The sequence below is a fragment of the Bizionia sediminis genome (assembly GCF_042684585.1).
GTDB lineage: Bacteria > Bacteroidota > Bacteroidia > Flavobacteriales > Flavobacteriaceae > Algorimicrobium > Algorimicrobium sediminis.
The window spans coordinates 839,797-897,467 of sequence record NZ_JBHULS010000001.1 but is presented as its reverse complement, the minus strand read 5'-3'; the positions used below and the strand labels follow the sequence as shown (position 1 = coordinate 897,467).

49 protein-coding genes (2 of these 49 only partly in view) are annotated in these 57,671 nt (G+C 37.3%); 27 read left to right on the top strand and 22 right to left on the bottom strand.

What is annotated here, in order from left to right; all coding sequences use genetic code 11:
* From ACFSQP_RS04035 to tsaD, 7 genes are all read right to left on the bottom strand, one after another.
* A protein-coding gene (locus ACFSQP_RS04035; RefSeq protein ID WP_376891972.1) for a THUMP-like domain-containing protein crosses the window boundary here: on the bottom strand, window positions 1-884 show its 5' portion. 304 nt of this gene lie to the left of the window's left edge; the window shows 884 of its 1,188 coding nt (coding positions 1-884); the start codon lies at window positions 882-884; the stop codon falls past the left edge of the window.
* A 6-nt stretch (window positions 885-890) separates the two neighbouring features.
* Window positions 891-1,979 carry an AI-2E family transporter gene (locus tag ACFSQP_RS04030; protein ID WP_376891971.1) on the bottom strand — a complete coding sequence of 363 codons (1,089 nt, stop codon included), beginning with the start codon at window positions 1,977-1,979 and terminating at the stop codon, window positions 891-893.
* A 34-nt stretch (window positions 1,980-2,013) separates the two neighbouring features.
* Window positions 2,014-2,523, bottom strand: a complete 510-nt coding sequence (locus ACFSQP_RS04025; RefSeq protein WP_376891970.1) for a TrmH family RNA methyltransferase — start codon at window positions 2,521-2,523, stop codon at window positions 2,014-2,016.
* Between the two features lie 11 nt (window positions 2,524-2,534).
* Window positions 2,535-3,176 carry a DUF4159 domain-containing protein gene (locus ACFSQP_RS04020; protein WP_376891968.1) on the bottom strand — a complete coding sequence of 214 codons (642 nt, stop codon included), beginning with the start codon at window positions 3,174-3,176 and terminating at the stop codon, window positions 2,535-2,537.
* A complete protein-coding gene (locus ACFSQP_RS04015) occupies window positions 3,173-3,883 on the bottom strand; it encodes a 16S rRNA (uracil(1498)-N(3))-methyltransferase (RefSeq protein ID WP_376891967.1) in 711 nt (236 codons plus the stop codon). The genes ACFSQP_RS04020 and ACFSQP_RS04015 overlap by 4 nt, the downstream gene beginning before the upstream one ends.
* Window positions 3,884-3,885: 2 nt before the next feature.
* Entirely contained in the window at window positions 3,886-4,506 is a 621-nt protein-coding gene (locus ACFSQP_RS04010; protein ID WP_376891965.1) for a peptidylprolyl isomerase, read from the bottom strand.
* A gap of 90 nt (window positions 4,507-4,596) precedes the next feature.
* Window positions 4,597-5,625: a tRNA (adenosine(37)-N6)-threonylcarbamoyltransferase complex transferase subunit TsaD gene (tsaD, locus tag ACFSQP_RS04005; RefSeq protein WP_376891964.1), complete on the bottom strand. Its 1,029-nt coding sequence runs from the start codon at window positions 5,623-5,625 to the stop codon at window positions 4,597-4,599.
* 111 nt (window positions 5,626-5,736) lie between these two features.
* Here tsaD and ACFSQP_RS04000 point away from each other — a divergent pair, with 111 nt between their 5' ends.
* The 5 genes from ACFSQP_RS04000 (at window position 5,737) to ACFSQP_RS03980 (ending at window position 13,642) form a co-directional block, all read left to right on the top strand.
* Window positions 5,737-10,140 (top strand): translocation/assembly module TamB domain-containing protein, encoded by a 4,404-nt coding sequence (locus ACFSQP_RS04000; RefSeq protein WP_376891962.1) that lies wholly within the window; start codon window positions 5,737-5,739, stop codon window positions 10,138-10,140.
* Between the two features lie 200 nt (window positions 10,141-10,340).
* Window positions 10,341-11,327 (top strand): 6-phosphofructokinase, encoded by a 987-nt coding sequence (gene pfkA / locus ACFSQP_RS03995; protein WP_376891961.1) that lies wholly within the window; start codon window positions 10,341-10,343, stop codon window positions 11,325-11,327.
* A gap of 26 nt (window positions 11,328-11,353) precedes the next feature.
* Window positions 11,354-12,355, top strand: coding sequence for a type I glyceraldehyde-3-phosphate dehydrogenase (gene gap, locus ACFSQP_RS03990; RefSeq protein WP_376891960.1), 1,002 nt, complete (start codon window positions 11,354-11,356; stop codon window positions 12,353-12,355).
* A gap of 63 nt (window positions 12,356-12,418) precedes the next feature.
* On the top strand, window positions 12,419-13,276 hold the full coding sequence (locus tag ACFSQP_RS03985) for an N-acetylglucosamine kinase (RefSeq protein ID WP_376891959.1): 858 nt from the start codon (window positions 12,419-12,421) through the stop codon (window positions 13,274-13,276).
* 3 nt (window positions 13,277-13,279) lie between these two features.
* The gene (locus ACFSQP_RS03980) at window positions 13,280-13,642 is read left to right on the top strand and encodes a methylglyoxal synthase (RefSeq protein ID WP_376891957.1); all 363 of its coding nucleotides are present in this window, start codon (window positions 13,280-13,282) and stop codon (window positions 13,640-13,642) included.
* Window positions 13,643-14,007: 365 nt separating this feature from the next.
* Here the strand turns inward: ACFSQP_RS03980 and guaC are convergent, their stop codons facing one another.
* The 3 genes from guaC to ACFSQP_RS03965 form a co-directional block, all read right to left on the bottom strand.
* Window positions 14,008-15,048, bottom strand: a complete 1,041-nt coding sequence (gene guaC, locus ACFSQP_RS03975; protein WP_376891955.1) for a GMP reductase — start codon at window positions 15,046-15,048, stop codon at window positions 14,008-14,010.
* 541 nt (window positions 15,049-15,589) lie between these two features.
* Window positions 15,590-15,970, bottom strand: coding sequence for a RidA family protein (locus tag ACFSQP_RS03970; protein ID WP_376891954.1), 381 nt, complete (start codon window positions 15,968-15,970; stop codon window positions 15,590-15,592).
* Window positions 15,971-15,997: 27 nt separating this feature from the next.
* Entirely contained in the window at window positions 15,998-18,754 is a 2,757-nt protein-coding gene (locus tag ACFSQP_RS03965) for a putative LPS assembly protein LptD (protein WP_376891953.1), read from the bottom strand.
* Window positions 18,755-18,840: 86 nt separating this feature from the next.
* Between ACFSQP_RS03965 and ACFSQP_RS03960 the strand changes: the two genes are divergently transcribed.
* The 12 genes from ACFSQP_RS03960 to ACFSQP_RS03905 all read left to right on the top strand — a co-directional run bounded on the left by ACFSQP_RS03960 (window position 18,841) and on the right by ACFSQP_RS03905 (window position 30,689).
* Window positions 18,841-19,956: an N-acetylmuramoyl-L-alanine amidase family protein gene (locus ACFSQP_RS03960; protein WP_376891952.1), complete on the top strand. Its 1,116-nt coding sequence runs from the start codon at window positions 18,841-18,843 to the stop codon at window positions 19,954-19,956.
* Window positions 19,957-20,010: 54 nt separating this feature from the next.
* Window positions 20,011-20,958 carry an MlaD family protein gene (locus tag ACFSQP_RS03955; protein ID WP_376891951.1) on the top strand — a complete coding sequence of 316 codons (948 nt, stop codon included), beginning with the start codon at window positions 20,011-20,013 and terminating at the stop codon, window positions 20,956-20,958.
* A 12-nt stretch (window positions 20,959-20,970) separates the two neighbouring features.
* On the top strand, window positions 20,971-22,287 hold the full coding sequence (locus ACFSQP_RS03950) for a 4Fe-4S dicluster domain-containing protein (protein ID WP_376891949.1): 1,317 nt from the start codon (window positions 20,971-20,973) through the stop codon (window positions 22,285-22,287).
* Window positions 22,288-22,359: 72 nt separating this feature from the next.
* Window positions 22,360-22,665, top strand: a complete 306-nt coding sequence (locus ACFSQP_RS03945; RefSeq protein WP_376891948.1) for a hypothetical protein — start codon at window positions 22,360-22,362, stop codon at window positions 22,663-22,665.
* Window positions 22,666-22,763: 98 nt separating this feature from the next.
* On the top strand, window positions 22,764-23,555 hold the full coding sequence (locus ACFSQP_RS03940; RefSeq protein ID WP_376891947.1) for a (Fe-S)-binding protein: 792 nt from the start codon (window positions 22,764-22,766) through the stop codon (window positions 23,553-23,555).
* A 2-nt stretch (window positions 23,556-23,557) separates the two neighbouring features.
* Window positions 23,558-23,770 carry a hypothetical protein gene (locus ACFSQP_RS03935; protein WP_376891946.1) on the top strand — a complete coding sequence of 71 codons (213 nt, stop codon included), beginning with the start codon at window positions 23,558-23,560 and terminating at the stop codon, window positions 23,768-23,770.
* A complete protein-coding gene (locus ACFSQP_RS03930; RefSeq protein WP_376891945.1) occupies window positions 23,770-23,952 on the top strand; it encodes a hypothetical protein in 183 nt (60 codons plus the stop codon). Before ACFSQP_RS03935 ends, ACFSQP_RS03930 begins: the two co-directional genes overlap by 1 nt.
* Window positions 23,953-23,963: 11 nt before the next feature.
* Window positions 23,964-24,158, top strand: coding sequence for a hypothetical protein (locus tag ACFSQP_RS03925; RefSeq protein ID WP_376891943.1), 195 nt, complete (start codon window positions 23,964-23,966; stop codon window positions 24,156-24,158).
* A gap of 124 nt (window positions 24,159-24,282) precedes the next feature.
* A complete protein-coding gene (locus ACFSQP_RS03920; RefSeq protein ID WP_376891941.1) occupies window positions 24,283-24,768 on the top strand; it encodes an ABC transporter ATPase in 486 nt (161 codons plus the stop codon).
* Between the two features lie 232 nt (window positions 24,769-25,000).
* The gene (locus ACFSQP_RS03915) at window positions 25,001-27,916 is read left to right on the top strand and encodes a glycoside hydrolase family 3 N-terminal domain-containing protein (RefSeq protein WP_376891939.1); all 2,916 of its coding nucleotides are present in this window, start codon (window positions 25,001-25,003) and stop codon (window positions 27,914-27,916) included.
* 77 nt (window positions 27,917-27,993) lie between these two features.
* The gene (gene bshA, locus ACFSQP_RS03910) at window positions 27,994-29,142 is read left to right on the top strand and encodes an N-acetyl-alpha-D-glucosaminyl L-malate synthase BshA (RefSeq protein WP_376891938.1); all 1,149 of its coding nucleotides are present in this window, start codon (window positions 27,994-27,996) and stop codon (window positions 29,140-29,142) included.
* A 140-nt stretch (window positions 29,143-29,282) separates the two neighbouring features.
* The gene (locus tag ACFSQP_RS03905; RefSeq protein ID WP_376891937.1) at window positions 29,283-30,689 is read left to right on the top strand and encodes a Gfo/Idh/MocA family protein; all 1,407 of its coding nucleotides are present in this window, start codon (window positions 29,283-29,285) and stop codon (window positions 30,687-30,689) included.
* Here the strand turns inward: ACFSQP_RS03905 and ACFSQP_RS03900 are convergent.
* The 3 genes from ACFSQP_RS03900 to ACFSQP_RS03890 all read right to left on the bottom strand — a co-directional run bounded on the left by ACFSQP_RS03900 (window position 30,682) and on the right by ACFSQP_RS03890 (window position 33,256).
* The gene (locus tag ACFSQP_RS03900; protein WP_376891935.1) at window positions 30,682-31,767 is read right to left on the bottom strand and encodes a phosphotransferase enzyme family protein; all 1,086 of its coding nucleotides are present in this window, start codon (window positions 31,765-31,767) and stop codon (window positions 30,682-30,684) included. The genes ACFSQP_RS03905 and ACFSQP_RS03900 overlap by 8 nt on opposite strands.
* On the bottom strand, window positions 31,761-32,642 hold the full coding sequence (locus tag ACFSQP_RS03895) for a sugar phosphate nucleotidyltransferase (RefSeq protein ID WP_376891933.1): 882 nt from the start codon (window positions 32,640-32,642) through the stop codon (window positions 31,761-31,763). The genes ACFSQP_RS03900 and ACFSQP_RS03895 overlap by 7 nt, the downstream gene beginning before the upstream one ends.
* Window positions 32,643-32,764: 122 nt before the next feature.
* On the bottom strand, window positions 32,765-33,256 hold the full coding sequence (locus ACFSQP_RS03890; RefSeq protein ID WP_376891931.1) for a hypothetical protein: 492 nt from the start codon (window positions 33,254-33,256) through the stop codon (window positions 32,765-32,767).
* A 131-nt stretch (window positions 33,257-33,387) separates the two neighbouring features.
* Between ACFSQP_RS03890 and ACFSQP_RS03885 the strand changes: the two genes are divergently transcribed.
* The 4 genes from ACFSQP_RS03885 (at window position 33,388) to ACFSQP_RS03870 (ending at window position 39,716) form a co-directional block, all read left to right on the top strand.
* Complete coding sequence (locus ACFSQP_RS03885) at window positions 33,388-36,315, top strand: FAD-binding and (Fe-S)-binding domain-containing protein (protein ID WP_376891930.1); 2,928 nt, start codon at window positions 33,388-33,390, stop codon at window positions 36,313-36,315.
* A gap of 109 nt (window positions 36,316-36,424) precedes the next feature.
* Window positions 36,425-37,483, top strand: coding sequence for a chorismate synthase (gene aroC / locus ACFSQP_RS03880; protein WP_376891928.1), 1,059 nt, complete (start codon window positions 36,425-36,427; stop codon window positions 37,481-37,483).
* 34 nt (window positions 37,484-37,517) lie between these two features.
* Entirely contained in the window at window positions 37,518-38,837 is a 1,320-nt protein-coding gene (locus tag ACFSQP_RS03875; protein WP_376891927.1) for a dicarboxylate/amino acid:cation symporter, read from the top strand.
* Window positions 38,838-38,978: 141 nt separating this feature from the next.
* The gene (locus ACFSQP_RS03870; RefSeq protein WP_376891925.1) at window positions 38,979-39,716 is read left to right on the top strand and encodes a flavodoxin family protein; all 738 of its coding nucleotides are present in this window, start codon (window positions 38,979-38,981) and stop codon (window positions 39,714-39,716) included.
* An 80-nt stretch (window positions 39,717-39,796) separates the two neighbouring features.
* On the opposite strand, the gene ACFSQP_RS03865 is transcribed toward ACFSQP_RS03870, so the two are convergent.
* Together ACFSQP_RS03865 and ACFSQP_RS03860 are read right to left on the bottom strand one after the other, a co-directional pair.
* On the bottom strand, window positions 39,797-40,462 hold the full coding sequence (locus ACFSQP_RS03865; protein ID WP_376891923.1) for an ABC transporter ATP-binding protein: 666 nt from the start codon (window positions 40,460-40,462) through the stop codon (window positions 39,797-39,799).
* A gap of 48 nt (window positions 40,463-40,510) precedes the next feature.
* On the bottom strand, window positions 40,511-42,946 hold the full coding sequence (locus ACFSQP_RS03860) for a DUF5916 domain-containing protein (protein WP_376891921.1): 2,436 nt from the start codon (window positions 42,944-42,946) through the stop codon (window positions 40,511-40,513).
* A 278-nt stretch (window positions 42,947-43,224) separates the two neighbouring features.
* Between ACFSQP_RS03860 and ACFSQP_RS03855 the strand changes: the two genes are divergently transcribed.
* Window positions 43,225-43,533, top strand: a complete 309-nt coding sequence (locus ACFSQP_RS03855) for a hypothetical protein (protein ID WP_376891919.1) — start codon at window positions 43,225-43,227, stop codon at window positions 43,531-43,533.
* Between the two features lie 35 nt (window positions 43,534-43,568).
* On the opposite strand, the gene ACFSQP_RS03850 is transcribed toward ACFSQP_RS03855, so the two are convergent.
* From ACFSQP_RS03850 to ACFSQP_RS03820, 7 genes are all read right to left on the bottom strand, one after another.
* Entirely contained in the window at window positions 43,569-45,884 is a 2,316-nt protein-coding gene (locus ACFSQP_RS03850; protein WP_376891917.1) for a TonB-dependent receptor, read from the bottom strand.
* 161 nt (window positions 45,885-46,045) lie between these two features.
* Complete coding sequence (locus tag ACFSQP_RS03845) at window positions 46,046-46,381, bottom strand: hypothetical protein (protein ID WP_376891916.1); 336 nt, start codon at window positions 46,379-46,381, stop codon at window positions 46,046-46,048.
* The gene (locus ACFSQP_RS03840) at window positions 46,381-46,875 is read right to left on the bottom strand and encodes a DUF6787 family protein (protein WP_376891914.1); all 495 of its coding nucleotides are present in this window, start codon (window positions 46,873-46,875) and stop codon (window positions 46,381-46,383) included. The genes ACFSQP_RS03845 and ACFSQP_RS03840 overlap by 1 nt, the downstream gene beginning before the upstream one ends.
* A gap of 26 nt (window positions 46,876-46,901) precedes the next feature.
* Window positions 46,902-47,330, bottom strand: coding sequence for a DUF6146 family protein (locus ACFSQP_RS03835; RefSeq protein ID WP_376891913.1), 429 nt, complete (start codon window positions 47,328-47,330; stop codon window positions 46,902-46,904).
* Window positions 47,331-47,660: 330 nt separating this feature from the next.
* On the bottom strand, window positions 47,661-48,623 hold the full coding sequence (locus ACFSQP_RS03830) for a D-2-hydroxyacid dehydrogenase (RefSeq protein WP_376891911.1): 963 nt from the start codon (window positions 48,621-48,623) through the stop codon (window positions 47,661-47,663).
* A gap of 53 nt (window positions 48,624-48,676) precedes the next feature.
* The gene (gene serC / locus ACFSQP_RS03825) at window positions 48,677-49,738 is read right to left on the bottom strand and encodes a 3-phosphoserine/phosphohydroxythreonine transaminase (protein WP_376891909.1); all 1,062 of its coding nucleotides are present in this window, start codon (window positions 49,736-49,738) and stop codon (window positions 48,677-48,679) included.
* A 131-nt stretch (window positions 49,739-49,869) separates the two neighbouring features.
* Window positions 49,870-50,934 (bottom strand): acyl-CoA reductase, encoded by a 1,065-nt coding sequence (locus ACFSQP_RS03820; protein ID WP_376891907.1) that lies wholly within the window; start codon window positions 50,932-50,934, stop codon window positions 49,870-49,872.
* A 175-nt stretch (window positions 50,935-51,109) separates the two neighbouring features.
* On the opposite strand from ACFSQP_RS03820, the gene ACFSQP_RS03815 reads away from it, so the two are divergent.
* From ACFSQP_RS03815 to ACFSQP_RS03795, 5 genes are all read left to right on the top strand, one after another.
* Window positions 51,110-51,463: a 4Fe-4S dicluster domain-containing protein gene (locus ACFSQP_RS03815; protein WP_376891906.1), complete on the top strand. Its 354-nt coding sequence runs from the start codon at window positions 51,110-51,112 to the stop codon at window positions 51,461-51,463.
* Window positions 51,464-51,716: 253 nt separating this feature from the next.
* Complete coding sequence (gene ychF / locus ACFSQP_RS03810) at window positions 51,717-52,811, top strand: redox-regulated ATPase YchF (RefSeq protein WP_376891905.1); 1,095 nt, start codon at window positions 51,717-51,719, stop codon at window positions 52,809-52,811.
* A 75-nt stretch (window positions 52,812-52,886) separates the two neighbouring features.
* Window positions 52,887-54,314 (top strand): hypothetical protein, encoded by a 1,428-nt coding sequence (locus ACFSQP_RS03805; RefSeq protein WP_376891902.1) that lies wholly within the window; start codon window positions 52,887-52,889, stop codon window positions 54,312-54,314.
* Window positions 54,315-54,418: 104 nt separating this feature from the next.
* Window positions 54,419-56,275, top strand: a complete 1,857-nt coding sequence (locus ACFSQP_RS03800; RefSeq protein ID WP_376891901.1) for a DNA topoisomerase IV subunit B — start codon at window positions 54,419-54,421, stop codon at window positions 56,273-56,275.
* Between the two features lie 134 nt (window positions 56,276-56,409).
* Window positions 56,410-57,671, top strand: partial view of a DNA gyrase/topoisomerase IV subunit A gene (locus tag ACFSQP_RS03795; RefSeq protein WP_376891900.1) — the 5' end (the start) only. 1,414 nt of this gene lie beyond the right edge of the window; 1,262 of the gene's 2,676 nt are visible here — the first part of the coding sequence; the start codon lies at window positions 56,410-56,412; its stop codon lies beyond the right edge, outside the window.

Below are 57,671 nucleotides of genomic sequence, written 5' to 3'. Positions count from 1 at the left end.
GTATTAAAGGCTCCCGATTTTAAAATAGCGGCGTTGGGCTCATATAAATAGTGCCTAGGTACACTGTAAGCCGCTTGGGTGTTTGCCTCGTCTTTTAACCAAAAGCGAAAACGTTGTGTTGCTGTTTTTGTGAGGTTAGTGGTTATAATACTAACGGGCTTATTGGTGTTTTTTTCTAACACCCACAACAATTCTTTAACGTCATTATTTACAGCCACAACATGTATTTCTTTAACATGCTCTAATTCTTTAATACCTGCGCTAATATCTAACAATGGGGCTGTTTTAATAAGCAAATTAGGGCTGTAGTTAAAAAGTATAGGCAATGCTTCAGGCACATTAGGTAAACAGTCGCTTAAAAAAAACACCTTGCCTTTGCTGTCATTTCGGCGCGATGGATCCAGATATATCCAATTAAAATGGGTGTTTTGGTTTTGCAAATACAACAAGCCGTTAGCTGCAACGGTTTCTATATTGGTAATTTGAAGCTGTTTTAAATTATAATTAACTAACTCCGATAACTGTGAATTGATTTCGCAGTGAACCACCTGTTTAACTTGTTTTGAAAAATAATAACTATCCACGCCAAATCCACCGGTAGCGTCTAACAGTTTAGCGCCAGAAACCAATTGCGCTTTGTAATTTGCTGTTAATTCAGATGAGGTTTGTTCAATTTGCAGTTTTGTAGGATAGTAAATAAGCGGTGTTTGGTACCAAGTAGGCAGCTTGGTTTTACAGCGTTTTTTGGCTTCAATTTGAGCAACCAATTCAGCCATGCTAACATTGGAATTTGGTGCTTTTTTAAAAATGAGTTGGCTTGTGTCTTTATCCAGATATTCCTGTATAAATGTTTGATTTTCGGGATGTAAAATAGCCTGATTCACTTCAATTTATAAATTCTTGGTTAGTTTTTGTACCACCTTATTGTCTGAAATAAATTCCTTCAAAACTACCTTTAAAGCTGTATAGGTTGGTATAGCTATTACCATGCCTAAAATGCCAAAAAGTAAACCGGCAATGATAATGACCAAAAAGATTTCCAATGGATGCGATTTTACACTTCTTGAAAAAATGATAGGCTGACTAATAAAATTATCTATTAATTGTCCGAGGGCAATAACAATTAAAACATACAAAGTTTCGGGTAAAATAACGTCGCTAAAATTAGCACCCAAATTACTTGTCATGGTTAGTAATATCATTATAACCCCGCCAATAACAGGTCCTAAATACGGAATAAGGTTTATTAAAGCGCATAAAAAGGCGATAACTACGGCGTTTTGAACACCTACAATAAGCAACCCAATGGTATAAATAATAAAGATAACTGAAATTTGAAATATTAAACCTACAAAATAACGTGATAATAAGTTTTTAATTTTTTCGAAGGAATGTTTTACACGTCCTACTTTACTGTCTGGAATTAAAGTTAGCAAACTGTTTTCAAATAGTTTGCTATCTCTTAAAAAGAAAAACGAAATAAACAGTACTGAAAACAAACCAATACTAAAACTGCCAAAGCCACTAACCAGATAGTTTAAAAATTCGGGGATAATAGCAAAATTAATATGCGACAAAATACCAGATTCTTGGAAGGACTCTTCAATATGAAGTGGTTTTAAGTTAAAATGCCTGCTAATTTCATTGTAAATGTTTTCAATATTAAGTTGTAACTGATTAATATCCAACAAAGACAAATTATGGCCTTGTTCTACAATAAGCGGAATAAACAAGCCCACCAAACCCACAATAAACCCAAGAAGTAAGAGCATGGTAGTTGCTACAGCAAGTAAGTTATTAAATTTTAGGCGTTTTCTAAAAAACAACACAATAGGCCGACCAGTTAACGAAATAACCACCGAAATAGCAATATAAATAATAACCGATTGGATTTTATAAATAAACACCAACAGCAGGGCAATGGCTGCTACAACGCCAAGCGCTCGTAAAATACCGTTTGCTATAATTTTTGAAGTCATAATTTTTAAGATACAATTTACTTTAAATAACCAATTATACAGCAGCTGTAAGTTGGTTGGTAATTTCGTAAAGGGCAATGCTGGTAGCTTGCACCACATTCATACTGCTGTTATTGCCAAACATATTAATATGCACTATGGCATCAACTTGTTCCAAAACCTCATTAGCAATGCCAAAATTTTCTGCACCAACCACCAAAGCAATAGGCTGGTTTCCATTAAAATTGGTGTTTTGGAGGGGTTTACTGTTGCTAGTAATTTCCAGAGCTACAACAAAATAACCTTTTTCTTTTAAACTGCTTACCGTTTTTAAAACATCGGTTTGGGTTTCAAAAGGCACATATTTTTCTGTGGCTCTGGAGGTTTTTGTCATTTTTCTTCCAAAAGCAGTTTGGGCGCCGCAAAAAACAATATTTTCTGCACCAAAGGCATCGGCTGTACGAAACAAACTACCTACATTGGCAGCATTACTAATAGTATCGCATACCAAGGTTATAGGAAAACGTTTTGGGCTAAATTTTGAGGTGTAATGAGTTAGTTGCATGCGCTTTTAAACTAATTTTCGAAGGCATATTTAATAATATTCGCGCCCATTTTTAAGGCTTTTTCCCTTACTTCTGGCGGGTCGTTGTGCACAACGGCATCTTCCCAACCATCGCCTAAATCGCTTTCAATAGTTAGTAAAACTACCAGGCGGCCTTCATGAAAAATACCTAAAGCTTGGGGGCGTTTGCCATCGTGTTCGTGTATTTTAGGCAGTCCTTCAGGGAAAGAGTAAGCTATGTTAAAAATAGCGTGATTGGCAGGGAGTTCAATAAGTTCTGTATTGGGAAATACGGTTTTTAAAGCTTCTACCGCGTAGGGCGCCATGCCATAGTTATCGTCTATATGTAAAAACCCACCCGATATTAAGTAGTTTCGCAAGTTTTCGGCATCGTCCGCATTAAAGAAAACGTTTCCATGGCCGGTCATGTGTAAAAATGGATATTGAAAAATATCGATACTTCCTGCCTCAACCGTTTCAGGTTTGTTTTTAATGTTGGTATTAATTTCGCTATTGCAAAAACTAATTAAATTAGGCAAAGCTGTAGGGTTGCTGTACCAATCGCCACCTCCACTGTATTTTAGCACGGCAATACTTTGTGCTGGACTGCCGTAAAACGCCAATATTAAAATAATGCTAAAAAACTGTTTCATAACGTTTCATTTATAAAAGCCAAACTGTGGCAAGCCACAATAGCGGCTGTTTCTGTGCGTAAACGCGTTGTACCCAAAGTTACAGGAATAAAGTTATTTTTAAGGGCTGTTTCAATTTCTTTAACACTAAAATCGCCTTCCGGACCAATTAATATGGTAGTGTGCGTTTCTGGTTTTAAAACACTTTTCAAAGATTTTTTAGCTTGCTCTTCGCAATGAGCAATAAAAGTGTTGCCGGCAAAAGGTTGGTTTATAAACTCCGAAAAAAGCACAGCAGGACGTAGCTCGGGCAAATACGTTTGCAAGGATTGCTTCATAGCAGCTTGAATTATTTTTTCAAAACGTTCTAATTTTATTGTTTTACGTTCGCTGTGATCGCAAATTATGGGTGTTATATGTGTTACGCCAATTTCAGTAGCTTTTTCTAAAAACCAGGCATACCTATCATTCATTTTTGTAGGTGCCACAGCTAAATGCAATTGATAGGGGCGTGGCGATTGAAAAGCGTTATTTGTTATTGCAACCGTACATTTTTTTGGGTTATTGGCTTCTATGGTAGCTGTAAATAGCCATCCTTTTCCGTTGGTAATTTGAAGTAAATCGCCCACATTTTTCCGAAGCACTTTTACAATGTGCTTACTTTCTTCTTTATCGAATGAAAAAGATTTGGTAGATGCTGTTATATCGGGATTGTAAAACAGTTGCATAATTATTTTTTTTCAACAATTTTAAGCACTTTTATTTCCTTTACCTCTTTAGGTTTGTACGAATTTAGCACCAAATAGTACCAAGATTTTTCTTTTAATTCGAATGCAAACAAGTCTCTTTGGCTTCTGGGTACATTCATAATTACTTTTTCCAAATCGGGATTAAAGGTGCCTGGAGCAAACCAACCAGTATCACCGTTTCTATTGCCATTTCTGTCCATAGAATATTGGTGTGCAAGGCTGGTAAAAGGGATGCCACTTTTATATTTTTTGGTAATTTCTTTTATTAAATCTTCAGCAGCTTGTTCACTCATTTTATGGCCATCAATAAAAATATAGCTGGCGCGGTAGTTGGTTGTTTTGTAGCGCGATACAACCTTGTAATGGGTTTTTTCAAATTGCCCGTCTACAGTAGCCAATCCGGTGCTAAACAATTTTTTAGCTAAATCCGATTGGTGGTTGTCTTTATTAAAAACAATGAGCTGGTTTTTATTGCTGGGATTGGCTTGTAAATAAGATGCAGCATCTTCGGGGGTTTTTACGTCTTTAAAGTCTGGGGAAGTATTATTTTGTGCAGACATACCAAGATGCACACAAAATAACAAAATAAATAACTTGTTCATGGTGGTAGATTTTAAAACAAAACAACTAAAAAAAACGCTTTGTTTTAAAAAAACAACAGAATTCTTTAAACAGGTTTTAAACAAACGGGCTTATTGGCCTAATTTTAATCGAGGCGATGCGGTAATACCATCCAAGCTAAATTGACTGTTTTTATATTTTAAATACCCCACAATGGCAATCATGGCAGCATTATCTGTGGTGTATTCAAATTTTGGAATGTAGGTAGTCCAACCGAATTTTGTTTCACCGCTTTTAAGGGCGGCTCTTATGCCAGAATTAGCCGATACACCGCCACCAATAGCAATATGGGTAATGCCGGTTTCTTTAACGGCACGTTTTAATTTATCCATTAAAATACCAATAATGGTGTATTGAATAGAGGCGCAAATATCGTTTAAATTTTCAGCAATAAAATTTGGATTGTTTTTGGTTTCGCGCTGAACAAAATACAAAATACCCGTTTTTAAGCCGGAAAAACTAAAATTAAGGCCATCTACTTTGGGCTTGGTAAATTTAAAAGCTTTGGGATTGCCCAATTTGGCACGTTTGTCAATTTCGGGCCCCGCAGGATAACCAAGCCCCAGAATTTTACCGCTTTTGTCAAAGGCTTCGCCTACGGCATCGTCAATGGTTTCACCAATAACCTCCATGGTAAAATAATCTGAAACCTTTACAATTTGTGTATGCCCGCCCGAAATGGTTAAGGCTAGAAAAGGAAACGGCGGTTTTGCGGAGCTGGCATCGGTTATAAAATGAGCCAAAATATGAGCTTGCATGTGGTTTACATCTAAAAGCGGAATTTGTAACCCAAAGGCCAACGATTTGGCAAACGATGTACCCACTAAAAGCGAGCCCATTAAACCAGGACCTCGCGTAAAGGCCACACCATGTAAATCTGTTTTGGCAATACCTGCTTGTTTTATGGCTTCATGTACCACAGGAACAATGTTTTGCTGGTGCGCGCGCGATGCCAATTCTGGTACTACACCACCATAGGTTTCATGTATTTTTTGACTGGCCACAATATTACTTAAAACAGTACCGTTTAGCATTACGGAAGCAGCAGTATCATCGCATGAAGACTCAATTCCTAGGATGTAAATATTTTCTGTAGCCATTTCTAATAATTGGGCATAATAATTGTTAATTTTGAGGGCAAAGTTATAACTTTAAAACGTATCAAAAAATTTTTAAAAATACTCGGTCGGATTGTAGTAACATGCTTGTTATTGTTTATTATTTTGTTGCTTTTGCTGTCCATTCCTGCCGTACAAACAGGTATTGCCAAACATGTAACCGAACGCATTAATGCCGATTTTAAAACCAATATAAATGTGGAACGTATTGGTTTACAAATTAATGGCGATGTAGAGTTGAAAGGCGTGCTTATTCGCGATTATAAAAAGGACACCCTTATTAGTGCCAACACCTTAAATACATCTATTTTAAGTTTTAGAAATTTGTACAATGGTAAATTGGTTTTTGGCGATATTGATTTGGAAGGTGTTATTTTTAATTTGGTTACTTACCCCGGAGAAACCGACACCAATTTAGATGTTTTTGTAGCCCGTTTTGACGAGGATAATCCGCCAGAAGGCGATAGTTCGTTTCTGCTTTCCTCAAGCGATGTTACCGTTTCCGATGGCCTTTTTAAAATGATAAATTACAACAATGAAACACCCAAAATACTGGAGTTTCAGAAGGTTTTTACCAACGCAACTAATTTTTTAATAAATGGCCCTAACGTTAGTATGCGTATTAATACCTTGGCCTTCGAAGACAGTCGCGGGCTAAAAATGAAAAATTTAGTCACCAATTTTTCGTATACCAAGCAGGCCATAAATTTGGAAAACTTAAGCCTACAAACCGAAAATTCTTTTTTAAAGGGGCAGGTGGCGTTTACCTATAATCGAGAGGATTTACAGTTTTTTACAGATAAAGTTCAGGTGGCCGCTAATTTTTCCGAGGCCGATATTGCGCTAAACGAACTGAATACGTTTTACAATGAATTTGGCGCCGACCAACACGCTACCTTTAGCACCAATGTTTCCGGAACTTTAAATAAGTTACAACTAAACAACTTAAAACTTCACACCAGTACTAACAGCGAAATTTATGGCGATATTTATTTCGAAAACCTGTTTAATAAAGAAGCAAATAATTTTTATATGGATGGTAATTTTACCAATTTATCATCCAACTACCAGGATTTAAAAGCGCTTTTGCCCAATGTACTCGGAAACGCTATTCCCGAAGCATTTAGCAGGTTAGGCCGTTTTACCATCGTGGGCCAGTCTGAAGTTACCACCAAAAACATAAAAGCAAATTTACAAATGGAAACCGACATTGGTTTTGTAGATGCTAATTTGGATATGAAAACATTTAACGATGTAAACAATGCCACTTATGTTGGCAACATTGTGTTTAAGGATTTTAATTTAGGGAGGTTTCTGGAAAATCCAAAATGGGGCAAAACCTCCTTAAATTTGGATGTAAAAGGTAAAGGATTTAGTTTAGAAGGTTTAGATACCAAATTGTTAGGCGATGTATACGCTGTAGTTTACAACGGTTATGAGTATAATAATTTAGAGGTTTCGGGTAAGTTAGGCGATAATATTTACGATGGTAAACTAATTTCTAACGACGAAAATTTAAAATTGGAATTTAACGGATTAGCCGATTTTTCTAAAGACATTAACGAATTCGATTTTGTTGCCGATGTGTCCTATGCCAATTTAAAGGCCATGAATTTTGTAAAAAACGATACCATTTCTACTTTTAAAGGGTCTGTAACGATGAAAGCTACAGGAACTACCGTAAATAATGTGGTAGGCAATTTGCAGTTTCAAAACACATCGTATAGCAACGAACATGATGGTTATTTTTTCGACGATTTTGAAATAACCTCCACATTTGTGGATAATGTTAGGTATATAGATGTTAATTCTCCAGATATTATAACTGGTCAGTTAAGCGGTGTTTTCTTGTTTGAAGATATAGGACGGTTGTTTGAAAACGCGCTAGGGAGTATTTATGCCAATTACAAACCGTATAAGGTTATGGCCAATCAGTACATCGATTTTAACTTCAACATTTACAACAAAATTGTTGAAGTATTTGTTCCAGATATTGAATTGGGCGCCAACACCTACATTCGTGGCCATGTGGAAAGTAAGGAAGATGAGTTTAAATTAACATTTAAATCGCCTAAAATTAAGCTTTTCGATTATTTTGCCAATAAAATAGTGTTACAGGTAGATAGTAAAAATCCCGTGTTTAACACCTTCGTAGAAGTGGATAGTATCAATACCAACTTTTATAATATTTCTAAATTCAATCTTATAAATGTTACCTTAAAAGATACCCTTTTTATGCGTTCCGAATTTAAAGGCGGCAAGCATAATAAGGATGCCTACAATTTAAGTTTTTATCACACCATAAACGAAGACAATAAATCGGTTTTAGGTTTTAGTCGCTCGGACGCCACCTTTAAAGGGAATACATGGATTGTAAACGATAATCGTAACAACCACAACCGACTTATTTTTGATAAGAAATTTAAAAATATTGAAATAGACTCTTTTTTAATGCGTCATAAAAACGAAGAAATAAAACTTTTTGGCGCCTTACGGGACTCTACTTACAAGGATATTAAACTGAATTTTAAAGATGTGGATTTGGCTAAAATTATCCCCGATATAGATAGCTTGGAACTTCGCGGAAACTTAAATGGTAAATTGGATATTTTTCAACAAAATGGGCGTTATTTACCAAATTCCAACATTACGGTGGATGATTTGGAAATAAATAAATTAGTTTTGGGGTCTTTCGATGCGCAAATTCGGGGTAACGAATCCTTAACAAATTACTCCATTTACGCCAAAATTAAAGATGATACAACAGAGTCTTTTTCTGCCATCGGCATATTAGATGTAGCGCCACAGGTTTCAAATATTAATTTAAATTTAAACTTTAAAGACTTTCAACTGGCACCTTTAAATCCGTTTTTATCGGGCATTCTTACAAATATTCGAGGCGATGTTACCGGATTGGTTAAGGTAGAAGGCGATTTAAATAAACCACAAATGAATGGAAATTTGGCACTAAACAATGCCGGATTAACCGTACCCTACTTAAATGTAGATCTGGATTTTGCGCCAGCGGCATCGGTTACCTTAAACAATCAGAGTTTTATTTTTAATAACATTCCTATTGCGGATACAAAATATAATTCGAAAGGTGTTTTAAATGGGGCTATTAACCACGTTAACTTTGGCGATTGGAGTTTGGATTTAGGCATTACCACGCCCAGATTATTGGTTTTAGATACCCAAGAGGAAACCGAAGCAGCGCCCTATTATGGTACAGGATTTATTGGTGGTTCGGCCACTATAAAAGGACCTGCAACCGATTTGGTTATAAGCGTTATTGGCGAAACCAAGCCCGGAACTACCTTTGTTATCCCCTTAACCGATTCGGCCACTTTTGGCGATAATTCGTTTATACACTTTTTAACCCCCGAAGAAAAATTGGCAAAGGCCATGGGGCAAACCATTAGTACCCAAAATATTTCGGGCTTGGAATTGGATTTTGAATTGGATATTACGCAAGATGCCGAAATTGAAATAGTTATCGATAAAGAATCGGGTAGTACCATTAAAGGCAGTGGCGTAGGTGGTTTGTTAATAGATATTAATACCAACGGGAAATTTAATATTTATGGCGATTTTTCGGTGTTTCAAGGCGTGTATAATTTTATGTTTGGTGGCATTGTACAAAAGGAATTTATAGTACAACCTGGTGGTACGCTAGCTTGGGAAGGCGATCCGTTTAAGGCACAAATAGAAATTAGCGCCATTTATAAAACCCAATCTAATCCGTCGCCATTGCTGGATAACCCTATAAACAGAAGCATACCCGTTCATGTTTTAACCAACTTAAGCGGTGCATTGGAAAAACCTGATATAGAATTTGAATTTGAATTTCCAAATGTTAATTCAACCGTAAAATCCGAACTAAATTACCGGCTCGACTCCAAAGAAGATAGGGATAATCAGGCCTTATACTTGTTAGCTACAGGCGCTTTTTCAAACCGCTTAAACGATGTAAACATTACAGGAACAATTACCGAACGTTTAAATGGCATTATTAATGGATTCTTTTCAACAGGCGATAATAAAGTTAATATTGGACTTAATTATGAAGCTGGCGAAAACACGCCCGAGTACCAAACAGACGACAGACTGGGGGTTACTTTGCAAACCAATATTAGCGACCGTATTTTAATTAATGGTAAGGTAGGTGTACCCGTGGGCGGTGTTAGCGAAACCGTAATAGCCGGCGATGTTCAAATAGATTTTTTATTAAACGACGAGGGCACGTTAACCGCAAAAGTGTTTAATCGAGAAAACAGCATTCGTAATTTTGGGGAGGAAATTGGTTACACACAAGGGGTTGGTATAGCTTGGAACGTAGATTTTGATACGTTTAGCGAGCTTATTCAAATCATCTTTAAAGGCAAACAAGAATACGAAGAAGAAAAAGCTCAAGAACGCGAGGCAGCTAAAAATGCCGCTAAAGAACTTCCAGATTTTCTAGGATTTAAAGAAGAAGAAGAGGAAGGTACCGACTAGAACGTATTTAGTAAAACAGCAGTTTTCTTTTGTTCAAGAAGCGCCATTTATTACTTGCTAAAAAACGAATGTTTTTCCGCCACTTGAAAACCTTTTTTTTAAAACCATTGCCATCCGCAATTTCCTGTTATTTTGTTCCCAATACACTGTGTTTTCTGCGTATTGTTTAGTAGCTTTACCATATTAAGAAACTTTAAAAAATGTCCGAAAAAATCAGAAAAATTGGCGTTTTAACCTCTGGTGGCGACGCGCCAGGAATGAATGCCGCAATACGATCGGTGGTAAGAACCTGTGCCTATCATGAAATTGAATGCGTAGGAATTTACCGTGGCTTTGAAGGCCTTATTGAAGGCGATTTTAAAGTCCTGTCCGCCCGAAGTGTTAACAATATTATACACACGGGTGGTACCATGCTTAAGTCGGCAAGATCAAAAACTTTCCGCACCGCGGAAGGTAGGAAAGCCGCGCATACGCATTTAAAAAATGCGGGTATAGATGCGCTAGTATTAATTGGAGGTGATGGAACATTTACCGGAGGCCTAGTTTTTAACAAAGAGTTTAATTTCCCTATTATTGGTATTCCAGGCACCATTGATAATGACATTTTTGGAACCAATTATACACTTGGTTTCGATACGGCTTTAAACACTGTTGTGCAGGTTATCGATAAAATTAGAGATACTGCTAGTTCGCACAAACGCTTATTTTTTGTAGAAGTTATGGGGCGCGATGTTGGGCATTTAGCGCTTAATGCCGGTGTAGGAGCTGGTGCCGAAGAAATATTAATTCCTGAAGAGGATTTAGGCCTAGACAGACTTTTAGAATCTTTACGGCGTAGCAAGAAATCGGGAAAATCGTCCAGTATTGTAGTAGTGGCGGAAGGCGATAAAATAGGCAAGAATGTTTTTGAATTAAAGGATTACGTAAACGAAAACTTAGAAGAGTACGATGTGCGTGTGTCCGTTTTAGGGCATATGCAACGCGGTGGCTCGCCTTCTTGTTTCGATCGGGTTTTAGCGAGCAGGATGGGTGTTAAGGCAGTAGAAACCTTATTAGAAGGAAAAAGCAACTATATGGTAGGAATTTTAAACAATGTTATGGCATTAACACCACTAGAAAAAGCTGTAAAAGGCGAAACAGATATTAATATGGAGTTGTTACGGGTGTCCGATATTATGACAACCTAAAAACCCCAATAAAACAATAAGAATTTATGACAACATTAAAATTAGGTATAAACGGATTTGGTCGGGTAGGACGCCTGGTATTTCGTTCGGTAATTAACAGAACCGATGTAGAGGTAGTGGGAATAAACGACCTGCTGGATGTAAATCATCTAGCATATTTATTGCAGTACGACTCGGTTCACGGTCGTTTTGAGGGCAGTGTTGCTGTAAAAGATGGCCATTTAGTGGTTAACGGAAAAACGGTTCGGATTACAGCAGAACGCGACCCAAAAAATTTAAAGTGGGATGCGGTTCAAGCTACGGTAGTTGCCGACTGTACCGGTATTTTTAAAACTATTGAAGCAGCACACGCGCATATTGATGCCGGAGCTAAAAAAGTGGTCATTTCAGCGCCTAGTAAAGATGCTCCTATGTTTGTTATGGGCGTTAATCATTTAGAGGTTCAAGCGTCCGATACCATTGTTTCCAATGCGTCATGTACTACCAATTGTTTAGCACCTATGGCTAAAATTGTTCATGATAATTTTGGAATTGAGGATGCTTTAATGACTACGGTTCATGCAGCAACATCTTCGCAGCACACTGTAGATAGTCCGAGTAGTAAAAACTACCGTTTGGGCCGTTCGGCTTTAAACAATATTATTCCCACAACTACAGGTGCAGCAAAAGCGGTTGGAAAAGTTATTCCAGAGCTGAATGGTAAAATTACAGGTATGGCTTTTCGGGTGCCAACAGCCAATGTTTCGGTGGTCGATTTAACGGTAAGAACCCAGAAAGAAACCTCTTTAGAGGCCATAAAGAAAGCATTTAAAGAGGCAGCCAACGGTTCGTTAAGCGGTATTGTTGGTTACACCGAGGATGCGGTGGTGTCTCAAGATTTTGTAAGTGAAACGCGTACGTGCGTTTTCGATGCCGATGCGTGTATTGAACTTAATTCGCGCTTTTTTAAGCTGGTAGCTTGGTATGATAACGAATACGCGTATGCTGCTAAATTAGTAGATTTGGCGCTGCATATAAACAAATTATAAACTACTAATAATCCGTGAGCCTTTTATTTGAATAGGGTCTCACGGATTTTTATGGTAACGCATATGATAATAATTGTTGATAGTGGCTCTACAAAATCAGATTGGATTATACGAGACCCCATTGAAAACAACGTAGTTTGCGCATTTCAAACCAAAGGACTTAATCCGGCTATTTTATCGGAACACGAATTACGTGGTATTATTAATGGCGCAGCAGACGTGCAGCAACACAGACAGGCAATTACCAAGTTCTTTTTCTACGGGGCTGGCTGCGGTACAGAAAATCCGCGTTTACTGTTAAGTCAGGTGTTGCAATCTATTTTTAAAAAAGCCAAAATTCAAGTTTTAGAGGATACGTATGGCGCCGTTCGTGCTGTTTTAAATACACCCAGGGAAGCTGCTGTTGTTTGTATTTTAGGTACGGGATCCAATTGTAGTTATTTTGATGGCAAACAGCTATTCCAAGCGGTTCCTTCATTAGGTTACAGCATAATGGATGATGCCTCGGGTAACTATTTTGGGAAACAGTTGCTTCGTGATTATTATTTTAACCGAATGCCGAAAGCCATCCAACGCGCCTTTGAAGATGCCTACGCACCAGATGCCGATACCATTAAAAACAAGTTATACAAACAACCCAACCCCAATGCCTATTTGGCAAGTTTTGCCGCTTTTATGTTTAATTATAAAGAAGATACCTACATTAAGACCATGCTAAAAAATGGACTGCGCTTGTTTTCTGAAAATATGATAGCACAGTTTGCAGAGGAAATTAAATCCGTTCCTGTTCATTTTGTAGGATCAATCTCATATTTTGCTAAAGCTGAAATTCTAGAAATAGCCAAGGAATATCATTTTAACGTGGGTAATATTGTAAAACGACCAATTGATGGTTTGGTAGCCTATCATTCTAATAAATAAATTATGGAAATAGCCATTATAGCACATGACGGTAAAAAAGCCGAAATGGTACAATTTTTAAACAAGCACAACGTATTTTTTCATCAGGATCATATTACATTGGTATCTACAGGAACAACAGGTAATAAGGTGGAAAACGCAGGTTTTAAGGTAAAAAAACTCCTGTCAGGTCCGTTGGGAGGCGATGCACAAATAGCGGGACGTGTAGCAGAGGGGCTGTGCCAGATGGTGCTTTTTTTTAGAGATCCATTAGCCAAACACCCACACGAACCAGATGTTTTAATGCTCATGCGTTTGTGTGATGTGCACGATGTTCCTTTGGCAACCAACCCAGCAACTGCCTTGCTTCTAATTAAGGGATTGTAATATTTTGCAATACGGCAAGCACGCTTTCGTATTATTTTCACTAGCATGTTCTGTAAGTCTGTGGCTGTTTTGCCGTTACAGTTGCCAATACACATGTATAGCAATCTGGATAAACATATAAGTTTCCAATAGTTGTTTATGGTTTTTTCAAAATAGATTTTAGCTATTTAAGTGAATAGCCAATATCTGGTAAAACTCCTAGTTGTTTGAAAATCGTAAAAATAGTATGGAAGTTACTTAACAGTATTTCAGATTGCCTTTATAGGTCGTTACGAAACGAATAGGTTAGTTCCTTTAGGGTCTTGGCAATTTGAAACAAGATTTTCCATTACAATTAAGATAGTACTTCTAAAAATCACGAAATTTTACGTCGTATAAACTTGATTTTCTTGTTCTGCCACACGAATAAAGGTTGTTCGCTTGGTTAGTTCTTTTAAACGTTGTGCGCCAACATAGGTACAGGTACTTCGTAAACCACCTAAAATATCGAACAGTGTAGTTTCTACTGGTCCTCTGTATGGTACTTCAACTGTTTTTCCTTCGCTAGCCCGATAATCGGCAACACCACCCGTATGCTTGTTCATGGCTGTTTCAGAACTCATGCCATAAAATTGTTTATAAGTGTTACCGTTACGCGTTATGAGTTCGCCACCACTTTCATCATGGCCCGCCAACATGCCGCCAAGCATTACAAAATCGGCACCTGCACCAAATGCTTTGGCCACATCGCCGGGTGTGGTACAGCCACCATCACTTATTATGTGTCCGCCAAGTCCGTAAGCTGCGTCTGCACACTCAATAATAGCCGATAATTGTGGGTAGCCAACGCCCGTTTTAACACGTGTAGTACAAACAGAACCTGGACCAATTCCTACTTTAATAATATCTGCGCCAGAAAGCAATAGTTCTTCTACCATTTCTCCTGTAACAACATTACCAGCCATAATAACTTTGTTTGGATGAGCGGACCGCGTTTGTTTTACAAAATCTACAAAATGTTCAGAATAGCCATTAGCCACATCAATACATATAAAATTAAATTGCGGACAAGCATTAAGAATTTCTTTTAACTTTTTAGAATCCTCGTGTCCTGTTCCTGTACTAATGGCCATATAATTTTCAATGCCTTTAGGCGCTTCATTGGTAAAGCGCTTCCAAGCTTCTACGTTGTAATGTTTATGAATGGTGGTAAATAATTTTTGACTATACAGTGCTTTAGCCATATTAAACGTACCCACGGTGTCCATGTTGGCAGCCATAATAGGAACGCCTGTCCAGGTTTTTTTGCTGTGTAAAAAGGCAAATTCCCGATTTAAACTTACATCCTTTCTACTTTTTAAGGTGGATCGTTTTGGCCTAATCATTACATCTTTAAAGCCTAACTTGATATCGTGTTCTATACGCATGTTATTTACAATAAGGATTATTAAATTTATGAAGTTCCGAAGGGTAAGTTACAACAAAAAATTAATGGTTAAAATATAACTTTCTAGAGGTTTTACAAGTTTTTTAAATAATTTACCTTTCGTAACTAGCTTACAAAGCAAACTACATACAGATTAGTTAAATTTAGAAAAAGTATTGCTGCCATTTTTCTACTAACACCTAAAAGCAAGCCTGTAGTATGGGATTGGGAAATTTGGATGCATTCGCAATGGCATAACACAAAAAACGCAGCTTTTCGGAAGCAAGTTTTGTTAGTAATTTTAAAGTTATGTAGGCAAGGAAACCAAAAAAACTACAGCCAGTTTCCCGTTATTTTATACAAGAAATTAGCCTTAAAAATTAAAAATAAAGTTTTTACCAATAAAGTCATTGCTGCAACCCAGCATACTAAACAAAAAATAAGCGCATAAAAGGTTTGGGAGAAAGCTGTTTTTTGTGCGACAAACAACCTGCCGATTCGGAACACATTGGTTTTAGTAGGCCTTTGTAATAGCTTATAAATTATTTAACGGCTATCATGCTAATTTCAACATGCACATATTTTGGCAAATTGGCCACCTCCACGGTTTCGCGAGCTGGCGCCGTGTCCGCGTTAAAATAGGTAGCATAAACCGCATTAATTCTAGCAAAATTACCCATATCGCTTATAAATATAGTCGATTTTATAACGTTTTCAAAAGTCATATCGGCTGCTTCTAAAACGGCTTTCATGTTTTGCATTACCTGTTCGGTTTCCGCTTCAATACTATCTAAAACCAACTCATTGGTGGTTGGATTAATAGCAATTTGTCCGGATGTGTATAACATATTTCCTACTAAAACGGCTTGGTTATAAGGCCCAATAGGAGCGGGAGCTTGAGGTGTATTTATTATTTTTTTCATGTTAAGGACAAGAATTTTATTTGTGTATTACAATCGCTGATCGGGTTGTCTGCGTTTATCGTATTTAATATCTTTTAGAACATTCGATTTTATACCTATAAAGAAATACCATGAACTTCGGGAGCTAAAGGGCACCCAACTTAAATTCATGCGCCAACTTAATAAATCGCGTTCAAATCGCAATTGCGTATAGGTAAAGCCGTTGTTTTTAAAATCGTAGCCCGATGAAGCTCCAACTGTCCATTGTGGCGCAATTTCCACATCGCCAGAAAACATAAGCGAGTGCGACGAAATATCGTTTTCACGGCGCGTGTTGCTGTAGTTTACAGCGTAGGCAAATTTAATATTCCAAGGTATTTTGTTGGTATATAACTTACTAGGTTTGCGTTCTTTTTCATCTTCATCGTCGCGATCGTAGTAACTTTGGTCCGAAAAATCTTGCGCGCGACCAAACAAATCGTCTGCACGGCCACCACTTCGTAAATTTTCTTCGGTACTTTTTGTGTTTTCGGTGCCGTCAAAAGCACTGCTAGATAGGGAATAGCTCATGGTAAGATTGGCACTGGTTAAGCGAAACAAACTACCACCGTTATTAATATTAAACTTATCTATTTTATTATTGTTATTATCTAGAGCGTACGGATCCAGCGTGGCGCCAAAGTTAACCGACATTTTACTGTTTAGTAATTGTGTGCTCCCCGTCATCCTTAACGGACTCCAATTTAATGAATCGCCTGCCAAATTATAGGCGGTTGAGAAATTTAAATTATCCAGAATTTTTATTTTTTTAGCTTCTGTTGCCAAAGAATCCCGGTCGCGTACTTTTGCTTCAATATTATTACTTAAGCCCAAGCCAATTGAGCTGGAATAACGGTTGTTTGGTAAACGAAAAATTCCCCCTTCAAAACGTGTATATTCTTCTTCTGTAACCGTTAAACCATCTGCGCTAATAACTTCGTAAGTGTCATAATATTTACTAAATGACGGATTTACATTGTAGCTAATAGACGGCCTCATAACATGACGTATTTGCTGTATTTTAGGCGATTTCCCTTTTTTTCTAAAGTCGAACATACCATATAAGGTGGTTCCTAAACTGGTACTAAAGTTATAGGTTCGGAAGGCATCAAAACCTTTCTGTGTTTCTGTAACTGTTTTGTTTGTTTCTTGGTTATACGACTTGCTTATGGTTTCAAAAACCCAAGTTTCATCGTACGAGGTGCTCGCACTAAAACTTAAGTGCTTTAACACCTTAAAATTGGTAGTTATGGGAATGCTATGTTTTACCCCATTTTTGGCATCATCCCACATCTCTTTCTTAAAAAAGAGCGAGTCGCTTGTTTGAATTCTATTTTCAGCGCGCACGTTGTATTGAAAGTTTACATTTTGTATGAGCCCTTTTTTCACACCGTTTTTTGGAGCAAAAGGAAAAACCCGGCTCACACTAGCCTGAATGGTAGGCAGCGTCATGTTTATAACTTCGGTATTGGTATTTTGCGAATGTGTGGCAGTTGCGCTAAAATTTACCTGTGGTTCGCCCTGAAATGTTTTAGCGTATGACACCGAGGAGGCCAAGGTATTATTTAGAAAACTTGGCGCGTTAACCTGATTTATAGATGTTTGGTAATAACGGCTACTACCCAGGTTTACAGACGCGGAAAAACGTGAGCTGGGATTGGCTTTTTGGTCCTGCGAATGCGACCAACGAATGTTATAAATAGATGATTTTCCATAGTCGGGAAACCCACGTTCGCTATTAATTAAATTTTCGAATCGGAAACCAAAATTGCCCCGAAAACGATAGCGCTTGGCATAGGCACTTTCCATACGCAAACCATAACTGCCATTGGTGTAATAATCGCCCAATACAGCCAAATCAATATAATCGCTTAAAGCAAAGTAATAACCACCGTTTTGCAAAAAATAACCGCGATTGCTTTCTTCGCCAAATGTGGGTATGATAACACCCGATGTTTGTGAGTCTGTTAGTGGAAAAAAACCAAAAGGCAAGCCCAGGGGTGTTGGTACGTCGGCAATAACCATATTGGTTACACCAACTACAATTTTTTTACCGGGCACCACTTTTATTTTGTTAGATTGGAAATAGTATTCGGGATTTTCAATGTTCTTCGAGGTGGTAAAGCGTCCTTTTCTTAAAAATATAACCGAGTCGTTAACTTTTTTGGTAACGGGGGCAAAAATTTTAATATCACCTTGCTCTGTATTGGAATTGTAAATTAGGGCCTTTTCGGTTTGGGTATTAAACTTTAAAGAATCTGGTTTTACCTCATTATTGGCTTGTTTAAAAACAGGTGCTTGGGTATAAACGCCGGTAGAATCTACAATTCCTTTAGCAAAAACAGTATTACTATTTAAATCAATAATAATGACACCAGCCTTAAGTTCCATATCTTCATAATACACCTCTGCCTGGTTGTACATATACAATTTTTGTTCTCTTTTGTTGTATGACGTATAATCGGCAGCCTTATAGTTTATAGGCCCTGTTAAGGTTTCTTTTTTAGGAACAATGCTATCTGTTTTAACAGAATCCTGTCCAATTTCTGTGGTTCCTACCAGTAAATTCTTGTTTATATTTACCTGTAGGCTATCCGTACTTTTGCTAGCCTGTACGGCTATTCCCGATTTGGGTAAATCTTGGCTAAAGCCCAACATGTTTATAAACACTGTAAAACTTAAGGTAAAAAGTATGTGAAAGTTGTTTGTACGCAACGCTTTTAAATGTATTTTTGTAAAAGTATGGCTCGGTTTTTGAATTGCCAAAATTACATATATTTTTTGTGATTAAATTAATATAACTGAATTTTCCAACATTAAATCAAACCAATAAAAAACAAGCCACAATACCTATGAAAACAATCCCTCTTGTAAAATATTTTTTAGCATTATATCTTTTTATTGGAATTGGACTGCATCTGGTTAGTGCTCAAAATACATCCGATAAATTTGTGGTGGTTTTAGATGCTGGTCATGGTGGTCACGATCCAGGTAATTTGGGCAACGGTTATCAGGAAAAAACCATTGCATTAAATATTGTTTTGGAAGTGGGGAAGGCGCTGGAGGCCTACAAGGATATTGAAGTTATTTATACCCGCAAAACAGATGTGTTTATAAAGTTGCGAGAGCGTGCGGCTATTGCTAACAAGGCCGATGCCGATTTGTTTGTGTCCGTACATTGTAATGCTTTTACCAATAGCGCCTATGGCACAGAAACATTTGTTTTGGGTTTGCATGTAAACGAACAAAATTTTAATGTGGCCAAAAAAGAAAACGAAGTTATTTTTCTGGAAGACGATTATGAAAAACACTACGAAGGCTTCGACCCCAATTCCCCGGAATCGCTTATAGGTTTAACCCTTATGCAGGAAGAGTATCTGGACCAAAGCATACAGTTGGCCAGTTTTATAGAAAATAACTTTACAGGAAAACTAAAACGAAAAAGTCGCGGTGTGAAACAAGCCGGTTTTTGGGTGTTACATAACACCTATATGCCAAGCGTATTAATAGAAACAGGTTTTTTAACTTATAAACCAGAAGGCGCCTATTTAAATTCCAATAAAGGACAAAAAGAAATGGCGCTGGCCATAAAAGAGGCTATTGTACAGTATAAAAATAATCTGGATCAGAATGTAGGCGATTTTTTTGCACCAAATGTACTAAACGAAAACATTTCCAATAAAACCGAACCCCAGGTATACGAGGGCATCGATTTTATGGTTCAAATTGCTGCGAGTTCTCGAAAAATTATGCCAAGAGCGTATAACTTTAAAGGATTAGATCCTGTTACCCGAAAACAGGTAAACGCACTGTATAAATATTATTACGGAAAAACGTCTGATTATAATGAAGCACTTCGTTTTAAGGAGGAAGCTGAAAAAAAAGGCTATAAAGGGTGTTTTGTTGTAGCCTTCAAAGACGCGGAACAAGTGGTGCTTTCAGAGGTTTTAAAAACATCTGCTAATTAGACGGATTCTTTATAAATTTATTTCTAATTTTGTTTTTAACTAAATTCTCATATTTTGAAGCTATCAAAAGAAGTTAAAACCGCCATTTTGGTTATTTCCGGGATTCTATTTCTTATTTTTGGAATTAACTATTTAAAAGGTGTTAATTTATTGGCCGGTGCCAATACCTATTACACAGAATTTGATTACAACGCATTAGCCAAGTCTTCGGTAGTTACCATAAAAGGAAATAATGTAGGGCAGGTTAGGAGTATTGAATACATTCCAGAAACAACCAAAACACGCGTCGGGTTTACCGTGGATAACGATTTGGAATTTTCTAAAAATAGCGTCATTCGCATGTATTCATCCGGACTTATGGGCGAAAATGCTTTGGCTATTATTCCGGCTAACGATTCCGAATGGGCCCAGGATGGCACCGTATTAACTTCAGAAGTAGAGAAAGGGCTGATAGATAAACTAGCTGGAAATTTTTCTGAAATTAGTACCGATTTAGGTACCACACTAAAATCGGCAGACACCTTATTATTAGGTTTAAATACTATTATTAGAGACGATTCGGATGTTGGTCTAAAACATGCAATAGCAGAACTTAACGCTACCATTAAATCTTTTAAAACGCTTTCCAACTCTTTTAATACTTTAGTGAACAAAAACGAAGAAAGTTTAAGTTCTGTAATTCGAAACGTAGATTCCATAAGTACCAATTTAGCTGCGGTTTCTAGCGATTTAAATAAAGCCAATGTTTCGGAAACCATGGCGAGTTTAAACGCAACGCTTGCCAGCGTTAATGGCATATTAACCAACCTAGAAAACGGTCAAGGATCTATGGGGAAATTACTTACAGATGAAAAGTTATATCACAACTTAGAGGTGGCCTCTATGCAATTAAAAGAACTACTTCAAGATTTTAAATTAAATCCAAAGCGTTATGTTAACGTATCAGTGTTTGGAGGTAAGAATAAAGAGGAGTATGTGAAACCCGAAGATGAAAGACAATAACAAAAACTAACTATGAATTATATACCCAACGTACTTTTTGCCATTGCTTTAATTATTGGTATTGGTTATTTTACACGAAATGTAAAAAAACTCCTGCGTAATATAAAACTAGGTCAGGACGTAGACGTTAGCGATAATACTTCCCAACGCTGGAAAAACATGATAAATATTGCTTTGGGACAAAGTAAAATGGTAAAACGACCGGTATCTGGCTTTCTCCACGTTATTGTGTATGTAGGTTTTATAATTATTAACATTGAAGTTTTAGAAATTATAATCGATGGCTTATTTGGGACACACCGCTTGTTTTCAGACGTGTTGCCTACTGCTGTTTATGGATTTTTAATTGGCTCTTTTGAAATTCTTGCTGCATTGGTATTTGTGTCCGTAGTTATATTTTGGTTACGACGCAACGCCTTAAAAATAGCGCGTTTTTGGAGTGCTGAAATGAGTGGTTGGCCAAAAACAGATGCCAATCTTATTCTATACATTGAAATGGTACTTATGGGCTTGTTTCTAGTTATGAATGCTACCGATGTGCCGTTTCAGAATATGAATTCTGGTAATGTTATCAGCCAATTCATAGCTCCTTGGTTTGCCGGTTTTTCGGAAGGAACGTTGCATATTATGGAACGCACAGCATGGTGGCTTCATATTTTAGGGATTTTAGCATTTTTAAATTACTTATACTATTCCAAACATTTGCACATACTACTGGCTTTTCCAAACACTTATTACGGAAAAATAAAGCCAAAAGGACAACTTAACAATCTAGAAGCCGTTACGAAAGAAGTGAAAATGATGTTGGATCCAAATGCCGACCCATTTGCCGCTCCTGCAGATGATGAAGTATCCGATGTGCCTGCTAAATTTGGCGCTAGTGATGTGCAAGATTTAAGTTGGGTGCAATTACTTAACGCATATACCTGTACCGAATGTGGCCGTTGTACAAGCGAGTGTCCAGCTAATATTACAGGCAAAAAATTGTCTCCAAGAAAAATTATGATGGACACACGAGACAGGCTGGAAGAGGTAGGAAAAAATATGGATGCTAACAAAGGTGTTTTTAAAGACGACGGCAAACAGTTATTAGACGATTATATTACACGTGAAGAATTATGGGCTTGTACATCCTGTAACGCCTGTGTGGAAGCTTGTCCTGTAAGTATCGATCCGCTTTCCATAATTATGGATATGCGACGCTATTTAGTTATGGAGCAAAGTGCTGCACCAATGGAATTAAATAACATGATGACAAACATTGAAAATAATGCGGCACCATGGCCTTATAATCAAATGGACCGATTAAACTGGAAAAACGAACTTTAAACGCAACTAGCTATTAACAAGCAGGCACGGGCATATGGTATTATTTTTGGTATTCTGTTAATTTTACAGGGTATGGGTACCGTACAGGCGCAAGGTTACGCCACGGATTCCTTACAAATTAAGGTTTACACACAAATTACTTACAAAAATACCGAGGCAACCGATATTAAATTGCTTAAAGTTTTTTGCGATTATTGTTCGGATACCCAAACTACCGAAATAGGTTATGCCGCATTAAGGCGGTCCTATGATGAGCGTTACGATCCAGAAAATGTTTTAAAAAACGGAAAGAAAAGATTAGCTATTATAATAAGAATAGATAAAGAAGATTTTAAATCCTTAAAGGACGCGGAGATTTTGGAACCGCCAAATCCGTAAAATTAAAAAACACCACCATAACAAGTGGTGCTAAACATATAACAAACAAATCCCGTTGGCGCACTACAAAATGCGCTAACATATACGAGTAAAAAACTATGAGCGAACAACTTAAAGTGCCAACCATGGCAGAATATATGGCAGAAGGCAAACAACCTGAAGTATTATTTTGGGTTGGATGTGCTGGCAGTTTTGATGATAGAGCAAAAAAAATTACAAAAGCTTTTGTACGCCTACTAAATAAAGCAAATGTAGATTTTGCCGTGTTAGGTACCGAAGAAGGGTGCACGGGCGACCCGGCAAAACGAAGTGGCAACGAATTTTTATTTCAAATGCAAGCCGTAACCAATATTGAAGTCTTAAATGCTTACGAAATAACAAAAATTGTTACCACATGCCCACATTGTTTCAATACCATGAAAAATGAGTATCCGGAATTAGGTGGAAAATACGAGGTAATGCACCACACTCAATTTTTAAAATCGCTTTTAGAGGCTGGGCGTTTAACCATTGAGGGAGGTAAATTTAAAGGTAAGCGCATTACGTTTCACGACCCATGTTTTTTAGGTCGCGCAAACAATGTATACGAGGCACCAAGAGATTTAATTCGAAAACTGGACGCCGAGCTGGTTGAAATGAAAAGCTGCAAAAGCAGGGGCTTATGCTGTGGTGCCGGAGGTGCGCAAATGTTTAAGGATGCCGAAAAAGGAAACAAAGAAATTAATGTAGAACGCACCGAACAAGCTATAGAAACCAAACCCGAAATAATTGCGGCTGGTTGTCCTTTTTGTAACACCATGATGACGGATGGTGTGAAAGCTAAAGACCAAGAAGGACGCATTGAAGTTATGGATGTTGCCGAACTTATTGCTAATGCAGACGATTTATAAGCATGAAGCAGTTTATAGAAAAAAATAAATCCTATATCAAATTAGGCCTTATTTCTGGCGTTATGTTTGCCCTTGTTATGGCAACGTTCGATTATTATATGGGACGGCCGTTTTCAATTATAAAATTTGCAGCACATTTTGTATTATTTGGTTTGTTTAATGGTTATATGGCGTACAGGAAAGTTAAAAAAGAAGAAAAAAAACGCGGTAAATAGTGACAAAATTTCACATTATATCAGCAATTATCGCAGCTATTGCCTTTATGGGCTTTGTGCTTGCTCACGATTATTATACCAATAGTATAGGCGGCATAGAGAAGTACGTATTTCAATTTATATTTTTTGCCGGTGGTTTATTGGTTTTCGACTACGTGTTATTCCGAAGAAGAAAAAAATAAATTAGGTAATCATGGAAATAAATAAAAATTCTTGGAAAAAGCGCTCCTTATATGGCATTTTTGCAGGTGCTATTAACGGTTTGGCGCTATTAGCTTGGGACTATTTTCAAGGAAACGACCTGCAAACAGAGTTGTATGTTTTTCAAGCCCTAGTTATGGGGGTTTTTATAGCTATTGCTTCAAAGAATAAGGTAGCTAAAAGGTAACCACCTATGAAAACCGCTTCTGAAGAAACTTCGTTTAATATATTCCAATTTTTGTTCTATTTCTTTGGTTTCGGCACCATTATAGGCATAATAATAGTTTTCAGTAACTTTAAAAAAATTAAAAATGTTAGTAGATTTTAATACATTACCAGAAGATTCTCGCGTTTGGATTTATCAAGCAAACAGAACATTTACCGATGAGGAGCTAGCTGAAATAAAAGAAAGACTGGACACCTTTATTGGAAACTGGACCGCGCATGGTAGCGATTTACAAGCTGGCTATACCATAAAATATAAACGGTTTATTGTACTGGCGTTAAACCAAAATGTTAATAAGGCTACAGGTTGCTCCATTGATGCTTCTGTTAATTTTATACAAGAATTAGAAAACGCATACGATGTGGATTTAATGGATAAAATGAATGTATCCTATAAACAAGGCGATTTTGTTGCGTATAAATCTTTGACCGATTTTAAACAAATGGCTAAAGATCGTGCGGTATCTAAAAATACAATTGTGTTTAATAATTTAGTACATAATATTGCCGAATTCAACGAATTTTGGGAAGTCCCTGCCAGCGAAAGTTGGCATGCACGATTTATTAAATAATGGTTGCAAAATGGTAATAAAAAGGCATATGCTTCGTTGGAGTATATGCCTTTTTTTAGTTCACCATTAAAGCGCCCGTATTTTTAGTTTAATAATATGAAACCTATGTAAAGCGGCTGAATTTGATTCTTTATAATTCCTTATAAAACTATCTTAAATTTTATGCTTCTTAACTTAAAAATAGCTAATTTGGCAAGCCTTATTAGCCACCTTTAATTACAACACACAACACATGCGCGTACTGTTTTTTTTCGTTTACTTTATCTCTTGTTTCAATTTTGTGCAGGCTCAAATAAGCAGCCCACTTGCGACTTCAGATTTCGAAGCGCAACAAAAATGGGTAGACAGTATTTATAACGGCATGTCCTTGGACGAAAAAATTGGACAGCTATTTATGGTTCAGGCATTTTCTAACAAAGGAGAGCCGCATGAAAGTAGTATTACAGAAATGGTAGCAAACCACCATGTGGGCGGCATTATTTTTTCAAAAGGCGACCCTGTTAGTCAGGCAGTATTTAATAACCACTTACAGGCGGCAGCAAAAGTACCTTTATTAATTGGTATGGACGCAGAATGGGGTTTAAGTATGCGTTTAGATTCTACTTACGCCTTTCCATGGAATATGACTTTAGGTGCCATTGCAGACAATAATTTGGTGGAGCAGGTTGGCTATCATATTGGCGAACATTGCAAGCGATTAGGGGTGCATTTCAATTTTGCACCAGATGTAGATATTAATACCAATCCAAAAAATCCCATTATTGGAAACCGGTCCTTTGGCGAAAACCGCGAAAATGTTACTAAAAAAGCCACTGCATTTATGAAAGGGATGCACCGAGCCGGAATTTTGTCCAGTGCTAAACACTTTCCAGGTCATGGCGATACAGATTCAGACTCACATAAGGTTTTACCAACAATCGATTTTAGTAAAAAACGCATAGACTCTATTGAAATATATCCTTATAAATACCTCATAAAAGAAGGCGTTTCCAGCGTTATGGTGGCACATTTAAACGTGCCCGCTTTAGAACCAGAAATGGGTTTGCCTTCTTCGTTATCAAAAACTATTGTTACCGATATTTTGCAGGAGCAACTGGGTTTTAAAGGACTTGTTTTTACCGATGCCTTAAATATGAAAGGTGTGGCCAATTTTAGTGCTCCCGGCGATATTGATTTGGCTGCGTTTTTAGCAGGTAACGATATTTTGTTAATATCAGAAGATGTGCCTAAAGCTACAGCAAAAATAAAAGAAGCGTATACCGAGGGTATTGTTTCGGAGCAGCGCTTGGCCCATTCGGTAAAAAAGATTTTAAAAGCAAAGTATAAGGTGGGCTTACAGTCATTTAAGTCCATAGAAACCGAAAACTTGTTAGAAGATTTAAACAGACCTATAGACAATGCGCTTTATGAAAAACTGATAGAAAATGCCATAACAGTTGTGAAAAATGAAGGGGCTATTTTACCCATTAGGCAGCTAGAAAATAAAAAAATAGCCTATGTAAAATTAGGTGACGACGACGGTAGTCCGTTTTTAAAAGGACTTCAAAAGTATGCCAAAGTACATCAAATTACCGGGAATACGCTGGATGAAGTTATCGAAAAATTAAAAGCGTACAACACCGTAATTATCGGCTTTCATAGGTCCAATGACAACCCCTGGAAATCTGCCGATTTTACCGACGAAGAATTGGTTTGGCTTTATGAAATAGCCCGTACCAATACTGTAATTTTAGATATTTTTGTACGCCCGTATGCCTTACTGGATGTAAAAACTTTTGAAAATATGGAAGGTGTCGTGGTTAGTTATCAAAATAGTCCTTTGGCTCAAGATGCTTCGGCACAAGTTATTTTTGGTGCCATTCAAGCCCAAGGTGGCTTGCCCGTATCTGTGGGTAATGGCTATGAGGCTGGGCATGGCAAAAGCTTTACAAGTTTGTCGCGTTTGGGGTATGCAACTCCAGAACGTGTGGGTATGAGCACCGCTAAATTAAATAAAATTGATGCACTTGCACAACGAGCTGTAAACGAAAAAATGACCCCCGGTATGCAAATATTGGTAGCTCGTAAAGGAAAAGTAGTTTACAATAAAAATTTTGGCTATCATACATATCAAGAGTTGGAGCCCGTAAAATTTAACGATTTATATGATGTAGCGTCTTTAACAAAAATTATTGCAACATTACCATTGCTAATGGAGCTGGAGGAACAAGGCGTAGTTAGTTTGGATACAAAATTAGCCAAACTGTTACCGGAATATGCTAATTCTAACAAAAAGCACATAACGGTAAAAGAAATGTTATCGCATTATGCCCGATTAAAACCATGGATTCCTTTTTATTTGGAAACTTTAACCGATTTGAAGCAGCCAAACCCAAAATATTACCAAAAACAATTTGGTGGCAAGTTTACAATTAAAGTGGCTAATGAAATATATATGCGTGCGGACTACGCGGATAGTATGCAAAAAATTATTAAAGAAAGCGACCTGTTAAAAACCCTGCGTTACAGGTATAGCGATATGCCTTACTACATACTAAAAACCTATCTAGAAAGGCATTACCAAAAGGGACTGGATGAATTGGTACAAACCCATTTTTACGAATCGTTGGGAGCCAATTACACCACCTACAATCCAAATAAAAAGTTTAGCGACAAAAACATCGTGCCATCTGAAGAGGATAGGTATTTCAGATATCAAAAAATTCAAGGTTATGTGCACGATATGGGTGCTGCCATGCAAGGTGGTGTTGGTGGGCATGCAGGAGTGTTTAGCAATGCTAACGATGTAGCAAAAATTATGCAAACATATTTACAAAAAGGATTTTATGGTGGTAAACGCTATTTTAAACCAGAAACCCTAGATAAGTTTAACACTTGTTTTTATTGCGAACAGGACGTAAGGCGTGGCGTTGGATTCGATAAGCCACAGTTGTCCGAGTCTGGACCCACTTGTGGTTGTGTATCGATGTCCAGTTTTGGTCACTCTGGATTTACAGGAACCTACGCTTGGGCAGATCCAGAGGAAGAAATTGTGTATGTGTTTTTAGCTAACCGAACCTACCCAAACTCCGAGTCGAATAAGCTGTTAAAAGAAAATATACGAACCGATATTCAACAACTCATTTACGAGGCTATTACCGACAAATAGTACTGCTTAATTGGGAATAAAACAGAACACAAATAAGCCTGATAACCGGTTGATAATTGTAATTAAAAATAAGAAAAATGAAAATAGGCATTGTATGTTACCCTACCTTTGGGGGTAGTGGCGTTGTGGCAACAGAACTGGGTATCGAGTTATCAAAACGCGGGCATGAAGTACATTTTATTACGTATAAACAACCTGTAAGGCTAGATTTACTTGGTAGTAATGTGCATTTTCATGAAGTTACCGTACCGGAGTATCCTTTATTTCATTATCAGCCCTACGAGTTGGCCCTGTCCAGCAAATTAGTGGACATGGTAAAATTGCATAAAATAGAATTACTGCATGTTCATTATGCCATTCCACATGCCTACGCGGCTTATATGGCAAAAAAAATGTTGGAGGTGGAACACATTCATATTCCCATTGTTACGACCTTGCATGGCACCGATATTACCTTGGTTGGGAGTCACCCGTTTTACAAATCGGCTGTTACATTTAGCATTAACGAATCGGATGCAGTAACATCCGTTTCAAAAAGCTTAAAACAAGATACCCTACGTCTTTTTGGTATTAAAAAAGACATCGAGGTAGTTACAAACTTTATCGATATAAGTAAACATACCAATCATTTTACCGATTGCCAGCGCGCTATGATGGCCAAGGATAACGAGCGCATTATTACACATATAAGTAATTTCAGGCCTGTAAAACGCATTGCCGATGTTGTGAAAATTTTCTACGCCATTCAAAAACAAATTCCTGCTAAATTAATGATGGTTGGTGAAGGCCCCGAGAAAGAAGTAGCCGAAAAATGGGCAAGCAAGCTGGGCATAGAAAACCAGGTGGTGTTTTTAGGTAATAGTCATGAAATTGATCGGATTTTATGTTTTTCGGATTTATTTATTCTACCGTCTGAAACCGAAAGTTTTGGCTTGGCGGCTTTAGAAGCCATGGCATCAGGTGTTCCAGTTATTTCTAGTAATTCTGGCGGTATTCCAGAAGTAAACATTCACGGTATTTCTGGTTTTTTAAGTCCGGTAGGAGATATTGAAGCCATGAGCACAAACGCATTAGCCATTTTAAAAGACGACGAAACATTAAATAGGTTTAAAAAACAAGCTAGAGAACAGGCTTTAAATTTCGATATTTCTAAAATTGTGCCACAATACGAAGCTATTTACGCCAAAACATTAGCCAAAAGCAGCACACAATGTCAGGATTGTTAAGTTTTTGTAGCTTAAAAGCATCGCAAGCATGAAAGCTTTTTTGTAGTTTTAAACGACCTTTAAATTGCTTGATAAGGGCATAAACAATTCAAAATAAAACTTATTTAATACCTTGTAGTTCCAATAAATGCGAATTTAGTATGAACAGAAAATCCTTTTTAAATCTAACAACTAAAGCGGGCTTGTTTCTAGGCTTAACACCCAATTTTTTGACCAGTTCTGCCAATGCTACTAATCCTGATCTTCAGGCTGTAAATGATTTATTAAGCTCCCAAAGGGCCAAAGGCACTATGGTTGGCTTTGCCGATAAACCCATAAAAAAAGTGCGTATTGGAATGATTGGCATGGGTAACAGAGGGGGCGTCCTTTTGCAAATGTTTGAATATTTAATACAAAATAATTTTGCCGAAATTGTTGCACTATCCGATTTAAAAGAGGAAAAAGTAAATAAGCATAATAGTTACTTAAAAACCATTCAAAACAAAGAAGCCGATATTTATTTTGGAAGCCCCAACGCTTGGAAAGATTTAGCCAAACGCGACGATATTGATTTATTATTAATTGCCACACCCTGGAATACCCATACCGAAATGTGTGTTTACGGTATGGAGCATGGTAAGCACGTAGGCTGCGAACAACCTTTAGCATTAACTTTGGCGGACTGTTGGAAACTAATTGAGGTTGCCGAACGCGCGCAAAAACACTGTATATATTTGGAAAATTGTTGTTTTAACGGCGAAGAACTTTGGCTATTAAACATGATTAGCGAAGGGGTTTTTGGCGATATAAATCACGCTGAAGGTGCTTATATACACGATTTGCGTAAGCATATGTTGGACACGGCGTATTATCAAAATCAGTGGCGTATAAAACATCATGAAACAAATACCGGTAATTTTTACACGGGGCATGGCTTGGGTCCTGTGAGTTTTTATATGGACATTGGGCGCGGCGATACCTACGATTATTTGGTAAGTATGAGTTCGCGCGAGCAAAGTTTAAGCGAGGCAGCAAAAAAAGAAAATTTTAGAACCCATGAGTTTACTTGCGGCGATATGAATACCTCGTTAATTAAAACTAAAAATGGTAAAACAATCATGCTTCAGTTCGATACTCATACAGGTCGCCCGTATTCCCGTTTAAACACGGTTACTGGTACGAAAGCTGTTCATGAAGGCTATCCGTCCCGTTTATATATTAATCATGAGGACCTGCAATGGAATCATAAGTGGTTGGATGACAAAGAGTATGCCGAATACAGAACGCGTTACGACCATCCGTTATGGCAAAAATTACGCACACAAATAGATGCCAAGGCAGTGGGCCATGGGGGCATGGATTTTGTCATGATATACCGACTTATTCGTTGTTTAAATTTAGGTTTACCACTGGATATTAATTTATACGATGGCGTTCTTTGGAGTGCCATTACTCCCTTGTCCGAACTATCGGTGACCAACCAAAGTATGCCTGTTAAAATACCAGATTTTACGGGCGGTACGTGGAAAACTTTCCGGAAAAATGAAGTTTTGCGAGATATTATCTAAAATGTTTCTGGGTAATACGTTCCATAGCTTCTACTTGTGCAAATACCGATTTTAGTAAGGCAAACTGATTATTGGCACGGTCTAAATTATGGTTTTCATACCGCGTTTTGTAATAGGTATCGTTATTCAAAAAATCGGTTACAAAGCGCAAGCCCATGATATAAATTAATGTTTGTACACCCAGAACTAAATTGGCTTTTTCTGTAGGTGTTAAAAGCGTGTTTACTTGACTTGCAAAACCGGTACAAAAGGCACTGTATAATTCCAGATTTATATGAGTGCCGGCCTCATTGGGGTCATCTTCGGTGGTTGTGGCGCAAATAGATCTTACCGAATCGCCAAAATCAAATAAAACGGAACCAGGCATAACAGTATCTAAATCAATAACTGCTAGTCCCTTATAATTGGCATTAAATAAAATATTTGTTAGCTTGGTGTCGTTGTGAGTAATCCGTATTGGAATTTTGTTATGTGCTTGTAATTGCTCAATTTTTTGCATGGCAACCACATGGGTTTGAGCAAAATTTATAGTCTCTTGGGCTTGTTTTTTCCGTTGGTTATTAGCCTGTTCTAGGGCTGTATTAAATTGGGTAAACCGCCAAGAAACGTCATGAAACTTGGGCAAGGTAACATCAAGGCTACTGATTTTTATACCACTGGTTCGAAAAATAAAATCGCCATAAAGTTTGCCTGCTTCCTGGGTTATATCAGGATTTTTTGTTGTTTGTATAGTTACCGCATTGGGTATGTACAGCATGACATTCCAGTATGTATTTTTATAAAAATATACATATGCGTTTTGTGTTGTTTTTAAAAAAGAAACGGCTTGATACGGTGATGCTGCATGCGCATATTGTTTTTGTAAATGAGTACTTACTAAAACTTTATTAGCCATTACAGCGTGTATATTTGGGAATACAAGGTGGTTTAACCGTTGTACAATATATTTTTCATCGTTCCATTGTGTTACTAAATAGGTGTCGTTTATATGTCCAGAAGTTAATGCTTCATGCTTTTTAAAAGGTGTTTTAATACCAAAAGCCCTTCCTATAGTTTCCAATTCGATTTCTGTTACCATAGCTTTTTTGGATATTGGTTTTGGGCTATTTGTTGTATTAGGTGGTTTCGCACAATGGGTTCATCGGCGGCATAGGTAACGCCAAACCATTTGGCTTTTGTGGGTAACACCATTATGGAGGTTTCCGATTGGTTTAAAAGAGCTTGGATTATGTAGGTAATATAAAATTCATCTTGCTTTATATTGGTTGTTTGTTTTTTAAACACTTCAAACAAGGGTTCGGCAATATCAAAAACACAGGGGTTAAAACCCCAAAAGTTCATTGAAGCCAAACTTTCCGGATTTAAAAGATGTTGTTTTTGTTTTTCAGGATTGCCAATTTCATTAAAGTTGAATGCCGTTATTTGGGTGTGTTCTTCAATAGAAATAAGTTTGTTGTTAGCATCTGTTTTACAGATTCCTCTTGAAACCGAACCGTTTTCCGATAGAGTATTTTTTAAGGGATAGCCTATTAAATAATGGTTGTTACTAGTTTCGGTATACAATGCCTTAAACATACGTTTAAAAGCATCCTTCCCATAATAATCATCGGCATTAATTAAGCTAAACTTATTTAAAATCAAATTTTTTAAGGCTAAAAGGGCATGTCCTGTTCCCCATGGTTTTTTACGCAGAGGCACCTCTGGAAAATTCGCTTCTTGAACAACAAAATCTACCCGTACGTTTGGCGGTAACCAATTAGTATAGCGTTCTTTAAATAAGTTTAAAATATCATCTCTAACAATAAAAACAATATGGTTGTAGCCGGCCTGTAGCGCATCAAAAATGCTAAAATCCATTAAAGTAAATGCGTTATAAACGGGGTGTAATTGTTTTAAACTTCCAAAACGCGTACCCATGCCTGCGGCCATAATAGCCAGTGTTTTTTTTGCCATAATGCAAAAGTAAAAAAGCACATTTAAATAACCATGAATGTGCTTTTTAGTAAAAATAATTTATTGGCGTAAACAGTGCCAATTAGGCGCTGTTGCCATAAGGAATTGTTGTACTAACAAAATTAAAATTGGTAACGGATACCCAGGGCAATGTCAAAATCCAAATCGTTGTTGTTAAAGTCGGAATTTCCAAAACCTAATTCAGGTCTAAAATCCAATGACAACAACAATGGAAAATCAAAATTATATTCAATACCAATATCGCCAGCAATAAATACAAACGAATCGCTGTTGCTGTTGCCGCGGTAGTTATCAAAGCTATACGAGCCAAATCCCAAACCAGGTCCAGCATACCAGTTAAAACCGCCATCCAAATTCCAAACCCAATGATATAAACCAGCTAATTTAAAACCATCAAAGTTTTTCCCGTCGCGCCATCCCAAGTCAAATTCCAAACGGTTATTGGCTCCAATAGCGCGCTGATAGGAAATTTCTGCACCAAATCCATCGCTATCTCCCAATCGTAAACCTATAGCGTTTTCAGAAATTTCTTGAGAAAATCCGCTAACAATAAATCCTAAACCGGCTATTATAGCCAAACATGTGTTTTTCATAAGTTTCTATAATTTTTTTATTCGTATATAATTTATTTACGCACAATGTGTGCAAAAAGATTTTAGAATCCAAAAATACGGTTTAAAAAGCTGTTTATACAGAAAATCTTTTTAGTTTTAAACAGGTTTAAATGATACAACTTTTGACAGCTCACTTACACGCTTTGCAAGGCCGTTTAGAAGGCGCGCTTTACTTTGATGATTTAATGAAATCTATTTACGCCACAGATGCGTCGGTTTACCGCATCCTACCTTTAGCTGTGGCTTATCCAAACAATGTAAACGATATTAAACTACTTATTCAGTTTGCTAAAAAACATCAAACACCATTAATACCCCGAGCTGCGGGTACTTCTTTAGCAGGTCAATGCGTGGGAACAGGTATTGTGGTAGATGTTTCCAAGTATTTTAATAACATTCTTCACTTTAATGAAGCGGCCAAAACCGTAACTGTTCAACCGGGTGTTGTGCGCGATGTACTGAACAATTACTTAAAACCTTATGGACTATTTTTTGGTCCTAATACGTCAACTTCTAATAGGTGTACCATTGGCGGTATGGTTGGAAACAATTCCTCTGGAACTACTTCCATACAATATGGCGTTACACGGGATAAGGTTAAAAAGCTTCACGTAGTTTTAAGTGATGGGAGCGAAGCTGTATTTTCAGAAATGGGGGCGCAGGCGTTTCACAATAAAACGAAACTGGACAATTTGGAGGGACAAATTTATAATACAATTTATAAGCAATTGGCTCCTAAAGCTGTTCAGCAAGACATTTTAGAGGCTTTTCCAAAAGCAGCTATACACCGTCGTAATACTGGTTATGCCCTAGATGCGCTTCTACATACCAATGTATTTAGCAATGTAAATACGCCGTTTAATATGTGCCATTTACTAACAGGAAGCGAAGGAACTTTGGCATTTACCACCGAAATCACCTTGCAGTTAGATGTACTTCCACCAGAGCATTCGGCTTTACTGTGTTTACATTTTAGTGCTATTGACAGTTGTTTGCAATCTGTTGAAGGGGTTATGGCGCATAATTTGCATACCTGCGAAATGATGGATAAAACGATTTTAGATTTAACCAAACACAACAAAACACAGCAAGAAAATAGGACTTTTGTTCAGGGCGACCCCGAAGCTATTTTAATGTGTGAATTGCGTGCCCATTCGTTTTCTCAATTACAAATTCAAGTTGAACACCTACAAAGAACAGTTGCAAATTTGCAATTAAGTTATGCACAGGTAGTTTTGTATGGCGAAGCTATTAACAAGGCTATGAATTTGCGTAAAGCTGGATTGGGCTTGTTAGGCAACCTTATTGGCGACAAAAAATCGGCTGCCTGCATAGAGGATACCGCCGTTGCTTTACCAGATTTAGCTAATTATATTTCAGAATTCACCAAACTAATGGCGCATTACAAACAAAAAGCCATTTATTATGCTCATGCTGGTGCCGGCGAATTGCATTTACGCCCTGTCCTTAATTTAAAAGCTAAAACAGATGTGGTGTTGTTCAGACAAATTACCACTAGTGTGGCGCAGTTAGTAAAAAAATATCGGGGTTCTATGAGTGGTGAACACGGCGATGGTATTGTGCGAGCCGAGTTTATTCCGTTTATGATTGGCCCTGCTAATTATAAAATTTTACAACAAATTAAAGCGGCTTTCGATCCGGATAATTTGTTTAATCCGGGTAAAATTGTAACCCCGCTTCCCATGGACATAAATTTGCGCTATGAACCGGGAAGAAGAGAGCCTGAGATAAACACGCTAATGGATTTTTCCGCATCGTTAGGAATTTTAAGAGAGGCCGAAAAGTGTAATGGTTCCGGCGATTGCAGAAAATTGCCCGAGTTTGGTGGTACTATGTGCCCTAGTTACCGCGCTACCAGAAATGAAAAAGATACTACAAGAGCACGGGCAAATGCCTTACGGGAGTTTCTAACCAATTCGCAAAAAAAGAATAAATTTAATCATACCGAACTTAAAGAGGTATTTAGTTTGTGTATAAGCTGTAAGGCGTGTGCAAGCGAGTGTCCCAGTAGTGTAGATGTAGCTAGTTTAAAAGCCGAGTTCGAGTACCAATATAAAAAGGCCCATGGCAGCAGCTTTCGAACAAAATTGTTTGCCTACAATGCACAAATAAACAGGTATAGCAGCTATCTTCCTAATTTTACCCGATTTTTAGTTTCCAATAGTATAAGCAGCCGGTTTCTTAAATTCAGTTTCAAAATTGCTTCCAAAAGAAGTTTACCTATTGTGGCCAGCAAAAGTTTAGAGCAACAACTAAACCAGTTAAAAAGGGCCTCGAAACAAGCTACCTACATTAAAACGGTTTATTTTTTTCTAGATGAGTTTACCAATTATCTGGACACGCAAATTGGTTTGGATGCCATACAACTACTAACCGCTTTAAACTATCACGTAAAATTTGTAAAACATGCCGAATCGGGAAGAAGTTTCATATCCAAAGGCTTTTTACAACAAGCCAAAAAGTTAGCAAACACCAATGTTAATGTATTGTCATCGGTAATATCGGCGGAAACGCCATTGGTGGGTATTGAGCCTTCGGCTATTTATACCTTTAAAGATGAATATATTAAGTTGGCCGATAATAAGGAAGCTGCAAGCGCGCTTGCCAAAAATTGTTTTCTTATTGAGTCGTTTTTGCAACAAGAAATCACCTTAGGGCATATTACCGCTAATCAATTTACCAGCGCTTCAAAAATTATTAAATTTCATGGGCATTGCCACCAAAAAGCCTTGGAAAATCAGAAAGCAAGTTTTGATGTATTAAACCTACCTAAAAATTATAAAGTTACCATAATTCCTAGTGGATGTTGCGGCATGGCGGGTAGTTTCGGCTACGAAAAAGAACATTACGACATAAGTATGCAAATAGCCGAGCAAACCTTATTCCCTGCCATTAATAAAGCAGCACCATCTGTTTGCATAGCGGCTAACGGTACCAGTTGCCGGCAGCAAATTTTGGATGGTACGGCTAAAGTCGCATTGCATCCTGTTACCATATTAAAAAATGCTTTGTTGTAGGCCTTGCAATAATGTAAAGCGCATAAAATATGGCGTAAATATGTCAGCTTCTTATAAATCCATTTTTGTTTCTGTAATAATACAAGTACTTTAGCGTAAAAATAATTTTATGGCAGGTAATTCCTTCGGAAATGTTTTCAAACTAACAACATTTGGCGAATCGCATGGGGAAGCTATAGGCGGGGTAATAGATGGATGTCCACCAGGATTAGAAATCGATTTTAAAGCTATTGAAACAGAGATGGCTAGGCGTAAACCGGGTCAGTCGGATATTGTAACCCAGCGAAAAGAACCAGACACAGTGACGTTTTTATCGGGTATTTTTGAAGGTAAAACCACAGGCATGCCCATTGGTTTTACCATTAAAAACAATAATCAAAAACCAAAAGATTATGCACACATAAAGGATGTGTATAGGCCTAGTCACGCCGATTACACCTATCAAAAAAAATATGGCATTCGCGATTATCGTGGTGGTGGCAGGAGTTCGGCGCGCGAAACAGCTTGCCGAGTGGTAGCTGGAGCCATTGCCAAACAACTTCTTAAATCTGTAAAAATTCACGCTTACACCTCCTCGGTAGGAACCATATATTTAGAGAAACCCTATCAGGCTTTAGATTTTAATAAGATAGAATCCAATGCCGTAAGGTGTCCAGATCCTGATGTGGCCGCTAAAATGATTGAAAAAATAAAAACTGTTAGAAAAGCAGGTAACACTATTGGGGGTACAGTAACTTGCGTCCTACAAAACGTTCCCGCTGGTTTAGGCGAGCCCGTTTTTAATAAATTACATGCCGAATTAGGAAAAGCCATGCTATCTATAAACGCCGTAAAAGGATTTGAGTACGGCAGTGGTTTTTGTGGCGCAGAAATGATGGGGTCTGACCACAACGATTTATTTGCTACCGATGGCACTACAAAAACAAACTTATCTGGTGGTATTCAAGGCGGTATAAGCAATGGTATGGATATTTATTTTAGAGTAGCTTTTAAGCCTGTAGCAACAATTATCCAAAGGCAATCTGCTTTAAATACCAGTGGTGAACTTGTAAACATGCAGGGTAAAGGACGCCATGATCCGTGTGTGGTACCTCGTGCCGTGCCAATTGTAGAGGCTATGGCGGCTTTGGTACTAGCCGATTACTATTTATTAAATAAATTATACTAAAACATTAACTACGAATATTTTATAACCACACAGCATGAAAAAACTTGCGTTACATTGGCAAATAATACTGGGTATGGTTTTGGGTGTTATTTTCGCCTTAATCATGTCCAATTTCGAATTTGGAAGTCAATTAATTACCGATTGGGTTAAACCGTTTGGTACTATTTTTATCAATTTACTAAAATTAATAGCTGTGCCATTAATTTTAGCTTCATTAATTAAGGGGGTATCCGATTTAAAAGATATTTCTAAATTATCTAAAATGGGCGGGCGTACCATTGGTATTTATATTGCTACAACCGTTATAGCCGTTTCTATTGGCTTGGCTGTGGTTAATATAATTAAGCCAGGTAAATCTATTTCAGAAGAAACAAGGATGGAGCTGGTGGAGAGTTATAAAACTGATGCCGAAGGAAAAATAGCCGATGCTGAAAAACAAAAAAACGCAGGGCCGCTGCAGGCTTTAGAAGATTTGGTGCCTAGCAATATTTTTTATGCGGCCAGCGATAATGGGAACATGCTTCAGGTTATTTTCTTCGCCATTTTATTTGGTCTAGGTTTAATTTTAATTCCAGAAGAAAAGTCTGCACCTGTCAAGCAGTTTTTCGATAGCTTTAATGAGGTAATATTAAAATTAATTGATTTAATTATGTTAGCTGCTCCTTTTGGCGTGTTTGCTTTATTAGCAGCTTTAGTAGTTGAAGCGCCTAGTGCCGATTTGTTTAAGGCCCTTGGCTGGTATGCCTTTTGTGTTGTTTTGGGATTATTGTTAATGATGCTGGTATACACCTTTCTGGTGTTTATTGTCACTAAAAAAAGTCCTAAATTTTTTCTAAATGGTATTGCTCCGGCTCAATTACTTGGTTTTTCCACCAGTAGTAGTGCTGCCACTTTACCCGTAACTATGGAGCGTGTAGAGGAACATTTAGGTGTAGACGAAGAGGTAACCAGCTTTGTATTACCTATTGGTGCAACAATTAATATGGATGGTACAAGTTTATATCAGGCGGTAGCTGCAGTATTTATTGCTCAAGCCTTTGGTATGGACTTAAGTTTTGGTGTGCAATTAGGCATTATTGCCACGGCTACATTGGCATCTATCGGTAGCGCAGCCGTGCCGGGAGCTGGTATGGTTATGCTCGTTATTGTTTTAGCACAAGCAGGTATTCCTGAAGCAGGCTTGGCGCTAATTTTTGCTGTAGATAGGCCGTTGGATATGTGCAGAACATCGGTTAATATTACAGGAGACGCTGCCGTTTCTATGATGGTAGCCAAGTCTATTAACAAACTAGGAGAACCAAAAATTAAAAATTGGGATGATAATTACCCTAAAAAGGACCGTAAAATAATATAATGTGTTTCCATTTTAAACTGCGTCGTAAACACGCTATAGCTTTTTAAAATTTTCGGTTTAGATTTTATTTAAAGTTGTCCTGTTTAGCTGCGGTTTTTTATCCTGCTGTAAATTTTGTATTTTACTAAAAACAAAAAAAATATGGATAACAAACCAAATTTCACAAATTTAAACGCGCTCTTTATAAATTGTACCTTAAAAAAATCACCCAGTAAAAGTCATACGGAAACACTTATTAACCTATCTAAATCCATTATGATTAAAGAAGGGGTTCAAGTTGAGAATTTACGTTTTATCGATTTTGATGTGGCCAGCGGTATCTATCCAGATATGACCAACCATGGTTGGGATACAGATGCTTGGCCGGCTATTTATAAAAAAGTTATGGCCGCCGATATTCTAGTAATAGGAACGCCTATTTGGTTAGGCGAAAAATCTTCGGAAGCGCAAAAACTTATCGAACGTTTATACGCCATGAGTGGTAAAACAAATGCCAAAGGGCAGTATGTATATTACGGTAAGGTAGGCGGGTGTATTATTACGGGCAATGAGGACGGTGCCAAGCATTGCGCTATGGGCTTACTATATGCCCTACAACATATTGGCTATTCAATACCACCACAAGCCGATTCGGGATGGTTGGGAGCTATTGGTCCTGGGCCTAGTTACGGCGATACCGAATGGCAACAAGAATCATTAAATCCGCCGGCTGGTTTTGATAGTGAATTCACGAACAGAAATGTCACGTTTATGACTTATAACTTGTTGCATTTAGCTGGAATGTTAAAATTGCAAAACGGCTATCCTAAATACGGAAATTCTAAAACAGACTGGACAGACGGTAAACGGTGGCATTTTGAAAACCCAGAATACCGTTAAAGCTCCAAGGTGCTGTAACGATCTAGTTTGAAATTTGAAGACTAAAAAACGTGTTTATTTACGTGCTATCTGGTTACCCATTAGTTAGAGACAATCTGCCCATCTACCATGGTTAGCTTCCTATCTGCCATATTAGCCAAGTCCGAATTATGCGTTACAATCACGAACGTCTGACCAAATTCATCACGTAGTTTAAAAAATAGTTGGTGTAAATTTTCAGCCGACTCGCTGTCTAGGTTCCCCGATGGTTCGTCTGCAAATAGTATTTTCGGATTATTTATTAAGGCTCTGGCCACGGCTACACGCTGTTGTTCGCCTCCCGAAAGTTCGTTAGGTTTGTGGTGGTAACGGTTTTTTAACCCTAAAAAATCTAATAATTCGGTGGCGCGCTTTTCGGCTTGAGCTTTCGGTGTTTTTTTTATGAAAGCAGGTAGGCATACATTCTCCATAGCCGTAAATTCTGGTAATAATTGGTGAAATTGAAATATAAAACCTATTTCTTCATTTCTAAATTTAGCCAATCCTCTCTCCGATAAATTTGCAACGTCCGTACCGTTTATTTTAAATGTAAATGAATCTTTTTTGCTAGGTTGGTCTAAGGTGCCTAAAATTTGTAACAAGGTGGTTTTACCCGCGCCCGAAGCACCAACAATTGACACAATTTCGCCAGCTTGGATATTTAAATTTACACCCTTTAATACGTGTAAATCGTTGTAGTATTTATGAATGTTTTTTGCTAAAATCATGACTTAAAAATATGTAAGCAAGGTACTGTTTAAAAGATTTCTTTACAATTAAGAAGCCGTATTCTTATTGAAAATTTTCTTCAAATTATTGTAGTCAATAAAATATTGAATTTTTAAAGAAAAGGAATTTTGAATAGGTTGTTGTAATAAGCGATCAAAATTTTCGCTAAAACTTAAGGTCGCATCCTTATTAAAATTAAATAATTGATTTCTGTATAAAGCGGTAACAAAACTTCCTGGCGCAAATTGCCATGAATAACTAACATCTAAATTCCAAGTGCTAAAATTAATGTTTGGGTCTGGTATGCCAGCCGATTCAAAAGTATTTGAAGTTTTTAATAAGCGTCCATTTTCTTGTAGTTCGTAGGTATTTGGGCTGTATAAAACGGTGCTCCAATAGTTTCGGAATGTTAAACCCAAACTATGAAACGGATTAAAATTATATGAACTTGTAACGCTGTTTACAATGGTTTTTCTTTTTCGGTTTCCAAAAATTATGGCATTTTCTGTCCTGCTAGCATAACCGCGGTCATTTGTTATATGGTCGTAATCAAATGAATAAACAACAAGCATTTTATCGTTAAATCGCACACGCGGACTAACACCAAACCAAGTGTTGGAGGTATTTCTATCCGTTTCAAAATAAGTGGCGCCACCAAAATTGGCATCAATAGCAAAGGTTTTATTGTAGTTGGAAGAAATCCATAAATTGGCATTTAATCTGTTTTCATAAACAAAATAGCGTCCGGCAACGCGAGGTTCAAAATAGTCGTATTGTTTTCCAGGTTGCAAGTTAAAGTCTGCTCCAAAACTATGTAAACTTTTTAGTTCGCCATAAATGGAACCACCCACGGAGCTACCGGTGTATGTACTTGGATTAGAAAGGCGGTTATAAGCTCCAAATAAATATATATTATAGGTGTTAAAAGCGCCGGATGGTTCAAATATTCTGTAGGAAACTTCGCCTGCAAAATTGCTAAAGTTGTTTCTATATTGCAGTCCTAAATCGTTTATATTGTAGGTATCGTCTGCATATTCGTGCTCTATGGCATATTGCCAATTTCCAAATACTTTTGCAAACTCCAATTCGTAGCTGTAGCCTGTTTGCGTACCTGTTTCCAAATTTAAATGGCTCATTTTAAATTCAGCTTCTAAGTTGTATGTGTTTTTTTTGGTGGTTAAATCGGCTAAAATTCCTGTAACATTGGCATCGCGAAAGCTTCCATTTCTGGTAACGTTTGTGTTAATTAAACTAACAGACGAATTTTGGTTAAATTGCTGGTCTACCACCAAAATATTGTAATTGGTAAGCGGTTCTACTAACTGCCTGCGGTTGGTGTTAAAAGTTGTGTTTTTTATATTGGCATATGTTTTTTCTGTAATAGCATTAAAAACGCCCAAACCCAATCCGTTTTTGGTTCTACCTGAAATTTTAAGAGCGTTTAATACCTTAACTTGCTTTGGCATATTTTCTAGCGTCTCGTTAGGTTGTAAATTAACCGTTCCTGAAGGTTCATTGCCAACGCGTCTGGAAAAAAATAAATCGCCTTTTGTAAATAAATCCACTCCTTCGGTAAAAAACTGACGTTGTTCGGAAAAGGCTTGTTCAAAAGGACCCAAGTTAAGCTCAACACGGTCAAAACCCGCCTGACTAAAGTCGGGAATTAAAGTGGCGTCTAGTGTAAAATTTTCTGTGATGCCATATTTTAAATCCATACCAGCGTTAAATTGTGTTTCGCTTTCACCATCAAAGGTGTTTGCAATACCCGAAATAAATGGATACAATGTTAAGCGCGTTGGTGGATTCAGATTTTGAAGTCCTACAAGATTGCCATTATAAATACCTGCGTTGCCTCGGGTAACATCTATTGGGTTCCAAGTATATTGCGAACGGTAGCGCCTAAAATGTCTGTGAAATTGAACCCCCCAAGTAGGATTCTTTTCATTGGAAAACCGCAATGTGCGGTATGGTATTTTCATTTCAACAATCCAACCATTGTCTACTAGTTTTACGGCGCTATCCCAAACGGCATTCCAACTAAAATCTTCGCCAATTCCTGGCGACTCAATAGCGTCTGCTTGCACGCCGGAACTAAACACATAAAACTGGGTGTTATTTTGACCGTCGTTATTCGGATTAAGAATAAACGCAAAAAAGTCTGCTTGCCCAAAATTATCCCGACTGGTTAATTGACTCATTATATTTTCAGGTTTATCGTATAAATAAGCACCTACGTAAATTGCGTCGTTGTCGTAGCTTATTTTTACCACCGTCCGGGTGTCGTGCGTTTCTTTTATACCCATTTCAGGTTCAAATTGTACAAAATCTGTAGCCTCTTGCGCGCCTTCCCAAATAGGGTCGTTTAAAACACCGTCAATTTTTGGGGGTGTTAAGGTACGCGTTATGCTTATCGATTTTTTTTCTTGCGCAACATGTGTTGAAACATACATTAAGAAAATGAAAATAAACAGGGTATATTTCATGCTGAGTAGTTGGTTTTAGTTGCCAGGTTAATTTTTACGCTTAAAATTTTTGTGATTGGAAAGCGATGCGATGCAAAACTAAATGTGTCTGTTAAAAAAGCGTCATAATTAAACGTTAAAAACAAACAGATTTTTAGACTATATATTTGAATTAAGAAGATTTTAAAAATCATAATTAGCACAATTACAATAAATTGCAAGATGAAAACGTTTGTTAAAAAGTATTATTATTTTTTGGAATGAAATTTGCACATTTCGAATTATAAAATTGAAAACTTATGCGTTTAGAAAAATTGAGTAAATCGAAAAAATTAGCATTGGGCTTGGTGTTTGATGCTATGGGGTATTTATCTTACATTTTCCCACCATTCGATTTTATTTGGGCGCCGTTATCGGCTTATTTAATGAGCAAAATGTATGCAGGACGTCGTGGTAAAATAGCAGCAGCAGTTACATTTGTAGAGGAGGCCTTACCCCTTGTAGATATTATTCCAACATTTTCTATTATGTGGTTTTATACCTATTACTTGTCTTCGCAAACGGAAAGCCTATCCTTAAAAAAACAAAAAAGAGTGATTGAATATTAATCACTCTTTTTTTTTAAAATTTATGTGTTCTGGATTTATAACGTATAGGTAAGGCCAAAACTAAAATTTCTACCCATATTAAATATTCCATCTGGTTTTAAACGCGATAAATGATTTATATAGGTTTTATCCGTTAAATTGGTTCCGGTTATCGTTAGTGATAAATCCTTGTTAAACACTTTAAACGTGCCACCAATGCCCGCACTTAATAAATTATATCCGGAGGTACTGCTTTCAAAAGCACTAACATTTTTCTGATTAAACACAGATTGTAGCTTAACAAAAGCAAAGGTGCTGCCAACATCTTGCATATCCCATTCCGCCCGAATGGTGTTGCTTAAACTATTGGCAGGAATTAAAGGTAAATAAGCGCCAGAGTTTAATTTACCAGTTACAGTTTCAAAACTAGCCTGATAGTGCAACCAGTGAATAGGGTGTGGATGCACGTGTAGGCCAATTTCGCCACCATAAAGCGCTGCGTTATCTTGTAGGTAATTAAATACAGGATTATTATTTATAAACGAACCATTAGGGGAGAGGTAAATGTAATTGTTAATATGATTATAAAAACCATTTACATAAAACGCTGCATGCTTGTTTTTATATTCCAAAGCCAAATCGGTTTGAAAATTTTGTTCCGTATTTAAGTTAACGTTTCCAATTTCATAACGATTAGTTCCGTGGTGAACCCCATCAGAGGTTAATTCGGCTAAATTAGGCGCTCTAAAACCGGTGGCCAGATTTAAGCGTGCTGTAATTTGTTTGGTGATGTTTGTTTTGGCTCCTAAAGCGCCATTAAAGCTATTAAACGTTTTGTTTAAGCTATTGTTAATATCAATCCATCGCTTATCGTAACGAACACCTACCTGTAAGTCGGCTTTATCGAAATGAATATGCGACATGGCTAACACGCCAAAATCGGTAGTAATGGCGTCCGGAACAAGCACTTCTTCACCATAATTAGTATTAATTTGATGCATACCTTGCACGCCTACCACAGTTTCAAAATTGCCTTTACCGGGTAAGTGGTATTTTATATCGTAATTAGCAGTTTTAAGTTTCATGTGTAATGCTGGATGCAGCATATCCTCGTTACCGCTGCCATGCATGGCATCGTGTTCATCGTGCTCACCGTGCTCATCGTGATCGGCATGGTCATGGTCATGATGTTCTTCGCCTTCGTGTTCTTCGCCTTCATGCTCATGGTCGTGCGCATGGTCATGATGGTGATGATCATCTTCAAACTCTTTTCTGTCGTTATATATGTATCCTAAATTAAACTCTAATTTAGATTGCTTAAAAAATAACGTGGAGCGTGAGCTAAAAATGTGATTTGTTAATTCTTGAAAGGGTAAAAGTGGTTCGTAGTTTGTAGATTGCTCGCCAATTTCGTGAGGAATGCCTATTTTAGACCGATTAACATTGTAGCGCAATTCTGTTTTAAAATGGGTTCCTTGGTAGCCCAAACCTGCTTTAAAATCTTGTTCTTTAAAACGGGTATTGGTTACTCGGTAATCTGCTGTATTATAATCGGCATGCTCACTAACGCTCCCTCTAAACAATACCTTAAAGGCTTCGCCAGAAGCTTTGTAGGCGGCTCCCGTACTGTATCCTTGCGTGTTACTGAAATAGTTACCATTTACTTCGCCTTGAGATGTATTTTCGCGAGCAAATTTTTCTGGATTTATGTACAAAACACCTCCTAGAGCATCGCTACCGTACAATAAAGAGGCCGGACCTTTTATAACTTCAACGCTAGCTACTCCTGCATCGCTAAGACCCAGACCGTGCTCATCGCCAAATTGCTGATTTTCTAATCGGACACCTTGCGTATAAACTAAAACCCGGTTGGAGGTAAGACCTCTAATTACGGGTTTTGTAATGCCCAATCCGGTGCTTACACCCTCAACACCTGGTATGTTGGAAATGCCTTCGCCTAGGGTTACTGCTCCCGAACTTTTAAGCTCCGCCATAGTTTGCCGTTGCACCATCATTACATTATCGCTTTGAAGTTTATGGAAAGGCGTGGAAACAATAACGGCCTCCATTTCAATTGCAGAACTCGCCAACGATAACGCTATGGGTTCTGTAATAGGAATACTTACATTTATAGACTTTGTTTCAAAGCCTACATAAGAGTATACTAGAGCGTAGGTTCCCGAAGGCAAGTTTTTCAGGGTAAAGGCACCGGTTTCGTTTGTGGTAGTGCCCTTTTCTAATTGTGGAAAATAAATATTTACGTAGGGTAAACCTTCACCTGTATCGGAGTCGGTTACAACACCAGTCACGGTGTTTTGGCCTAAAGCCACAGAGGCAACGGCCATAAAAAATATGGTTAAAATTGTTTTCATTTAAAATTGTGTAAAAATTAGTGTTTAAATACCACGGCTGGCAAGCGCGCAAGATTTGTATAAAACCGTTGTTATGCGTGCTTTTGTACTTTTTCTGGCTATAATAATGTATTAACTCAAATAAAAGCTATAAACCGCAGTACGTTTATTGTGTATGTAGACTAATTAATTACCACTGGCGGACCCCGTAGCGAAAAGTGAAGTTGCTGAAATGGGCTTAAAAACGCATAGTGTGAACTAGCAATTTTATGATTTTCTTCAAAATGTAAAACTAAAAACTCTGCTGCTTCTTGAAAAAACTGATTGGCTAGATTGAATTTGTAAAATTCGCAATCTAAATCTATTTCATGTAAATGGGTGCTCGATTTATTGGTACATACCTCGTGTGCGTGATTTTCAAAAATATGACCAAATTTTACAGCAGCAGGAAGCAGAACCGCTAAAACCAATAGTATGGCTAGTGTTTTAAAGAGGCTATGTTCCTTTATTTTGTGCACTATTCCAAAAATTTTTTAAACCCTAGACGTTTCAACATTTTTTTCTCAAACTCCCAGAAAAACTTGAACTGGCCAAAAAGCCATCCAAACGAAACGAGTAAGATTTGATAAAAAATGAGCCCAATAATAACAAATAAAATCCAATAGAGTAATGGATTTAAGTTTTCTTTAGTAATTCCGAGTAGTTTTATAATTGGTCTGCCAACAACCAACGAAGAACTTCCGGTAACAGCAAAAACAATAAAAATTCTTATTATTTCCCATCTATAGGTAACTTCCCAGCGTTTTTCTAGTTTGGTAAACAACCGCAAGGTTATTTTAAGAATTACCACAAACATTATAGCGGCAAGCGCTAGCGTAATATAAATATTATGAGCAAATGGAAATAAGGAAGCCAAACGAAAACACGAGTACGATAGTCCAACAATTCCTAAAGCAGGAAAAAGCAGCTGCCAGTTTTGTTGAATTTCCCAGGTTTCCTTAAATTTTTTCATACTGCAAATTTGACAGCAAATATAATTTAAAATCTAGGATTATGCGAGGATAATTGCTGTTTATACTTTTCTTGAAAAAACACGAAATAATGATACAAAATATAGTTTACTTCAAATCCATAATCTGTACCCGGGTTATAATCTATTGGCATTTGGTATAAGTTGGTGCTATAGTTTGAGGCCGTAACCCGACTATTCCATTCTGTTACATAATCGCTGTTTCGAGCCTCTAAAAACGACTGAGTATAAAAGCTTCGTGGTTTGGCACGACTGGCCATCCAGGTTTCAAAACCCGTATCAACAATTATTACTTCGTATTCTAGTTCTGTATTGGTAATTTTAATGGTGTCTTGCTTTTCAAGGCTATTTTCCGCGCGTGGTGTTGCGGCTTTTTTAGTAGTTTGACAGGCCGAAAAAAAACACGCCAAAATAAGAATGTAAAAAAAGGTTTTCATAATAAGACTTTTTCTAAAAATACGAAAAATAAAATCGATAACCTGAAGACCTCCTAATTTTATATTAAAGCGTGTTATGATAGCGGCAGGAGAGCGGTAATTAAGGAAAGGAATTGACCGGCAGTAAAAAAATATTACTAATTACCGTGGCAGATAACTTAATTTAAAAGCAGCTATTTGTGAGAACTTTTAAAAAGCGTGACAAGTTTTTCTAATAAAACGTTCAAAAGTCTATTAAAAATTTCCATACGAATTATTTTAATAGACTTTTGCTGCAGTTTTGTATGTAACTTACCAGAACATGTTTCTAACTAGCCAAGAAAATCACGCTTAATTTTGGCTAGTCAGTTTTATAATTTGCGATGCTAATTCCGTGCCAATCCTATCTTGTGCCTCTTTGGTAGCAGCACCAATATGTGGTGTTAGGGAAATTTTACCATTCATAAGTACTTGTATGGCTGGTGTAGGTTCCTCTTCAAAGGTATCTATTCCCGCAAAGGCTACTTTGCCAGATTCTAAAGCCTTAATTAGCGCAACTTCGTTAACAACCCCACCACGTGCCGCGTTAATAATACCAACACCGTTTTTCATAATTTCAAATTGATGCTGGTCTATTAGGTATTCTTCTTGCGCCGGAACGTGTATGGTAATAAAATCTGCTTGTTTTAAAAGCGCTTCGGTACTTGTAATTTCAATCGAAATATCAATACTTTGCTTGTTGTAAAAAGGCAGCGTCACCACGGCTGTACCAGTATGCGCTGCGCTTTTACTAGCGATTACTTTCATACCAATACCCAAGGCTATTTTTGCAACTTCTTTCCCAATGCTTCCAAAGCCAATAATACCCAATGTTTTTCCCCGTAACTCGGTACCAAGCGCATAGTTTTTTTTCAGTTCTTTAAATCGTGTATCGCCCTCAAGTGGCATGGTTCTGTTGGCGTCGTGTAAAAAACGCACGCCGCCGAAAAGGTGCGCAAAAACAAGCTCGGCAACCGATTGGGCAGATGCCTCTGGCGTATTTATAACATGAAGGCCTTTTTTACGTGCATGGTTTACAGCTATATTATCCATGCCTACACCACCGCGACCTATAATTTTAAGGCTAGGACAACCATCAATAATATCTTCACGAACTTTGGTAGCGCTTCGCACAAGCAAAACATCAATATTATGTGTGTTTATATATGACATAAGTTGGCTTTGGGCTACAGTTGTTTTTATAACCTCAAATCCAGCTTCAATTAGCGCCTCTTCGCCGCTTCTTGAAATTCCGTCGTTTGCTAAAACTTTCATTTAAAATGGTATTTACTAAAAAATGTATGTGTTTATTATTTACTCTATTTTAATTAGGCTTTGCGTTCCAATTCGCTCATAACGTCTACCAAAACACCCACACTATCCAGGGTTAGTGCATTATACATGGAGGCTCGGTAACCACCAACGCTTCTGTGACCGTTTAAGCCGCTTATGCCTTCTTTTTGCAACATTGTTTCAAAGGTTTCTTTTAATTTCGTTTCCGTTAAGTTAAACGTTGCATTCATTTTAGAACGGTCTTCTTTCGCCGCAAATCCTGTAAAAAGTGGGTTTAAATCTATTTCGCTGTAAATAAGTTGGGCTTTTTTGTTGTTTTCCGCTTCAATTACTGAAATACCGCCTAAATTTTGAAGCCATTCCATAGTAAGCATGGAGGTATAAACAGCAAAAACAGGAGGTGTGTTAAACATGCTATTTTTGGCTATTTGTACGTTGTAATTTAAAATAGAAGGGATGCTGCGTGTCACTTTATTTAAGATATCTTCGCGAACAACTACCAGCGTGGTACCCGCGGGACCCATATTTTTTTGAGCCCCTGCATAAATAAGCGCAAACTGACTAAAATCCAGTGTGCGCGAAAAAATATCGCTACTCATGTCGCAAACCATAGGAATATCGGTTTTTGGAAATGTGGTTAGTTGCGTACCAAAAATAGTATTGTTTGAGGTACAATGGAAATAGTCGCAGTTAGCCGGAATTGTATAGTTTTTAGGAACATAACTAAAGCTTTTATCTGCTGATGAAGCCACTTCGTGTACTTTGCCGTAAAGTTTTGCTTCTTTTATGGCATTGCTGCTCCAGGTACCCGTATTTAAATAGGCCGCCTCTGTTTCTAACAAATTTAAAGCCACCATAACAAATTGGGTGCTAGCACCACCTTGTAAAAAAAGCGCTTGGTAGCCTTTGCCCTCTAGATCTAATAATTGGAGTGCCAAGCGTCTGGCTTTTTCCATAACATCTACAAAGGGTTTGCTTCGGTGCGATATTTCGATTAGCGATAAACCATTATCGAAATCCAATAAGGCCTCCGACGCTTTTTGTATTACTTCTTTTGGCAAAACACAAGGGCCAGCGCTAAAATTATGTTTTTTCATAAATTATATGTTTCTAAACAACCCTAAAGAATTATAGATTTTTAAGTTTAAAAGTTACTTTTTGGTATTGTTATGTGGTTTTTAACAAAGGTGCTAAAATATAACAAAATAGATGTTAATTAATAACTAATTTATGCTTTTAAATTAAGTAGGAAGGCCAAGGTGTCCACATTGTCGGCATAATCCCATAACTGCGGATTTTGGGTTTGTCCAAAAGGAATTTCATGCGGAATAAGTCCGTTAGCCACCACACATTGAATAAGGTCTTTATCGGTTTCCAAGCGTTCTTTTAACGCTGTTTTATTTTTATAATACTCATAAAAAACTGTAGCAATAGGCGAGGCGTAGCTGGTATCTTCTTTAATCATGAGAAAACCATTCTCCAACATATCAAATTCGCTCATTAAATAAACTGCCTTGTTATAATCGTAGTTATTGGCGTATTTATTATCGTGAATAATGGGGTGCCATGCATACATAGCTTGGAAAAATTTTTGAAAATCGTAATTTTCAGGTACTAGAAGTTTTGATACATTTCTGCAGCCTAAACCGTAATATCTAAAAATATCTTCAGAAAGGGCTTCCAAATCCTCTTGGCTTTCCGCACCTGTAAGCACCGCAACAGAGTTTCTATTTCTTCTTATTATAGAAGGTTTATTTTTAAAATAATACTCAAAGTAACGCGCGGTGTTATTGCTTCCTGTAGCAATAATGGCATCAAACTCATTTAATTTTTCGGTGGTAAAACTTATTTTACCTTTAAATTGTGGTGCCACTGTTTCTAAATATTTTGCTAAAAAAGGCAGCAAATGTTTATCGTTACTCGACTGTTTTACTACTACATAATGGCCACTAATTAATACGGATAAAAAGTCGTGAAAACCAACCAAAGGAATGTTACCAGCCATAATTATAGCCACTTGTTTTGGTTGTAAACCATTAAAGTCATACTTGGTAAGCCATGCTTTTAGGTTACTCTCGGTAAGTAAGTTAGTCCATCCGTTAAAGGCGAAAATTAGATTATCTGGAGTAAACCAAGCATTGTGCTCCTGCGCTAATTTAATTTGATGTTTGAAGCCATCAAAAAATAATGGGTTGTGTAAAACAGACGCTTTTTCCTGAAACTTGGTAGTCGTAAATTGACTTAAAAATTTTCCTAATTCAACAAATGCGTTAATTCTTTGTTGTAAATCCATGTATGATTTGGTTTTGAATGCTTTTGGCGTTATTTTTGCAACTATAGTTTGCACATTATTCCTGATGCAAATTTACACAAAGCAAACGAGCAACAAAACATTTTAATTTGCAATGTAAAGTATGTATTTACGCTCGTTTTAAAATATATGTTAACGCATAAAAAATTAGAAAAAAATGGCTATTATAATAACAGACGAGTGTATAAATTGTGGTGCTTGCGAACCAGAGTGCCCAAACACGGCAATTTATGAAGGTGCCGATGATTGGCGGTATAAGGACGGCACCAGTTTAAACGGAAAAGTAGTATTACCAAATGGTAAAGAGGTGGACGCCGATGAGGCGCAAGAACCTATTAGCGATGAAATTTACTACATTGTACCAGACAAATGTACCGAATGTCAAGGTTTTCATGAGGAACCACAATGTGCGGCAGTATGTCCAGTAGATTGTTGTGTGCCGGACGATGCGCATGTAGAAACCGAAGAACAACTTAACGAAAAACAACGTTTTATGCACCCTGATGCCTAATTATTATAAGGCTAGCAAATAATTTGTTAGTTTGTTTTAAATCGTTTTTTAAAATCCCCACTTGTTAGTTGGGGATTTTTTATTTTAAATGCGTTATTAAAAAACGTAATGCGGAAAGAGAATTAGTAATTACACATTCTATTTTAAATTTAAAGAAGTATTTAATTACCTTTGCGCGGCATAAACCAAATTATAAGTTGGTGTTATCAATTTTCAACATTAAAAAGAACCCTCATTTTTCGGGCATAAAAATATGAAAGCAGGCATTGTAGGATTACCAAACGTAGGAAAATCGACTTTATTTAATTGTTTATCAAACGCAAAAGCGCAAAGTGCCAACTTTCCGTTTTGCACCATAGAGCCTAATGTGGGCGTTGTAAATGTACCAGATCCGCGATTAGAAAAATTAGAATCGCTTGTTAAGCCAGAGCGCGTTATTCCTGCTACTGTTGAAATTGTAGATATTGCAGGTTTAGTTAAAGGCGCTAGTAAAGGTGAAGGTTTGGGAAATCAGTTTTTAGCTAATATTCGCGAAACTGATGCTATTTTGCATGTATTACGTTGTTTTGATAATGATAATATTGTACACGTAGATGGTAACGTGAATCCTATACGCGACAAAGAAACCATAGATATGGAGTTGCAATTAAAGGATTTAGAAACCGTTGAGAAAAAGCTAGAAAAGGTAAAGCGAGCTGCCAAAACCGGTAATAAGGATGCGCAAAAAGAAGAAGCGTTATTGCTTAAAATAAAAGCCGGACTGGAGGCTGGAAATTCTGTGCGTACTTTGGAGTTTTCCGAGGAAGAACGCATAGAATTTGTAAAGCCTAGCCAATTTATTACCGATAAGCCTGTTTTATATGTCTGTAATGTAGACGAAGGTGCTGCTACCTCTGGAAACGCTTATGTAGATCAGGTTCGTGAGGCTGTTAAAAATGAAAACGCCGAAGTTTTAGTGTTGGCAGTGGGCACCGAAGCCGATATAAATGAACTAGACGATTACGAAGAGCGCCAAATGTTTTTAGCCGATATTGGTTTGGATGAGCCTGGTTCTGCCAAATTAATTCGGTCTGCTTACAAATTATTAAATCTGCAAACCTATTTTACGGCAGGTGTGAAAGAAGTACGCGCTTGGACTGTAGAAGTAGGAGCAACAGCACCGCAAGCGGCTGGGGTTATTCACACCGATTTTGAAAAAGGCTTTATCCGCGCTGAAGTTATTGCGTATGATGATTATGTGCAATTTGGTAGCGAAGCAAAAGTAAAAGAAGCTGGTAAAATGCGCGTGGAAGGAAAAAACTATATCGTTAAAGATGGTGATGTCATGCACTTTTTGTTTAATGTATAACATTCGGTTCCTATATTTTACCTGTTAAGTGCTTTATAATTTTTAGATTTTTTGCATTTATCTTACCTTTCTCAAATGTTAAGAAACTTAAAAAAAATAAGCTACTTACAGGTATTTTTTATAGTCTGTTGCGCCCTAGTTGTTTCTACAATTATCTTTCGAGACTTACCGTTTTTTTGGGATGCGATTAGTAAATCTGCTCGCGCCAATTGGATTTATGACAATGATTTAAAGCAGTTTATTATACCAACCGAATTTAATTCGGGGCATCCACCTTTATGGATTGCAATGTTGGCCATTTTTTGGACGGTTTTTGGGAAGTCTATTCTCACTGCCAGAATACTGTTGCTTATAATTAACATAGGTGTTTTTTGGCAAATTAGCAGGTTATGTAAAAACAACTTTATAAACGGTATTTCGGCAGGCGCTATGCTTTTGGTCTGTTTAGAACCCACGTTAGTGGCGCAAACCACTAGTTTGAATAATGATATGCTATTGCTGTTTTTTACACTTTTTTCTTTAAACAGCTTAATCAATCAAAAACCATTTTTGTTTACCCTGGCCTTAATGGGGTTGTTGTTTACCAATTTACGTGGTATCTACTTGTTTACAGCCATTTTAATTATTCATGCTATTTATCTGCGCTACAGGCTTATTTCTAACAATAAGGCAACGTTTAGTGCCTACGTCATAGCGGCAGTTAGCTTTGGCTTTTTTTGTGTTTTGCAGTTTCGGGAGTTGGGTTGGTTTTTAATTACTGAAAACACCAATTATAATCAGCATCGGCAAACTACAGGAATTAAAAACGTTGTAATAAATAGTATTGTATATGCTAAAAGTTATTTAGAGTACGGCCGTTTTATTATTTTTTTAGCACTCATGCCACTATTGTATAAATACATAAAAGAAAAATCGCTTAAAAACTTGCTAATAGACAGAATGGGTATTGCGCTCTTTGTTATTAGCATCGTGCTGTTTTTTGGTATGGTACCGTTTTCAAATCCAATTGGTAACAGATATTTTATGGTATGCTATATTTTGGCCATAATAGTATTAATTAATCTAATTTTTTTGTTTCAAATAAAATATAAAAATGTCATGCTGTCTGCGGTAGTCATTTGTTTTTTATCTGGCCATTTTTGGATTTATCCCGCCACTATTTCTCAACCATGGGATAGCACATTAGCATATTTGCGCTATTTTCCTTTGGAAGTAAAAATGGAGAACTATATTAAAAATTCAGAGCTGGAAATTAGCCATATTGGAACCCGTATTCGGTTAAATGAACGCGATTTCTCAGCGTTACAGCCCTTATCTGAAACCGATAAGTATGCGCATTTTAATATACAAACAAATGCATATATTCTCCTATCTAATATTGAAAATTATACTAAAGACGATGAGCTTTTAAAGGTTCAGAATGAATGGGAACTACTTGAAACATTTAGCGATTGTGGTGTGTTTATTTCGTTGTACAAAAACCCAAAACTACAAACAAAATAGCGCCTAATAGTTGTCAGAAATTATTGTTAATTACTTTACAAAATAGGGGTTTTATTTTTTACAGCGAAACCTTATATTAGCGTCATATCCAAAAACACCTATTTATGTCGCAAGAAACCAAATATACCGAAGATAATATCCGTTCTCTGGACTGGAAAGAGCATATTCGTATGCGTCCTGGAATGTATATTGGTAAATTGGGCGATGGGTCTTCTGCAGATGATGGTATTTATATTCTTATTAAAGAAGTCCTGGATAACTCCATTGACGAGTATGTTATGGGTGCCGGTAAAACGATTGAAATTTCCATACAAGGCAATAAAGTAACCGTTCGCGATTACGGTCGTGGTATTCCATTAGGAAAGGTAGTGGATGTGGTTTCTAAAATGAATACCGGTGGTAAATACGATAGTAAAGCCTTTAAAAAATCGGTTGGTCTTAATGGGGTTGGTACCAAAGCAGTAAACGCCTTATCTAGTTACTTTAGGGTGGAATCCACCCGCGATAGCAAATCGGCTTCCGCAGAATTTGAAAAAGGTAACTTAACAAACAAGGAGCTTCTAGAAGATACCTCCAGGCGAAAAGGTACTAAAGTATCGTTTATTCCAGACGAAACCATTTTTAAGAATTACAAGTATCGTAATGAGTATATCATTAAAATGCTTAAAAACTATGTATACCTAAACATTGGGTTAACCATTGTTTTTAATGGCGAAAAATATTTTAGTGAAAATGGTTTAAAGGATTTATTAGCCGAAAACTCCAATCCAAACGATTTACTGTACCCTATTATCCACCTTAAGGGAGACGATATTGAAGTGGCTTTAACACACAGTAAAACCCAATATAGCGAGGAGTATTATTCCTTTGTTAACGGACAAAATACCACACAAGGTGGTACCCATTTGGCGGCTTTTAGGGAGGCGGTGGTAAAAACCATTCGCGAATTTTATAATAAGAATTTCGATGCTTCGGATGTCAGAAAATCCATAGTCTCTGCCATTTCTATAAAAGTTATGGAGCCCGTGTTTGAGAGCCAAACAAAAACCAAATTAGGATCAACGGATATGGGTGGCGATTTGCCAACGGTGCGAACCTATATTAACGATTTTGTAAAAACCAATTTAGATAACTTCCTGCATAAAAATCCTGAAACTGCCGATAAAATTCTGCGCAAAATTTTGCAGGCAGAGCGCGAGCGAAAGGAATTATCTGGAATCCGGAAATTAGCCAAAGATCGAGCAAAAAAAGCGAGTTTGCATAATAAAAAACTGCGCGATTGCCGTGTACATTTTGGCGACACCAAGCACCCACGGTATCTCGAATCCACGCTGTTTATTACCGAGGGCGACTCGGCTTCAGGAAGTATAACCAAATCGCGCGATGTAAACACCCAAGCGGTATTTAGCTTAAAAGGAAAACCTTTAAATTGCTATGGGTTAACAAAAAAGATTGTTTACGAAAACGAGGAGTTTAATCTGTTGCAAGCGGCTTTAAATATCGAGGAGTCGCTAGAAGATTTACGCTATAACAATGTGGTTATTGCTACAGATGCCGATGTGGATGGGATGCACATTCGGTTGTTGCTAATAACATTTTTTCTGCAATTTTTCCCTGAACTCATTAAAGACGGTCATTTGTATATTTTACAAACACCACTTTTTAGGGTTCGAAATAAAAAGAAAACCATTTACTGTTACACCGAAGAGGAACGGCAAAACGCCTTGGAAGAGTTAAAGCCAAAACCAGAAATTACCCGATTTAAGGGTTTGGGTGAAATTTCGCCCGACGAATTTAAGCACTTTATTGGCGACGATATTAGGTTGGATCCTGTAATGCTTGACGACAACATGTCGATAGACGATTTATTGAGTTTTTATATGGGTAAAAACACACAAGACAGACAGGAATTTATTATCGATAACTTGAAAGTTGAATTGGATATTATAGAAGAACTGTAGGTTGGCAGTTAAAACTGACTTTTCCCATATGTTTATAATGCCTAAATATAAAAGGAAACCCAAATACGAATGCGCATAAAATAAAACGTTTATAGTTTAAGTCAGTTAGACCAAAACAGCAAATAATAAAGTTAATGAACGACGAAGTAAACGAAAACCTACCAGAAAATACACACGAAAATAAAGAAACCATTACCCGTGTTACGGGCATGTACAAAGATTGGTTTCTAGATTACGCTTCCTATGTTATTTTGGAACGTGCTGTTCCAGCAATCGAAGATGGTTTTAAACCGGTTCAGCGGCGTATTATGCATTCCATGAAAGATTTGGACGACGGTCGTTACAATAAAGTAGCCAACATTGTAGGCCATACCATGCAATATCATCCGCATGGCGATGCGAGTATAGCAGATGCTATGGTGCAAATTGGCCAAAAGGACTTATTAATCGATACCCAAGGAAACTGGGGTAATATTTTAACGGGCGATAGTGCTGCGGCCTCCCGATATATTGAAGCACGCCTATCTAAATTTGGTTTAGATGTGGTGTTTAATCCAAAAATAACCGAATGGCAAAACAGCTATGATGGCCGTCGTAAGGAACCTGTTAATTTACCTGTTATGTTTCCTTTGCTATTGGCACAAGGGGGTGAAGGTATTGCTGTAGGCTTATCCACTAAAATTTTACCGCATAACTTTATCGAGCTTATAGAAGCCTCAATAAAACATTTAAAAGGAAAACGCTTTAGTTTATTTCCGGATTTTCCAACGGCTGGTATTGCGGACTTTTCCGATTATAAAGATGGGCTTCGTGGTGGTAGAGTGCGGGTACGAGCAAAAATAGCGCAACAGGATAAAAGTACCTTATTAATATCCGAAATTCCGTTTGGAACAAACACCTCTTCGTTAATCGATTCTATTTTAAAAGCTAATGATAAAGGTAAAATTAAAATAAAAAAAATAGAGGATAATACAGCGGCGAACGTGGAAATTTTGGTGCATTTGCCTAATGGCATTTCGCCAGATAAAACCATCGATGCCTTATATGCCTTTACAAATTGCGAAATATCAATTTCACCTTTAGGCTGCGTAATTGAAAATAATAAGCCCTTGTTTATTGGTGTTTCCGAAATGTTACGCCGTTCTACAGATAACACAGTGCAGCTGCTTAAAAAAGAATTAGAAATTCGTTTGGGCGAGTTTGAAGAGCAATGGCATTTTGCCTCACTGGAACGTATTTTTATTGAAAACAGAATATACCGCGATATTGAAGAAGAAGAAACATGGGAAGGCGTGATACAAGCCATCGATAGTGGTTTAAAACCTCATATTGCTCATTTAAAGCGCGCTATAACAGAGGATGATATTGTGCGATTAACAGAAATTCGTATCAAGCG

Bases quoted from the DNA above. Each gene is read 5' to 3' on its own strand.
- ACFSQP_RS04030 (WP_376891971.1), bottom strand. From the start codon at position 1,979: ATGACTTCAAAAATTATAGCAAACGGTATTTTACGAGCGCTTGGCGTT.
- ACFSQP_RS04025 (WP_376891970.1), bottom strand. From the start codon at position 2,523: ATGCAACTAACTCATTACACCTCAAAATTTAGCCCAAAACGTTTTCCT.
- ACFSQP_RS04020 (WP_376891968.1), bottom strand. From the start codon at position 3,176: ATGAAACAGTTTTTTAGCATTATTTTAATATTGGCGTTTTACGGCAGT.
- ACFSQP_RS04015 (WP_376891967.1), bottom strand. From the start codon at position 3,883: ATGCAACTGTTTTACAATCCCGATATAACAGCATCTACCAAATCTTTT.
- ACFSQP_RS04010 (WP_376891965.1), bottom strand. From the start codon at position 4,506: ATGAACAAGTTATTTATTTTGTTATTTTGTGTGCATCTTGGTATGTCT.
- tsaD (WP_376891964.1), bottom strand. From the start codon at position 5,625: ATGGCTACAGAAAATATTTACATCCTAGGAATTGAGTCTTCATGCGAT.
- pfkA (WP_376891961.1), top strand. From the start codon at position 10,341: ATGTCCGAAAAAATCAGAAAAATTGGCGTTTTAACCTCTGGTGGCGAC.
- gap (WP_376891960.1), top strand. From the start codon at position 11,354: ATGACAACATTAAAATTAGGTATAAACGGATTTGGTCGGGTAGGACGC.
- ACFSQP_RS03985 (WP_376891959.1), top strand. From the start codon at position 12,419: ATGATAATAATTGTTGATAGTGGCTCTACAAAATCAGATTGGATTATA.
- ACFSQP_RS03980 (WP_376891957.1), top strand. From the start codon at position 13,280: ATGGAAATAGCCATTATAGCACATGACGGTAAAAAAGCCGAAATGGTA.
- guaC (WP_376891955.1), bottom strand. From the start codon at position 15,048: ATGCGTATAGAACACGATATCAAGTTAGGCTTTAAAGATGTAATGATT.
- ACFSQP_RS03970 (WP_376891954.1), bottom strand. From the start codon at position 15,970: ATGAAAAAAATAATAAATACACCTCAAGCTCCCGCTCCTATTGGGCCT.
- ACFSQP_RS03960 (WP_376891952.1), top strand. From the start codon at position 18,841: ATGAAAACAATCCCTCTTGTAAAATATTTTTTAGCATTATATCTTTTT.
- ACFSQP_RS03950 (WP_376891949.1), top strand. From the start codon at position 20,971: ATGAATTATATACCCAACGTACTTTTTGCCATTGCTTTAATTATTGGT.
- ACFSQP_RS03945 (WP_376891948.1), top strand. From the start codon at position 22,360: ATGGGTACCGTACAGGCGCAAGGTTACGCCACGGATTCCTTACAAATT.
- ACFSQP_RS03940 (WP_376891947.1), top strand. From the start codon at position 22,764: ATGAGCGAACAACTTAAAGTGCCAACCATGGCAGAATATATGGCAGAA.
- ACFSQP_RS03935 (WP_376891946.1), top strand. From the start codon at position 23,558: ATGAAGCAGTTTATAGAAAAAAATAAATCCTATATCAAATTAGGCCTT.
- ACFSQP_RS03925 (WP_376891943.1), top strand. From the start codon at position 23,964: ATGGAAATAAATAAAAATTCTTGGAAAAAGCGCTCCTTATATGGCATT.
- ACFSQP_RS03920 (WP_376891941.1), top strand. From the start codon at position 24,283: ATGTTAGTAGATTTTAATACATTACCAGAAGATTCTCGCGTTTGGATT.
- ACFSQP_RS03915 (WP_376891939.1), top strand. From the start codon at position 25,001: ATGCGCGTACTGTTTTTTTTCGTTTACTTTATCTCTTGTTTCAATTTT.
- bshA (WP_376891938.1), top strand. From the start codon at position 27,994: ATGAAAATAGGCATTGTATGTTACCCTACCTTTGGGGGTAGTGGCGTT.
- ACFSQP_RS03905 (WP_376891937.1), top strand. From the start codon at position 29,283: ATGAACAGAAAATCCTTTTTAAATCTAACAACTAAAGCGGGCTTGTTT.
- ACFSQP_RS03900 (WP_376891935.1), bottom strand. From the start codon at position 31,767: ATGGTAACAGAAATCGAATTGGAAACTATAGGAAGGGCTTTTGGTATT.
- ACFSQP_RS03895 (WP_376891933.1), bottom strand. From the start codon at position 32,642: ATGGCAAAAAAAACACTGGCTATTATGGCCGCAGGCATGGGTACGCGT.
- ACFSQP_RS03890 (WP_376891931.1), bottom strand. From the start codon at position 33,256: ATGAAAAACACATGTTTGGCTATAATAGCCGGTTTAGGATTTATTGTT.
- ACFSQP_RS03885 (WP_376891930.1), top strand. From the start codon at position 33,388: ATGATACAACTTTTGACAGCTCACTTACACGCTTTGCAAGGCCGTTTA.
- aroC (WP_376891928.1), top strand. From the start codon at position 36,425: ATGGCAGGTAATTCCTTCGGAAATGTTTTCAAACTAACAACATTTGGC.
- ACFSQP_RS03875 (WP_376891927.1), top strand. From the start codon at position 37,518: ATGAAAAAACTTGCGTTACATTGGCAAATAATACTGGGTATGGTTTTG.
- ACFSQP_RS03870 (WP_376891925.1), top strand. From the start codon at position 38,979: ATGGATAACAAACCAAATTTCACAAATTTAAACGCGCTCTTTATAAAT.
- ACFSQP_RS03865 (WP_376891923.1), bottom strand. From the start codon at position 40,462: ATGATTTTAGCAAAAAACATTCATAAATACTACAACGATTTACACGTA.
- ACFSQP_RS03860 (WP_376891921.1), bottom strand. From the start codon at position 42,946: ATGAAATATACCCTGTTTATTTTCATTTTCTTAATGTATGTTTCAACA.
- ACFSQP_RS03855 (WP_376891919.1), top strand. From the start codon at position 43,225: ATGCGTTTAGAAAAATTGAGTAAATCGAAAAAATTAGCATTGGGCTTG.
- ACFSQP_RS03850 (WP_376891917.1), bottom strand. From the start codon at position 45,884: ATGAAAACAATTTTAACCATATTTTTTATGGCCGTTGCCTCTGTGGCT.
- ACFSQP_RS03840 (WP_376891914.1), bottom strand. From the start codon at position 46,875: ATGAAAAAATTTAAGGAAACCTGGGAAATTCAACAAAACTGGCAGCTG.
- ACFSQP_RS03835 (WP_376891913.1), bottom strand. From the start codon at position 47,330: ATGAAAACCTTTTTTTACATTCTTATTTTGGCGTGTTTTTTTTCGGCC.
- ACFSQP_RS03830 (WP_376891911.1), bottom strand. From the start codon at position 48,623: ATGAAAGTTTTAGCAAACGACGGAATTTCAAGAAGCGGCGAAGAGGCG.
- serC (WP_376891909.1), bottom strand. From the start codon at position 49,738: ATGAAAAAACATAATTTTAGCGCTGGCCCTTGTGTTTTGCCAAAAGAA.
- ACFSQP_RS03820 (WP_376891907.1), bottom strand. From the start codon at position 50,934: ATGGATTTACAACAAAGAATTAACGCATTTGTTGAATTAGGAAAATTT.
- ACFSQP_RS03815 (WP_376891906.1), top strand. From the start codon at position 51,110: ATGGCTATTATAATAACAGACGAGTGTATAAATTGTGGTGCTTGCGAA.
- ychF (WP_376891905.1), top strand. From the start codon at position 51,717: ATGAAAGCAGGCATTGTAGGATTACCAAACGTAGGAAAATCGACTTTA.
- ACFSQP_RS03805 (WP_376891902.1), top strand. From the start codon at position 52,887: ATGTTAAGAAACTTAAAAAAAATAAGCTACTTACAGGTATTTTTTATA.
- ACFSQP_RS03800 (WP_376891901.1), top strand. From the start codon at position 54,419: ATGTCGCAAGAAACCAAATATACCGAAGATAATATCCGTTCTCTGGAC.